This is a genomic window from Rhodopirellula sp. MGV, assembly GCF_002251265.1.
GTDB classification, from domain to species: Bacteria; Planctomycetota; Planctomycetia; order Pirellulales; family Pirellulaceae; genus Stieleria; species Stieleria baltica_A.
The window spans coordinates 1-57,671 of sequence record NZ_NPDI01000067.1 but is presented as its reverse complement, the minus strand read 5'-3'; the positions used below and the strand labels follow the sequence as shown (position 1 = coordinate 57,671).

General features: G+C 55.2%; 37 protein-coding genes (1 of these 37 running past the window's edge). 14 read left to right on the top strand and 23 right to left on the bottom strand.

Annotated features, from left to right (window positions below):
* The 8 genes from CGZ80_RS22900 to CGZ80_RS22865 form a co-directional block, all read left to right on the top strand.
* Positions 1-3,356: the 3' portion of a GEVED domain-containing protein gene (locus tag CGZ80_RS22900; RefSeq protein ID WP_094418007.1), read on the top strand. The gene continues 9,850 nt to the left of window position 1, outside the view; only the last 3,356 of its 13,206 coding nucleotides appear in the window; its start codon lies beyond the left edge, outside the window; it ends in the stop codon at positions 3,354-3,356.
* A gap of 253 nt (positions 3,357-3,609) precedes the next feature.
* Positions 3,610-6,294 (top strand): dockerin type I domain-containing protein, encoded by a 2,685-nt coding sequence (locus tag CGZ80_RS22895; protein WP_094418006.1) that lies wholly within the window; start codon positions 3,610-3,612, stop codon positions 6,292-6,294.
* A gap of 261 nt (positions 6,295-6,555) precedes the next feature.
* Positions 6,556-10,857 carry a cadherin-like domain-containing protein gene (locus tag CGZ80_RS22890; protein ID WP_158222822.1) on the top strand — a complete coding sequence of 1,434 codons (4,302 nt, stop codon included), beginning with the start codon at positions 6,556-6,558 and terminating at the stop codon, positions 10,855-10,857.
* Positions 10,858-10,985: 128 nt separating this feature from the next.
* Positions 10,986-11,390, top strand: a complete 405-nt coding sequence (locus CGZ80_RS22885; RefSeq protein ID WP_094418004.1) for a hypothetical protein — start codon at positions 10,986-10,988, stop codon at positions 11,388-11,390.
* A gap of 237 nt (positions 11,391-11,627) precedes the next feature.
* Complete coding sequence (locus CGZ80_RS22880; RefSeq protein WP_158222821.1) at positions 11,628-12,980, top strand: VWA domain-containing protein; 1,353 nt, start codon at positions 11,628-11,630, stop codon at positions 12,978-12,980.
* A gap of 169 nt (positions 12,981-13,149) precedes the next feature.
* Complete coding sequence (locus CGZ80_RS22875) at positions 13,150-14,409, top strand: putative DNA modification/repair radical SAM protein (RefSeq protein WP_094418059.1); 1,260 nt, start codon at positions 13,150-13,152, stop codon at positions 14,407-14,409.
* 9 nt (positions 14,410-14,418) lie between these two features.
* Positions 14,419-15,858 carry a UdgX family uracil-DNA binding protein gene (locus CGZ80_RS22870; protein WP_094418002.1) on the top strand — a complete coding sequence of 480 codons (1,440 nt, stop codon included), beginning with the start codon at positions 14,419-14,421 and terminating at the stop codon, positions 15,856-15,858.
* A 263-nt stretch (positions 15,859-16,121) separates the two neighbouring features.
* Positions 16,122-16,736 carry a PEP-CTERM sorting domain-containing protein gene (locus CGZ80_RS22865; RefSeq protein WP_143544108.1) on the top strand — a complete coding sequence of 205 codons (615 nt, stop codon included), beginning with the start codon at positions 16,122-16,124 and terminating at the stop codon, positions 16,734-16,736.
* 34 nt (positions 16,737-16,770) lie between these two features.
* Here CGZ80_RS22865 and CGZ80_RS22860 read toward each other — a convergent pair whose 3' ends face one another.
* The gene (locus CGZ80_RS22860; RefSeq protein WP_233148606.1) at positions 16,771-17,829 is read right to left on the bottom strand and encodes a response regulator; all 1,059 of its coding nucleotides are present in this window, start codon (positions 17,827-17,829) and stop codon (positions 16,771-16,773) included.
* The gene (gene amt, locus CGZ80_RS22855) at positions 17,826-21,491 is read right to left on the bottom strand and encodes an ammonium transporter (protein ID WP_094418000.1); all 3,666 of its coding nucleotides are present in this window, start codon (positions 21,489-21,491) and stop codon (positions 17,826-17,828) included. The genes CGZ80_RS22860 and amt overlap by 4 nt, the downstream gene beginning before the upstream one ends.
* 331 nt (positions 21,492-21,822) lie before the next feature.
* On the opposite strand from amt, the gene CGZ80_RS22850 reads away from it, so the two are divergent.
* Positions 21,823-22,572, top strand: a complete 750-nt coding sequence (locus tag CGZ80_RS22850) for a hypothetical protein (RefSeq protein WP_094417999.1) — start codon at positions 21,823-21,825, stop codon at positions 22,570-22,572.
* Between the two features lie 57 nt (positions 22,573-22,629).
* On the opposite strand, the gene metH is transcribed toward CGZ80_RS22850, so the two are convergent.
* Positions 22,630-26,337 (bottom strand): methionine synthase, encoded by a 3,708-nt coding sequence (gene metH / locus CGZ80_RS22845; protein WP_094417998.1) that lies wholly within the window; start codon positions 26,335-26,337, stop codon positions 22,630-22,632.
* Between the two features lie 366 nt (positions 26,338-26,703).
* Here metH and CGZ80_RS22840 point away from each other — a divergent pair, with 366 nt between their 5' ends.
* Entirely contained in the window at positions 26,704-27,813 is a 1,110-nt protein-coding gene (locus tag CGZ80_RS22840; protein ID WP_094417997.1) for a hypothetical protein, read from the top strand.
* 30 nt (positions 27,814-27,843) lie between these two features.
* Positions 27,844-28,983 carry a division plane positioning ATPase MipZ gene (locus CGZ80_RS22835; RefSeq protein WP_094417996.1) on the top strand — a complete coding sequence of 380 codons (1,140 nt, stop codon included), beginning with the start codon at positions 27,844-27,846 and terminating at the stop codon, positions 28,981-28,983.
* Between the two features lie 15 nt (positions 28,984-28,998).
* On the opposite strand, the gene CGZ80_RS22830 is transcribed toward CGZ80_RS22835, so the two are convergent.
* Complete coding sequence (locus tag CGZ80_RS22830) at positions 28,999-29,958, bottom strand: bile acid:sodium symporter family protein (RefSeq protein ID WP_158222820.1); 960 nt, start codon at positions 29,956-29,958, stop codon at positions 28,999-29,001.
* A gap of 207 nt (positions 29,959-30,165) precedes the next feature.
* On the opposite strand from CGZ80_RS22830, the gene CGZ80_RS28375 reads away from it, so the two are divergent.
* Both CGZ80_RS28375 and CGZ80_RS22810 read left to right on the top strand, forming a co-directional pair.
* Positions 30,166-34,281, top strand: coding sequence for a sulfatase-like hydrolase/transferase (locus CGZ80_RS28375; RefSeq protein WP_198953771.1), 4,116 nt, complete (start codon positions 30,166-30,168; stop codon positions 34,279-34,281).
* A gap of 210 nt (positions 34,282-34,491) precedes the next feature.
* Positions 34,492-35,157, top strand: coding sequence for a hypothetical protein (locus CGZ80_RS22810; RefSeq protein ID WP_094417994.1), 666 nt, complete (start codon positions 34,492-34,494; stop codon positions 35,155-35,157).
* 6 nt (positions 35,158-35,163) lie between these two features.
* Here the strand turns inward: CGZ80_RS22810 and CGZ80_RS22805 are convergent, their stop codons facing one another.
* From CGZ80_RS22805 to CGZ80_RS28825, 18 genes are all read right to left on the bottom strand, one after another.
* A complete protein-coding gene (locus CGZ80_RS22805; protein WP_094417993.1) occupies positions 35,164-35,511 on the bottom strand; it encodes a hypothetical protein in 348 nt (115 codons plus the stop codon).
* Positions 35,508-36,125, bottom strand: coding sequence for an RNA polymerase sigma factor (locus tag CGZ80_RS22800; RefSeq protein WP_094417992.1), 618 nt, complete (start codon positions 36,123-36,125; stop codon positions 35,508-35,510). The genes CGZ80_RS22805 and CGZ80_RS22800 overlap by 4 nt, the downstream gene beginning before the upstream one ends.
* 98 nt (positions 36,126-36,223) lie before the next feature.
* The gene (locus tag CGZ80_RS22795) at positions 36,224-37,906 is read right to left on the bottom strand and encodes a hypothetical protein (protein ID WP_094417991.1); all 1,683 of its coding nucleotides are present in this window, start codon (positions 37,904-37,906) and stop codon (positions 36,224-36,226) included.
* Between the two features lie 142 nt (positions 37,907-38,048).
* Positions 38,049-39,305 (bottom strand): glycoside hydrolase family 71/99-like protein, encoded by a 1,257-nt coding sequence (locus CGZ80_RS22790; RefSeq protein ID WP_094417990.1) that lies wholly within the window; start codon positions 39,303-39,305, stop codon positions 38,049-38,051.
* A 74-nt stretch (positions 39,306-39,379) separates the two neighbouring features.
* Positions 39,380-41,077 (bottom strand): VWA domain-containing protein, encoded by a 1,698-nt coding sequence (locus CGZ80_RS22785; RefSeq protein ID WP_094418056.1) that lies wholly within the window; start codon positions 41,075-41,077, stop codon positions 39,380-39,382.
* A 68-nt stretch (positions 41,078-41,145) separates the two neighbouring features.
* On the bottom strand, positions 41,146-42,570 hold the full coding sequence (locus tag CGZ80_RS22780; protein ID WP_094417989.1) for a magnesium chelatase: 1,425 nt from the start codon (positions 42,568-42,570) through the stop codon (positions 41,146-41,148).
* A gap of 261 nt (positions 42,571-42,831) precedes the next feature.
* Entirely contained in the window at positions 42,832-43,443 is a 612-nt protein-coding gene (locus CGZ80_RS22775; protein WP_143544107.1) for a hypothetical protein, read from the bottom strand.
* Positions 43,444-43,962: 519 nt separating this feature from the next.
* Complete coding sequence (locus CGZ80_RS22770) at positions 43,963-46,269, bottom strand: hypothetical protein (protein WP_094417987.1); 2,307 nt, start codon at positions 46,267-46,269, stop codon at positions 43,963-43,965.
* A 180-nt stretch (positions 46,270-46,449) separates the two neighbouring features.
* Positions 46,450-47,133 carry an anti-sigma factor family protein gene (locus tag CGZ80_RS22760; protein ID WP_094417985.1) on the bottom strand — a complete coding sequence of 228 codons (684 nt, stop codon included), beginning with the start codon at positions 47,131-47,133 and terminating at the stop codon, positions 46,450-46,452.
* On the bottom strand, positions 47,133-47,720 hold the full coding sequence (locus CGZ80_RS22755; protein ID WP_094417984.1) for an RNA polymerase sigma factor: 588 nt from the start codon (positions 47,718-47,720) through the stop codon (positions 47,133-47,135). Before CGZ80_RS22755 ends, CGZ80_RS22760 begins: the two co-directional genes overlap by 1 nt.
* A 160-nt stretch (positions 47,721-47,880) precedes the next feature.
* Positions 47,881-48,579 (bottom strand): FHA domain-containing protein, encoded by a 699-nt coding sequence (locus tag CGZ80_RS22750; RefSeq protein WP_094417983.1) that lies wholly within the window; start codon positions 48,577-48,579, stop codon positions 47,881-47,883.
* Positions 48,580-48,926: 347 nt separating this feature from the next.
* Positions 48,927-49,697 carry a biotin/lipoate A/B protein ligase family protein gene (locus CGZ80_RS22745; RefSeq protein WP_094417982.1) on the bottom strand — a complete coding sequence of 257 codons (771 nt, stop codon included), beginning with the start codon at positions 49,695-49,697 and terminating at the stop codon, positions 48,927-48,929.
* A complete protein-coding gene (gcvPB, locus tag CGZ80_RS22740; protein WP_094417981.1) occupies positions 49,687-51,144 on the bottom strand; it encodes an aminomethyl-transferring glycine dehydrogenase subunit GcvPB in 1,458 nt (485 codons plus the stop codon). The genes CGZ80_RS22745 and gcvPB overlap by 11 nt, the downstream gene beginning before the upstream one ends.
* Before the next feature lie 16 nt (positions 51,145-51,160).
* Positions 51,161-52,558 (bottom strand): aminomethyl-transferring glycine dehydrogenase subunit GcvPA, encoded by a 1,398-nt coding sequence (gene gcvPA, locus CGZ80_RS22735; RefSeq protein ID WP_094417980.1) that lies wholly within the window; start codon positions 52,556-52,558, stop codon positions 51,161-51,163.
* Positions 52,559-52,730: 172 nt separating this feature from the next.
* Complete coding sequence (gene gcvH / locus CGZ80_RS22730) at positions 52,731-53,132, bottom strand: glycine cleavage system protein GcvH (protein WP_094417979.1); 402 nt, start codon at positions 53,130-53,132, stop codon at positions 52,731-52,733.
* A gap of 34 nt (positions 53,133-53,166) precedes the next feature.
* The gene (gcvT, locus tag CGZ80_RS22725; RefSeq protein WP_094417978.1) at positions 53,167-54,303 is read right to left on the bottom strand and encodes a glycine cleavage system aminomethyltransferase GcvT; all 1,137 of its coding nucleotides are present in this window, start codon (positions 54,301-54,303) and stop codon (positions 53,167-53,169) included.
* Positions 54,304-54,680: 377 nt separating this feature from the next.
* Positions 54,681-55,268, bottom strand: coding sequence for a Gfo/Idh/MocA family protein (locus CGZ80_RS28830; protein WP_233148604.1), 588 nt, complete (start codon positions 55,266-55,268; stop codon positions 54,681-54,683).
* Positions 55,247-55,657 carry a Gfo/Idh/MocA family protein gene (locus CGZ80_RS28825; protein ID WP_233148603.1) on the bottom strand — a complete coding sequence of 137 codons (411 nt, stop codon included), beginning with the start codon at positions 55,655-55,657 and terminating at the stop codon, positions 55,247-55,249. Before CGZ80_RS28825 ends, CGZ80_RS28830 begins: the two co-directional genes overlap by 22 nt.
* A 199-nt stretch (positions 55,658-55,856) precedes the next feature.
* On the opposite strand from CGZ80_RS28825, the gene CGZ80_RS22715 reads away from it, so the two are divergent.
* Positions 55,857-56,546 carry a DUF5690 family protein gene (locus tag CGZ80_RS22715; RefSeq protein ID WP_315851429.1) on the top strand — a complete coding sequence of 230 codons (690 nt, stop codon included), beginning with the start codon at positions 55,857-55,859 and terminating at the stop codon, positions 56,544-56,546.
* Between the two features lie 86 nt (positions 56,547-56,632).
* Here the strand turns inward: CGZ80_RS22715 and CGZ80_RS22710 are convergent.
* Positions 56,633-57,671, bottom strand: a 1,039-nt coding sequence (locus CGZ80_RS22710; RefSeq protein ID WP_158222818.1) for a hypothetical protein, incomplete at its 5' end; no start/stop codon positions are given.

The following is a 57,671-nucleotide window of genomic DNA, read 5'->3' as shown; positions in this document are numbered from 1 at the left end:
CGGACTATGACCCGAATGCGGGCGGCACGCCTCCGACGTTGACCCACCAAACGCCTCAAGCCGCTCTCGGTCGTCCCGATTCGACGGGCCGAGGTCCTGAACCAGTTGACGGACTGTCGACGGTTTCGCTGGGCTTGGGCGGAACATTGACCGTCCAGTTCACCGACAATTACTTGACCGGTGGCGGAACCGCGGCTGGTGACTTGGTCGTCTTCGAAACCGGTGCGATCGAATCGGTGATGGTCGAAATCAGCCGGGATGGCGAATCGTTCGTCAACGTCGGCACGATCGGCGGTTTGACAAACCAAATCGATATTGACCAGTTCGGTTTCGGCCCCAACGACCGCTTCGCGTTTGTTCGCTTAACCGACTTGCGTCAAGGCGACACCGACGGCAGTGCTCTCGGTGCAGACATCGACGCGATCGGTGCGATCAGCAGCGTTCCGGTCGACACGTACACGGCGGGCGGCTTGGGCATCAGCATCAGCGGCGGTTCTTCACCGACGTTGCTGAACAACGTGATCGCCAACGCGGAAACCGGCATCTCGCTGACTGGCGATAACGGCGGGTTTATCTCAGGTGGTAACTCGTACTACAAGAACACCAACAACACCGACACCGGTGTCAGCTTGGGTCAATCGGCTCAGGTTTTGACGACCTCCGAATCGGTGTTCGTCGACCCGGCGAACTTCGTCTTCGCCCCTGCGTCCGGTTCTCGAATCATCGACAGTTCGATCGACTCATTGCCCGATCGCGCAAGCCTGACGACAGTTCGAAACGCACTTGGCATTTCGCCATCGCCGGTACTCGCTCCGATTTATGACGTCAACGGACAACTCCGTGTTGACGATCCAGATGTCGAACCGCCAAGCGGCTTGGGCGAACGGATCTTCAAGGACCGTGGCGGATTCGATCGCGGCGACATGGAAGGCCCTCGCGTTACGTTGCTGCAACCGTACGCCCCCGGTATCGGACTCGACGCCGGACGTGCGACCGTCCTGGGCACTCGACCAGACGCTTTCGAAATCCAACTGGTTGACGGTTTGGCCCCCTCGGACACCGTTCCCGGAACCGGTATCAAAGACTCCAGCGTTTCCACCAGTTCGCTGATTTTGTTCCGCAACGGACAGCCACTTGTTGAAGGCACGCACTATCGCTTCGCTTACAACCCGTCGACAAACGTTATTCGCCTGACCCCGATCGCGGGATCATGGGAAGACAACTCGACCTACCTGATCCGCATGGTTGATGGCAGCGATGCGATCGTCCAGGCCGGTGCAGGAACCGTCTACCCAGACGGTGCGAAGTTGACCGTCGTCGACAGTTTGAATCAGCCGACCGTGTTCGAATACGAAACCGGCCTGATTGTCGACTTCCTTGCCGGGTTAAACGCCACCACCGCTGACGGAATCTCGCTGAATCTGTATGACGGCAACGTCACGCGGACCTTCGAATTCGATTCCAACAATGCCGTCGGCGGCGGGGCAATCCCAGTCGTGATTCCAGCCGCAGGTGACGCGGCAGACTTTGTCGCTTTGCTCGCCGACGCGATCAATGCGAACGCGACGCTGTCCTTCACCGCTCGCTCTTCTGGTGAAACGTTGCAACTGGTCGGCGGCACTCCGCTGTCAACCGTCAGCAGCACCAGCGGGGCATTGCAAGTCAGTGGCAAAATTGGGACAGAAACCGGGTTTGGAATCCAAATCCCAGCCATCCCAGGTACCAGCACCGCCGATGTTTTCGACGGCCAGTCGATCCAAGTCAGCTTGGGTTCGATCAACATCGTTGACTTCGAGTTCGATGTCGACGGATTGCTAGTCAACCAGAACGCGGTTCGTGTCTCGATCAACCAAGGCGACAGCCTCGATGAGGTAGTCGACGCATTGGTCCGAGCGATCGGCGGAACGAACTTGGGCTTGGCCCCATCGAACGCCGGTTTCGGTCGCTTGTTCTTGGGCGGTGACTCGACGTATTCGGTCGACGTGACCAATTCCAACGCAACACAGATCGGATTGCCTGGTAATGGACCAACCGTGCCGATCGATATCGCGATCGACTTGTCGGAAGAAGAAATTGCCGAATCAATCCAACAAGCGATCGATAGCCAAAACCTAGTCGGCGTCAGCACTTCGATCGTCGACGTGCGAGTCTTCCTGGAAGGTACGGGCGGTGTCAGTGGCTTCGGCGCAGTCGATCGCTTGGTTGTCCAAGACCAAGTCGGCAACGAATTGCAGCCGAACCAAGCGGATGGTCGTACGGAACTGACGATCTTTATCGGTTCAGGATACGACTATGGCGATGCCCCTGCTCCATACGCCAGCACGATGGCCCAAGGCGGCCCGATTCACAGCGTCGACCCTGGCTTCAGCTTGGGTGGCAATGTCACCGCCGATGCGGACGCCGAACTGCCAAACGCGGACACCGGTGATGATGGCATCACACTGCCATCGTCTTTCCAAGCGGGATTCACGTTCCCTGTCGGCATCAATGTCAACAACCAAGACGCCAGCCGAACTCAGGTTTACGTCGATGCTTGGTTCGACTGGAACCAGAATGGCCAATTCGAAACAAGCGAACGTTACCGTTTCGGAACGGCCGCGACTGGACTTGGTGGGACTCCGCTAGAGAGCAACCAGACCGTCAACGTGGACATCACTGTCCCGGCTTCGGCACTGGCCGGTTCGACCTATGCTCGATTCCGACTGAGCGAAACCAACGGCGTTTTGCCGACGGGCGAAGGCGGCTACGGTGAAGTCGAAGACTACGAAATCTTCGTCTCGACAAACCCGTTTACCAACCCGTCGAACCGATACGACGTCAACAACAGCGGTGGCGTCACCCCCATCGATGCCTTGCAAGTGATCAATGCGATCGCTCGTAACGGTGGCAGCAGTGGCTCGGTCGATTTGCAAACCAACCCCGTCACGTCACCGCTTTATCCTGACGTCAACGGAAACGGCTTGATGTCGGTCACCGACGCCTTGGCCATCATCAACTACTTGGCTCGTACTAATTCGGCTGCCGGTGGTGAAGGCGAAGGGCTCGCGGGATCGTACTTCGCGTCCTCCCCTGGAGTATTGGCGAGTTCGACCACCGCTGCCGGTGACGTACTACTGCATCAGTCAGCCTTCCTGCCATTGGATACTGACAACGATTCGGATAGCGATTCGGAAGACGAACTGCTTGTCGGAACGACCTTGTTGACCGAGGAGTCAGACGATTCATCGAGCATCTTTGACCTGCCTGAAGTGATCGAGCTTGATTCGATTGTTGATGATCTGGCCAAGGACAAAGCCGGTGCATCCTCGTCCGACACCGAGGAAAACGGACTCGACCAGTTCTTCGCATCGCTATAAGTTTCCACACAGAAGGGAAAGTCGATACAAGCAGAAAACCAGTGCGGCTTCGTCCGTCGGTGTACAGTTGATTGACCAGTCAGCTCCGCGGTTTCCGCGGACATCTGATTAGCATCCCAGGTGAACGTTTATTTGCTCTACAGCGAGCTACCGAATACTTCCCGCCGTCACTTTGCCTCCAGCAAAAGACGCAACGGGGGGCATCAGAGCTCGCCATTCAGGGCAACACACCCGACCGTGAACGACACCAGCGATGAAGCAACAGCTGACCAATCCGACGACAACCAATGCGTTTTCTGACTGTCGATCGAAAGCACGGCGGGACATCGAGTCCGCCGTTCGCGGTCTGATTCAAGGACGGATGATGAAACGCGCTGGTCGGAACTTACAGAAGCGAACCCGTCGGCTTTATTTTCAATCCTGCGAGGCACGCCAGTTGATGGCCGCAGACGTCCCTTTTGGGGCGACTCCGATCGATACCGGTGAGTTCCTGCTCGGCTCCATCACGGTCACTCCCGTCTTTTTCGAAAGTGACGGATCAATCGATCCAGATACCGAGAACTGGGATGCCCAGGAAATCGATGCCACGCTTTCAAAAATCGACCAAAGCCTTCAGTGGTGGTCGGATCTGCTTGCGACACAGACATCGGTTCATACGCTGGACTGGGTGATCGACGATACTTACGCGAAAAACCCGGTCGAAACCGGTTACGAGCCGATTTCGCGAACTAGCAATGTCTTTCAGCGCTACGTAGGCAATTGGCTGACCGATTTGGGCTATGGCGATGCCCCTTCGATCGAGCGTGCGGTTCATCTGTTCAATGACTCGCAACGCCAGACGCACCAGACCGACTGGGCGTTTACCGTCTTTGTCGTCGACGCATCCAATGATGCGGACGGGTACTTCGCACAGGGCGGTTTTATCGGCGCGTTTGCTTACGCGGGCGGGCTGTTCGTGGTGATTCCCAACGGTCGCCCGGTTTCAACGTTCACGCACGAAATGGGACATATTTTCTGGGCCCGTGATGAATACCCGGGAGCTGGCAGTTGGACGGACAAACGCGGTTACTACAACGCGCAAAATATCAACGCGGCTGACAATCCAACCCCGGGTTGGGTCCAACAAACCAGCATCATGCGAGGCGGGGCATCATCCGTCGAAGCGTTCAATCAAGGCGTTACCGACGCCGACACCCTGGCGATGATCGGATGGCTGGACAGCGACAATGACGGGATATTCGATGTCGCCGACGTTCCATTGCAACTCGACGCCATCGCAACATTTGACCAAGAGTCCCAAGCGTTTTCGATCCAAGGAACCGCGGCAGTCGACACACTTGCCAATAAGAACAGCGAAGGTCCGCAAAGCGATATCACTCTCGCCCGAATTCGCGAATTGCAATACCGACTCGACAATGGTGATTGGCAAACCGCACTCACCAGTGACGACACCTCTGTCAATTTTGACTTGGATGTGCCCGTCACATCCCAATCAACTCTCGAGTTTCGTGCGATTGATACCGCGACAGGAATTACCAGCGAGGTTCTATCCGCTTCGACGCTTGTCCCGGCATTTTCTGGACTCGGAGGCGTTTATGCGTTTCTAGATAGCGACGCCAATGGTGTCCGCAACGGAAACGAAGTGCTGCTTTCAGGTGTTGCACTCGAGCTCAAAAAATCTGATGGCAGCGATCTGGACTACACCGAGTACCTGGCCGCGACGATCGACAGTGGAATTGTCGAAGCGTCAGGTGATTGGGTGCTTTCAGCAATCGGTGAAGATGTCGACGGACGCATCGGAAACTTCGACTCCACCTCTGAAACCGGTTTCGGAAAAGTCCTACAAGCGTTCGATACCCATAGCGGATCTTGGAAAGACAGTTTCGGCAGCGATCGCCAATTGCAAGCGACCAGTTCTGTGCCGACCGGCGAAATGACAATCGACTTTGTTGCGACCGATCTCGGCGGCTACGGTTTCGAAGGCGGCAGCTATGCCCGCGTCACGGCGTATGACAGCAGTGGCGAATTGATCGATCGTGTCACCAGCAATTGGATCGAAGCCGGCCAATCCGGACAGCTCGTCGTCAGTGATCCCAAAGGGCGAATCGCAAAAGTCGTCGTCGCAGGCCATGCCGAAACCGAAATTCTGATCAGCGCGATCCGATTCGGCCAACAGTCCATCGGGGGGGATACCAACCAGGGAATTCTCCCCATCAACAACCTCCCGATTGGCCAATACGAACTCCAAACTCACTCGTCGAATGTGATTTATCAGTTCGATTCGGCAGCGATTCCGCTGCAAATTGATGCTTCGATGGGGTCGATCGGCTTGGCGGTAAAACGTGTCGACAGCCCAAGATATAACGCTGAGACTCCGACAGATGTGAACGGAGACGGCATTGTCAGCGTCCGAGATGCTCTTGCTGTCATCAACGACTTGGGACGGCTAGGGTCCCGTACGCTGACGAGCCTGGATCCTTCAGGATTTCACGTCGACGTCAATAATGATGGCATCGTCTCTCCGATCGACGCACTTGCGGTGATCAACTACTTGGGTCGCCAAAGTGCCCAGGGGGAAGGCGAACTGGTCGCCGACGCCTCAGGCGAAGGTGAATCCACGCAGGAAATCGACCCTAGCACGGCGGATTTCCTGTATTCATTGCACTCCAAGCAAGAAAATGCTTGGAATTCTTTAGACGGTCAACGTGAGTTTTTCGGCCAAAATATCACCGAAAAATCAACAATGTTGAACTCTGCGGGCAAACAGACATCGGACGCAAGTGCCGGTGATCCCTCGTCCGATAGTCTGCTGCAGGCAGATGTCGCGGAAGGTGCCTCAACCAGTCTTTTTACGGACTTTGAGGGCATTTTTTGCGGGAATTTGCAGGGGTTCCCGACGGGATCTCTCTCTGACCTGTCGCTTAGCAGACGGTTTTAAGCGGAAAAACTGGAACTCTTAGGGTTGGCCCCCATCTAAGCCCAAGCCCTACGGTCCGATTTCCGACACAACCAGAACGTTGATAAAGCAGGAGAGGGAGATAATATAGGGCCAATATTCAGCTTGGCTAATTTTTGCGGCCCCTCTTTCCAGCGAATGCGGGGTCTTCGCCAACAGAATACGACCTCCTCCGACCTGCCAAGCGACCGAATTTCCGAGTCCCCGGCTAATACGTTCTACTTCATCTCTCCGGATTTCCAGATGAAAAGCCTGCGTCAGTTGCTCCGCCGTCAGAAAGCCCAGAGTGCGGAACGATCCATCAAGCGTCGCACCAGTCGCGTGAGCAATCAGCGACGTTTGACTTCTCAAGCTCTTGAGCAGCGGCAGTTGCTGGCCGCTGACTTCAACGAAGCCCACAACCATTGGAGCGCAGTAGACGTCAACCAAGACCGCAACATTTCACCCAGCGATGCGTTGATGGTCATCAACTACATCGCAGCCAACCGCAGCGGGGCGCTCGGTGAGTCGGTCGATTCAGGGGTCAGCCCTTTTGACGGTCGCAAAGTAGACGTCAATAACGACGGTGCCGTCACGCCAAGCGACGCGTTGATGGTCATCAACGCGGTTGCCCGCGGCGAACAGATGACGTCACTGGTCGAACTGTTCCTTAACGCGCGTGATCGCGACGACAACTTGCTTCCGCAAAACAACGGCGTGGTCACCGTTGGAACCGGGATCGAAAACTCGTTCTTTCTAGAAGTGTCTTATGCCGACCTTCGTGGTTTTGGCGACGACACCGGAGTCTTTTCGCTCTATCCTGACATCGGGGTCAGTCAGGGTGGTATCTTGCAACCGGTCTTGCGTGAAGGTCAGCGGATCGTCATTGACAAAGCGATTCGAGACAGCTCGTCGGGCTTCCTGACAATCGAGATGGAAGGCACTTCGGCGTCCGTCGATGTCTCCCTGGCTCAAATCCAAGGCGGATTCCGCACCGCCCTTCAAGCGGCATTGATCGATACCTTTGGTTATGAAGCCGGTGACTTCGAAATCGAAGAGCCCTCGTTCCTTAGAGGTGAAGACGGCTTAGATCTCGGATTCCAAGTCGTGTTCAAGGCGGAAGAATTGGGCAACGTCAATGTTCCCAACCTGATCTTCACGTCTAACTTCGACAACACAGTCCCGCTCAACTTCACTGAATTCGCGCCCTTCCTGGCAGACGGAGTCACCCCGAACAGTGACGCGATCGAATTCAACCTGGACACGAGCAGCCGCACGCTAAACGGCGGCGATGACTTCTACGATTTCCTTAACGACGGTGTCTTTGACGCCGCCACCGGTTTCTCGGCAATCGGCGGTGTCGGCGATATTCTCGAACGCGGTGTACGCGACGCAGATGACAACGGCCAGTTGATCGAACCGTTCGACGCGTTCCGTATCGAAGTGTTTCTTAGCCAGCCGGTTTCGGATTCCAACCCGCTGATCATCGATATCAATCCTGGTGAGAACACTGACTCGCTGACGCTTTACGGCGAAGACGCGGCGGTGACGGCAGACATGATCAGCCTTGGCGAAGGCTCGCGAGTCACCATCAGCACTGGAGCCACGATCAACAACCCGCCGACGTTGACGACAACGCCTTTGGTCGAAACGGCGACCGAAGACGACGCGGCCCGTAGCATCGACCTGCTCGCCGGGGCAAGCGACCCCGATGGCGACACATTGTCGGTGACGAACTTCAGCTTCTCCGGTGGTGACACCTCCGGCGCGACGCTGAACGGCAACTCGGTTGACCTGACTCCTTCTGCGTACAACTCGCTAAAGGTCGGCGAGAACGTTGTCTTGGTTGGTACTTATACGATCAGTGACGGAAATGGCGGAACGGTTGCACAAACACTGACGCTGACAATCAATGGCGTTAACGATGCTCCCGTCGTTTCTGGTCCAATTTCAGAATCACGTAGCGAGAACGCTTCATCGTTCACAATCGACCTGCTGCAAAACGCGTCGGATGTCGATGGCGACACATTGGACGCGATCAGCATTGTTCAATCAGGCTCCGATGACGACTCGGGAATCACGGTCGATGACACGAACAACCAAATCGTTGTCGACCCTTCGGCCTATGCCGCTCTGAATGACGGCGAAAGCGTTACGGTGACCTACAACTACCAAGTCACCGACGGAAACGGCGGAACGGTCAACACCAGCGTCGCGATCACGATCAACGGCGACACGCCGAACCAAAATCCTGTCGTCTCAGGCCCGGTCACCCGGACATTCAGCGAAGACGACGCCGATGCCACGGTCGACCTTCTCACCGGTGCTTCGGATCCCGATACCGGTGACGTGCTCTCGGTAAGCGGCCTGTCGGTCGTCAGCGGTGACGCCAGCGGAATCACGGTGAACGGCAACAGCCTGTCCGTTTCACCAGCAGCCTATAACTCGCTGCCCGCAGGCCAGACCGAAACGATCATCTATAACTACAACATCGTCGATGGCGAAGGCGGTACCGTTGCACAATCGGCGACGATCACGATCAACGGTGCCAACGACGCCCCGACGGTCAACGGTCCTCTGACCCTGACTGCCACCGAAGACGATAACAGCACCAGCCTTGACCTTCTGTCAGGTGCGTCTGACGCCGACCAAGGTGACACCGTATCGATCGATAGCTTGAACCTCGCTTCGGGCGACGATAGTGGCATCACCGTCAACGGTTCAACCCTGTCGATCGACCCGTCGGTGTACAACGCGTTGGCAGCCGGCGAATCCGAAGTCATCGTCTACACTTACAACCTTGTTGACGGGAACGGCGGAACCACTGCCCAGTCCGCGACCGTCACCATCACCGGCGTCAACGACGCTCCCTCGGTCGGCGCGGCAATCACGTCGACCGTCACCGAAGACGATGCGGCGACCTCGATCGATTTGCTGGCTGGTGCGACCGACCCCGACACCACCGACACGCTATCGGTTGCTAACTTCACAACCGTCAGTGGTGACTCGACTCCGTTTAATGTCGTCAACAGCAACACACTGACGTTCGACCCGTCTTACTACAACGGACTTGCCGCGGGCGAGTCAGAAATTGTTGTCGTGAGCTACAACGTCGTTGACGGAAACTCGGGTTCGGCTGCCCAAACCGCAACGATCACGATCACCGGCGTCAACGACGCTCCGGTTGTCGGAAATGCGTTGTCGTTTACTTACAACGAAGACCAGGGAACGCAGACGGCGTCGCTGCTTGACGGTGCATCCGATCCGGATACCAACGACACGCTCTCGATTACAAACGTTACGGTCTCTGGCGACGATAGCGGAATCACTCGCTCGGGTGCAAACCTGACGATCGATCCGACCGTTTACGGTAGTTTGAACGCGGGCGAATCCGCAGTGATCACCTTCACTTACCAAGTCACCGACGGAACCGCACCGGTTAGCCAAACGGCGACCGTTACGATCGAAGGCCGCGATGAAGGCATCCCAACGGTCACCGGCCCGATCACTATCTCGTTCAACGAAGACGACAACAACGGTACCGTCGACCTGCTGGCTGGTGCATCGGATCCGGACAGCGATCCGCTGAGCGTGATCAACGCGTCAATCACCAGTGGCGATGCCAAGGGTGTCACCATCGATGCGGCCAACAACCGTTTGGTGGTTACACCATCGGAATACAACGATCTGGACACCGGTGAAACGGAAGTCATCGTTGTCAGCTACACGATTACCGACGACCAAGGCAACACGGTCGACCAAACCGCAACCGTGACCATCATCGGTGAAGATGAACCACAATTCATTCCATCGACGATCTCGGGCCAACTGTTTATTGACCACCTGGAAAACCCCGAAGCGGTTGCCAACAACAACGCGACACCGATCCGTAATGGCGTCCGAGACGAAGACGAGCGTGCCCTAGGCGGTGTAAAAATTCACCTGTACCAAGTCACCGACAGCGGTGAAACTCAAATCGCAGCCGTGTACACCAACAACGACGGCGAATACTCCTTCACCGGACTTGAGCCAGGAACCTACGTGGTCGAATACGATGTTCCGTCATCGGTTCTTTACACAGGCAGCCGCCGCGCCCAAATCGTCATCAGCCCAGCGGGTGGTGAAGACGAGTCAGGTCCAGTCCTGAATGCGATCGGCTTGCAAGGTGCACAGCAACGTGTGGACCTGCTGGCCAAAACCTATCTGGATGCGAACATCATCAACACCGGTAGCGACATCACCGGCGTTTCAGGTGGCTCAGTTCAGATGGCCGACGATGGATCACAAGCGATGTTCATCGCCAGCGGTGAATTCGATGCCGAGTATGCACAAGTCGCATTGAACCAAGCCCGTGACGCAGCATTGCTTACCATCATCGACAGCGCCGGAGCAGTGAAGACGGCTCGCCTCGAGGCAGACCAGTTCGTCGTTACCAGCGATGGCAAGGGCGTTCGCTTCTTTGGAATGATGCAGGACTTCAACTTCGTCCAAACCAGCGATGACTTGCTGCACGCAGAGTTCGATGAATACCGCGACGCGATCGATGCGATCCTGGAAACCTTCTAAGGTGCCGCCCTGGAAAGTTATCGACGCCTGACGATTCGAAACCGATTGCGTTACAACTAAATCAATCTCATAGCCGCCGGTGGTTTAATCACCGGCGGTTTTCATTTTGCTCCCATCGAATCGTTCTGATGCACATCATTCGTTTGCGCCGCCCCTGGGTTCGCTGGACCAACGATATCGCCCAAGCAATTCGAACGGATGCCCCTGACACGTTGACCGAGCCAATTGAAACCGGCGGCGACGTTCACTACCAACGTCGATTTAACTGTCCAACCGGTTTGACACCGAATTCGACCGTCGTCTTGTCCATCTGCCCGACTCCCCCTTCTACCGCTCGTGTTCTGCTAAACGATCAAGCGGTTTGGGATTCGGAATCAGAGGATAGCGAATCGCTTTGCCTCGAAATCCAGCATCTCCTGCAACCATCCAACACGCTGCTGCTGGTTTTCAGCGTTCCCGATTCGAGCCAACCCGATGAAATCGTTAGACACCTTGCCAGCGAAATCGAACTGCAGATTCATGAAGCAAGCTGATCTCTTTGCCTGCCTGTCGACAGCCCGCTAACATGGACATGTGAAGTTCGGGTCGTCAACTCGATCAAACATGAAGTCATCAGACGAGGGAGAATAATGGGAGATCTCGATCGATCTGCAGTCCATCGTGGCCAATCTTTGTGCCTCGCTCGTTGGACATGCCGCTCTCTCGCCGTATTACTTCTGCTCGGTTGCTCGTCAGTCATTTGTGCGGCTGATCGTGTGAATGCCCGATTGATGCAACAACTGACCGGTCGGCATGACAATGCTCGTGTGATGGCAATCCATTCGATTGGGCAGGACTACCAACATCGAATCGAAGCGTTGCCGACCGTCATCGCTGCTTTAAACAAGCTGAAAGAAGACCCCCGATTCAAACGCTCGCTTGATCCCGACTCGCCCGAGATCCTTGACGGCATCGTCCAAATGATTCAATTCGTCGGTCGTGTCGACGTGCCAGAATCCACCGACGTCCTTTGTAGCGTTTTGGAAATGCCCAACTTCACTTGGGTACTCGCTGCCGCACAAACACTGGGACATCATCAACACCATCGCGCGATCGATCGGTTAGCAAAGCTGATTGACTCCGAACATTTCAAAGCGAGCTACGGATTTCGATTCACGCTTGCCCGGTCATTGATCGAAATGAACCATCCGGACGGATGGGAAACACTTGCAACTCTCGCACTAAGCGTCGACGGTCAACTCGCGTACTTGCTGGAACAGGAATGCGATCGCGTCACGATCGATGATTTCCTCGGGGACCAAGAACGCTATTCCGCTTGGCGCAAGTCACTGGGCTTAGATCGAGAACCCGGCCAAGTCTCGCCTGCGCCCCGCGATCTTCAATCAGGCACAAATGCACTCGCGAAAGTGCTTCAAAATCTCCAATCGAACCGACAGGTTGCGGAATCAGAAGTCGAACCAACAACCGATGCGGGGCGCCCTAAGCTAGCCAATACGGCACCATCGGCCGATTCACTCCCGAAGCCAACAAAGATGTCGCTGGCGGCCGATACGACGGCCGCGACCTACCTTCGCGAAAAGCGTTTGCATCCGTCGCACTACTACGGGATGGAGATATACGCCAAACGCCTTCTGTTCGTGCTTGATCGAAGCGGCAGCATGAATGCGTTGGTCTATGGGCAAACCCGAATGCAACGTGCGCAACGCGAGTTGATTTCTGCGATCGAAGGTCTCGATGAAGAATGCGAATTCGGCATCTTGGTTTTCGACACCAGTGTCCATCAATGGCGTTCCGAACTCGTGAAAGCGGATAAAAAACAGAAGATGGAAGCGATCCGTTATGTTAGCAATCTCGTTTCCGGCAACCGTACCAATACCTATGCCGCCCTCCGCGAATCACTAGAGTTCGACGCGCAAGTCGAAGCCGTTTTCATTTTGACCGATGGACAGCCGACGATCGGACAACTAGTGAACCCTTCAGCAATCTTGCTAGACATCCTCCGACGCAACGAATTCCACAACATTTCGATCAATACGATCGCGATCGCCGTGGAACCGGTGATGGAAACGTTCCTGCGTCGGCTTGCCGAACCCAGCCAGGGGGAGTGTCGTGTTGTCGATTGATTGGCTCCTTCATCCGGCAACAAATCCTGGTTAACCGCAGCGATTTTTGACGGTTACCGACACCATGGTCCATTCCCAACCGTTGGTTTCCCATTGGGTTTGGAAGCACTGCGAATTGCAGTGTCGAGATTAGTTGCAGCACTGGATTCAGGGATCGGTCAAGCGCGTTTTGTCTTCTTCATCAATCGAATCAAAACTTGCCATTCTGGCGGATGCGGCAAAATATGACGCGTCCTGTGCGAGCAGCGGATCTAAGCGGAAGAGCAGCGGCGGTCTCGGCAGCACTGAGGGGATGGGAATTTGCCACAGCTACACCCCGGATGGCCGTTGCGTTTCGCTGTTAAAAATCCTGTTGACCAACGTTTGCATTTTCGACTGCCAGTACTGCGTCAATCGCGTCAGCAGCAATACACCGAGGGCTCGTTTATCGGTCGAAGAAGTCGTGCGGTTGACCATGGACTTTTACCGTCGCAACTACATCGAAGGGCTCTTTCTAAGCAGCGGCATCATTCGCTCGTCTGACTACACGATGTCGCAACTCGTCGAAGTCGCCGAAACGCTACGTACACGGGAGTCGTTCCGCGGCTACATCCATCTAAAAACAATTCCCGGTGCGAACGAAGAGTTGATCGAGCGTGCAGGACTTTTCGCCGACCGCCTGAGCGTGAACGTCGAACTCCCGACGATCACAGACTTAAAAACGCTCGCACCCGAAAAGAAACGTGACGAAATCGAAGACACGATGGGTCGGATTCATGTCCGTCGCGAAGAAACAGCCGGCGATCAAAAAAAGGGAATGAAGGCACCGAAGTTTGCTCCCGCAGGCCAAAGCACACAGATGATTGTCGGTGCGACGCAGACAAGTGATCGTGACATCCTTGATACCAGCAGCCATCTTTATCGAACCCACCGACTGCGGCGTGTTTACTACAGCGCGTTCAGTCCCATTCCACACGCCGACAGTCGGTTACCTGGAACGGCACCGCCACTGTTGCGTGAACACCGACTTTATCAAGCTGACTGGCTAATTCGTTTTTATGGGTTTGACGCGAACGAACTGACAACTCCCGACCAAGCAAACCTGTCGCTGGATCTCGATCCGAAACATGCTTGGGCGCTTGCTAATCGTGAAGTCTTTCCGATCGACGTGAATCGCGCGTCTCGCGAATTGCTGTTGCGTGTCCCCGGTGTCGGTGAACGCGGGGTGAAGCGAATTCTTAGCACACGCCGTTATCACGCGATCCGAGATGAAGACCTGGCGAAACTCGGGATTGTCTACCGGCGTGCCCGCCCGTTCCTCATTACTTCCGATCGCCACCCCGGTCCGTTGTCGATCGACAGCCTCGACCTGAAACAAAAAACCGAAACCAAACAACGCCAGTTGATGCTTTTCGATGCGATGGGCAGTGCGCAGAACGGACAAGTCTGAACAGTCGCAATGTTGCAATTCCAAGTCACCTGTTTCGATGATTGGCGTCAGTCGGCAAGAGACCTACTGAAAAGTGAAATCGCGCCAACGGAGATTCATTGGATCGATCAACGGAGTTGCACAGACACACCCCCGCTGGGACTCTTCGAATCCACTCCCCCGCCCTCCCCTGCCCCGATACCGTCGAACGAAACAGTCAACGTTCCGGTCGCGTTTATCCAACTCGCCCAACAAGTCTCTTACCATTGCTACCCCGGGCGATGGGAATTGCTTTATCGCGTTTTATGGCGACTCACTCATGGCGAAAAGCACCTGTTGAAGATCGCCAGTGACTCCGATGTCATTGAGCTATCGAAGCTTGAAAAAGCGGTCCGCCGAGACTCGCACAAGATGAAAGCCTTCGTGCGATTCAGGCGTGTCGTCGATGAACTTGGCGACCACTACATCGCATGGCACCGCCCTGACCACTACGTACTGAAACCAACGGCAGAGTTCTTTCGCAGACGGTTTGACGTAATGCGATGGACGATCATGACGCCCACGGAATCCTGCCACTGGGACGGCAAAGCCCTTCACTTTTCCGAAGGCATGCCTCGAAGCGCTGCACCAAACGACGACGAACTGGAAACACTTTGGAAAACCTATTACGCGAACATCTTTAACCCTGCTCGAATCAAAACGAAGGCGATGAAGGCAGAAATGCCAATGAAGCATTGGCCTACGTTGCCTGAGACAGAATTGATTGACCAAATGCTTCGCGAGGCTCCGCGTCGTGTCGAACAAATGATTCGCATGACCGACCAGATCGCCAGCGCTCAAGCCTACATCCCGGACGCGATTGATCGCCAACCGCTGGACCTCGATACGCTCCGACAAGCATCTCTTCATTGCGAAGGTTGCCAACTTTGCCAAGACGCAACGCAAACTGTATTTGGACACGGCCCACACGATGCCAGCGTTGTCTTTGTCGGTGAGCAACCCGGTGACCAAGAGGATCGCGAAGGCATTCCTTTTGTTGGCCCTGCCGGTCAGTTGTTGCGACAAGCGATACATGACGTTGGATTCGACCTCGATCAGTTTTATGTGACCAACGCCGTCAAGCATTTTAAGTTTGCCCGATCCGGCAAACGTCGATTGCATAAGACGCCTTCCGCAAGAGAAATAGCCGCCTGCCGTCCTTGGCTAGATGCTGAGCTAAAACTGTTGCGACCGAAGTTCCTTGTCTGCCTTGGAGCAACCGCATCACGCGCGGTCTTCGGGCCAAACTTTCGACTGACAGAACAACGTGGCCTCATTCAAAAAACCGACCAGTCCGCATGGACCATGTCGACTTACCACCCCTCCGCGATTCTGCGTGCAACTGACGACAAAGCAGACCAAATGCGCCAACATTTCGAACACGACCTTGCCTTATTTGCGGAACACTATCGCGACACTATCCGTCAGTGAATTGATTGAAACAACGTTCGCCTTGTCACATTGGAACCAATCGCGACCTTCTCGAGTCAAACCCGAAATCGCCACTTCGCGAGTGTGGACCTGTGACTATAGTTTGCTCACGCTTCACAGGTTCCTAACATGTTGCGTCCCCCCTTACCGCGACAACAAGCGGTCTTAGCGGGATCGGCATAACAGTTGCTATCAGTGCAACAGTTGCGATCAGTGCAACCGAACCTTTTTGCCGGAATCACTTCAAACCAAGTCAAGCTTCAATGAGATTTCTATCCTCGGCTTCCGCTTTAGCGATTGTCTTATTCCTTTGTGGAATCAACACGGCAAGTGCGGGCGTGATGAACTTGAATCTCTCCATAGAGGGGATGACTGGCAACCAAATTGAGATTGGTGATACGGTAACCGTCAACGTAACGCTGGACGATATCGATCCAGGTTGGCGGGTTTTCTGGAGCACTGGTGTCGAATTGTCCGACAACCTCACGTCGCCTAGCAACGTTACCTTCGATACCGGAAGTCAGCTATCGCAGGCGTTCACTGTCGGCGGCGGACCGTTTGGCGGCGAGTTGTCGACCATGATGATGTCGACGCCTTTTCAAACGTCGTCGTCGTTTTCGTTCACAACCACGGCAGCTGCGGTTGGCCAAACCACGATTCAAGCCAACGGGTTCGCACTCGGACTTGGGCTCGGTCGAAACGGAAGCGGTGGCATTCAGCTTCTGCCCATCTCGGCAGAGTTGTTGATCGATGTGGTTGCCTCATCCGCTGCCGACGCACCTGCTATCGCATCTGCCCCGGAGCCAGCGACCTTTGCGATCTTTGGTGCTTTGGTCATGGGATCAGGACTACGCCGCCGTTCACGATCAAGCCGATAGCCGCGAGATCGGATGATAAGCTTGACGATGGTACTCAGTGCACCATCTCAAGCTCCTTCGGTTCTGCCGACCCCGGAAGTTCGCTAGGCTCCGAAAAACGCTCAGCAATTGTGGCAAACTGTTCATGCACACGTTCGAACGCGGCTACCAAGCGGGGATCGAAATGTGATCCAGCATCGCCACAAATAATCTCACACGAACGTTCATGCGAGAACGCCGGCTTATAGATCCGTCTTGAACGCAGCGCGTCATAGACGTCAGCGATGGCAACAATTCTTGCCGCCAGTGGAATTTTTTCGCCGACCAAGCCATCGGGATAGCCGCTTCCATCAAATTTCTCATGATGGAAGCGAGCAATATCGTGGGCCATGTGCAGGAACTTTGCTTTCGGCGATTTGGCAATCGCCCCCTTCAAGCAATCGGCGCCGATCACGGTATGGGACTGCATCAGTTTGAATTGGTCTTTCGATAGCTTGCCAGGATGCAACAACACTGAATCGGGAATCCCCACCTTTCCAATGTCATGCAATGGGCTGGTCTGATAGACAAGCTGAATGAACTCTTCGTCGATTTCATCTGCAAACGCCGGATCGCCAACCAACTCCTGAGTCAGGAATCTCGCATAGCGTTGAACCCGTTCGAGATGCAGCCCGGTGTCGGTATCACGGCTTTCGGCAAGTTTTGCGAGAGCGAAAATCAAAGCCTCCCGTGTTTCTAAATTCAGCACGCGCTCGCCGGCGGCCATACGTTCGAGCAGTTCGTCTTTGTTGAACGGTTTACCAATGAAATCGTCTGCGCCTGCGCGAAGCCCTTTGACTCGATCTTCCATCGCGTTGTTCGATGTCAATAAGATCGTGTAGATGTAGCCTTCGCTATCGTGCTTCCGGATCTGTTCACAGAGTTCGAGGCCGTTCATGTTGGGCATGTTCCAATCGCTGATCACAATTGGAAATGTTTCCGCAGCCATTTTTGCAAGCGCGTCAGCACCGTCGCTTGCTTCTGCGGTTAAGTAGCCGTGGGCATTCAACGTATGCTTCAGCATCGACCGTGTCACTGGATCGTCGTCAACGATCAGAATTTTCAACTCGCTCATTGTCTTTCCTCCAACAGGGAATTGATCCAGTCGACGCAGGTCTCGACGCGTTCCAACAACTGACGCGAATTTTCGTCAGCGGGTGATCCGAACGACTCCTCCTTGGCGGACAACTCAATTACGCCAGCGACTTCTTCGACCTGGCAAGCAGAAACGTTCGCAGCCATTCCCTTCAAACAATGCGCGTCGTCTCGAAGCGATTTCATGTCGAGGTCAGGTTGCTGTGCGGCATGATGAATCCGCTGACTAAGTGTCACAGCTTGATCAGAAAATAGTTTCAAAACTTCGAACGCCGCTCCGTTGCTTCCCCCGCAACGATCGACCACCGCTTCAAGATCGATCGGAGGCGGACCAACAACCTCTGGAGCGTCACCAACATGACTCCACAGCACGCTAGCAAATTGTTCACGGACAATAGGCTTTGTAAGGTAGTCGTCCATTCCGACGTCCAGACAACGCTCGCGGTCTTCCGAAATCGCTTGGGCGGTAAGGGCGATGATGGCCATCTTTTCATCTCGTCCGACCGCCAGCTTTCCATCTCGGTGTAGCCCCAACAACCGCTGTGTTGTTTCGAACCCATCCATTTCGGGCATCTCACAGTCCATCAGTACCGCGACAAAGCTCTTCTTGCTAAGCGTCTCAATCGCCTTTTTCCCGCTATCAACAGACGTTGCCTCGAACCCGAGTACTCGCAGTAATTCTGACGCCACAATCCGATTCACTTCGTTGTCATCGACAACCAGTACCGATCGACCGCCACCAAATTCGGGTGGGTAGGAATTCAAATCGGTCTTTTGGACTGGCGAACCGTCGGGCGATTCAAGCACCAAAGATGAATGGATTGTGTCGAGCAACTGCGACGAACGAATCGGACGTGGCAAGATAGCGGAAAACGAGTTTTCGGCATCCACATTTCCGATCAACAATCGATGCGGAATCGATTGACAGGAATCAGGTATTGCTCCCGATTGCATGACCGAATCATCGACCACTAGCAACTTGAAGGAGCTTCGTGAGTCAGGCAAGGCCGTGAGAGCGTCCGTGTCCCGGTGCCATTGCACGCTTGCACCCCATCGGTCCAGGTCGTCATAAATCATCTTGTTTTCCAAGCTCTCTTCAGCCAGCAACAAGACTTTCAAGAATTCCAATGAAGAGCGTTTTTCATCGCCCGGCGTGGTCGCGATGCGACCGCCCCTTTTCACCCTCTTGGGCGTTTTCAATGGAACGTCAAACCAGAACGTTGAGCCCTCGCCCTCTACACTTTCGACACCGATTCGACCTCCCATCGATTCAACGAGCTGCCGGCAGATCGATAAGCCTAACCCGGTACCGCCATAACACCTGGTCGTACTGGAGTCCGCCTGTGCAAACGATTCAAAAATGATCGCAAGTCGATCCGCAGGTATTCCAATTCCCGAATCAGTAACTTTGAAGCGAAGCGAGTTTGCACCTTCGCTTGGAGGCGTACGGTCGACACCAATTTTGATGTGCCCTGCCTCGGTAAACTTGACCGCGTTAGCAATCAGATTCACTAAGACCTGTCGCAAACGGTTTGAATCTCCAACGATACATTCGGGAACCTTAGAAGAAACTTCCCGAACCATCTGGACACCTTTCTCGTGTCCGCGATGATAAAGCATCTCGACCGCTTCATCGACGATCTCGATGACATCGAGTTCCTGACTTTCAAGCTCCAGCTTTCCGGCTTCAATCTTTGACAAATCCAACACGTCATTGATCAGCTGCAAAAGCGACTTCGACGACTGCTTCGCGATCCGAAGGTAGCGTCGACGTTGGTCCGCTGAATTTGCTTCATCAATCAAATCGAGCATCGAGATAATCCCATTGAGTGGCGTTCTCATCTCGTGACTCATCCCGGCAAGAAACTGGCTTTTAGCTTTATTCGCCGCTTCGGCCTGCTCTTTTTCTTGCTGCAATCGCTCGGTGGTCATCCGCTCGGTGATGTCCGAAACAGTCCCTTCGAAATACAGCGGCACTCCTGCGTCGGTGCACACCAATCGAACGTTCTCGGTCACCCAGACGACATTGCCGTCGCGTTTTCGTAGCTGAGAGCGAAAATCGTTGACCACTCCTTTGTCCGCGATTAACTCCCGAAACTCGCTCCGGCGATCGGGATCCACGTAGCACTGCGTGGCAATATCTTTTACTGAGGCGATCAATTCGTCGGAACTATCGTACCCCAACAGCGTCACCAGCGCCGGGTTCGCTTTGATAAAACGACCTTCTAGCGTGGTTTGATAAATTCCTTCTAAGGCTCGCTGATAGATTTCTCGATACTGTCGCTCGGCAGATTCGCGAGCACTAATTTCCGTATGAACCCGATCGATCACTCGGTTGTAAACCGATGCGATCTGCCCGACTTCGGTGAAAGGTTCACGATGAACTCGGCGGCGAAAATTCCCTGATTGATAGTGCTGCTTCATGCTGCCCATCAATTCGACCAACTCGGTGCTCGCGTCGTGCTCCGCAGTGTTCAGTCCGCAATACTCGGTCTTGCGATCAACTCGCATCGGCCAAAAGTGATTGACGACCGCGAACACGGCCAAGCTCACACCAAAGGTCCACACGAAGACGCTACTAGCACCGACAACCTGGATTTCCAACTGCTGCCAACGATTAAGCCCTTCCGCAAAGTATGCCGGGTCGGCGAAGATCGCGAACGCAACGGTCCCCCAAACGCCGGCGGCTCCGTGGGCGGGGATGGCGTTGATCGAGTCATCAATTTTTAACTGCGTCAACAGTTGTGTCGCCGCGATGCAAACCAATCCGCCCGCTGCACCGATACCGATCGCCGCAAGAGGACTGACCGCATGACATCCGGCCGTGATCGAAACCAACCCGGCAATCACGCCGTTGATTGAATCCGACAGCTCGAAGGTCTTGCCAAAGAAGATTGACAATAACAGTGGCAGACAACCACCGCTGGCTGCCGCCAAACAGGTATTGAGCAAGATCGCTGGAACGCCTTCGCTGAGCCCCAAGACGCTACCGCCGTTAAAGCCCAACCATCCAAACCACAACAAGACAGCACCCAAAACGGCACTCGGCAAACTGCTGCCACGAATCGGACCGCGTTTCTTGCTAAACCGGCCGAGACGCGGCCCAATGACCAGGACGGCTGCCAATGAGGTCCAAGCTCCAACCGAGTGAACCATCGTGCTGCCAGCAAAATCCACAAAGCCTCGTTCGGCAAGCCAGCCAATCGCCTGGCCGCTGAAGATACCTCCCCAAGCCCAATGCCCACAAACGGGATAAACAATCGCGCTAACAAAGACTGAAATAAACAGATACGCGCGGAATCTCATTCGCTCCGCGACCGCACCTGAAATGATTGTCGTCGCGGTGCCGCAGAATGCTGCTTGAAACAGAAAGAAACATGTCAACTTCGAGTTTGTCGCTTCGAAACAGAACTCACTCGTACCGAATAGGCCGGCGTGACTGGATCCGAACATCAACCCGAATCCGACGAGCCAGAAGCACAGCATCGCAACGCAAACGTCGGCCAAGTTCTTTGCCGCAACGTTGATGCTATTCTTCGCTCTCGAAAAGCCGCTCTCTAGCAGGCAGAAACCGGCCTGCATCATCAAGACCTGGCCGGTGCAAATCAGCACCCATACCAAGTCCAACTGTTCGTTCCCCATTGCCACGAAGCTCCGACAAACCTGTGCACCCCATTTGTCATGCAACGTTTTCTGTTCCGCACGCTGTGTACGTCACCGCTGCATTCGTTACGTTGGACACTAGGTCACGCAAAACTTTGAAATGACGCATAAATGCCATCGACATTCACGCGAATTTCAAGTTGCCGTGCGAAAGAGCACATCAGCGCCGCTAGTATCAGACAGCACCGTTAAAACTGGGAAATCGCTGTCCCCCAACCCGGTGAGGACCACCCGACAAACCGTTGCCGGTCTACCCTCAGTCTCGCGCTGAAACATTCTCGCGCTGAACCGCTGTTGGCAAGCGTCCGCCATGTTGTCCCAGGGCGAGACGACGAGTGAAAAGAAGTTGAAAGAGAAGCTCGCGATGCTATTTCAGATCACCGAACTGCAAGCACTGATCGATCTTCAGCAACGAAGTTATCGCCTACTGCGTTGGGTCGCCGACGGAGTCGATCGGGGCTTCCTGTCATTCTCGACCGCCCACCGGCATTCGTCATTGCCAGGATCGGCACAAGAATGGCTGCGGGAGCACTATCAGAACATCCCAGAAAACGCGCGTCCCGATCCTCATGAAGTCGAACGCTTCTGTGCGTTCTTCACCACCTACCTGACCAACTCGTTTGATTTGCATCAAGCCCCTGGTCAGCGGAGATACTCACCTGACGCTCATTGCTTTTGCCCGATGTGCAGTTGGCTGGTCGATGCCCCCCATTTGCAAACGAAGAAGCTATCCAACCGTGACAAAAGACGAGCGCACAACCTACGCATCACAGCGATCAAGCATGTCGCTGTGGATCTCGGTGAACCGCTGGAGGACCAGGGGATTCAATCAATACTGGACACACGCGACGGCACCGTCGACGCCAGTTTGATCGCCTACGGTTTTGACCTGCGAAAACGAATCAAGGGCATCGCGACAGGACCAGCGATCCTGTCGCTGTGGCGAAGCTTCGCTTGGCACGAATCGGGATCTCCTAACCCAGAGTTCGAACTGCAAGCAGAAATGTTCGTGCAAGCGGAGCTGCAAGTTCGCCACCGTTTAACCAACGACAGGCACTAACTGCTCCGCTTCTTCGACGACTCCCGCCGCATCGGGCAACCAGCAATTCGAATTTGGCTATTCCGGTTCGTATGCCAAATTGGGTGACAACCAACGCTCGACATCGACCAACGCCATGCCCTTGCGTTTGGCATAGTCTTCGATTTGGTCTTTGGTCATACGGTCAACGGCAAAGTAACGTGCATCAGGGTGAGCAAAATACAAACCACTGACCGATGCCCCCGGCGTCATTGCAAACGAACTGGTCAATTCCACGGTGGTATTCTTTTCTGCGTCCAATAAATCGAACAGCGTTCGTTTCTCGGTGTGATCGGGGCAAGCCGGATAGCCAGCCGCCGGTCGAATTCCACGGTATTGCTCGTCAATCATTTGTTCGTTGGACAACGATTCTTCGTTTCCGTAGGCCCAATCCTCGCGTGCCTTCTGGTGCAACCGTTCGGCAAAGGCTTCGGCCAATCGGTCAGCAACCGCTTGAACCATAATCGCGTTGTAGTCGTCGCCAGCCTGTTTGTACTTCAACGACAACGCTTCAGCGCCGATTCCAGCGGTAACGACAAAGCCACCGATGTAATCCGCCCGACCGCTCTCGACTGGAGCGATGTAATCGGCGAGTGACCGGTAATCTTTTTGTCCCTTACGTTCCCATTGCTGGCGCAGGAAGTGGAATCGCGTCAGTTCCTTGGAACGAGAATCGTCAGCGTACAAGATGACATCGTCACCGTCGCTTGCGGCAGGCCAGAAACCGTATGCGGCTCGTGCTTTCAACGATTGATTGGCAATGATCTCGTCAAGCAATTGATTCGCATCGTCGAACACTTTTCGTGCTTCTTCGCCGACCTTCGGATCATTGAAAATCTTCGGGTACTTGCCCTTCAATTCCCATGTCATAAAGAACGGGGACCAGTCAATGTATTCGCGAATCTCTGTCAGCGGATAATCCTCCAGCACCTTCACCCCGGTGAAGGAAGGAGTGTCAATTCGCACCGAACTCCAATCCGTGGCAAAGCGTTTTTCTTTGGCCTCTTGATAGGAAACCAACTTTTGGTTGCGTTCACGGAAGCTTGCGACAAGCTGACCCTGCAGCTCAACGTTCTTTTCGATAAAGCCATCTCGCAGGTCCGAGCTCAGCAAGCTTTCCACCACACCGACACTGCGACTCGCGTCGGCGACATGAATGACAGGACCTTCGTAAGCCGGCGCGATTTTGACCGCCGTGTGTTTGGCGCTGGTCGTCGCGCCACCGATCAACAATGGCATTCTCATCCCGCGCCGCTTCATCTCGCGAGCCACGGTAACCATCTCGTCCAGACTTGGTGTAATCAGTCCAGACAAGCCAATCATGTCCACGCCGTACTTGTCGGCTTCTTCGAGGATCGTTTCGAAGCTCACCATCACTCCCAAGTCAATCACTTCGAAGTTATTGCATTGCAGCACGACGCCAACGATATTTTTGCCGATATCGTGTACGTCACCTTTGACCGTCGCGATCAAGAACTTGCCGCGGGAAGACGCTTGGTCCAGACCGGCGGCCAGCTTTTCCTCTTCCATAAACGGTTCCAGGTAAGCCACTGCCTTTTTCATGACACGGGCGGATTTAACGACCTGGGGAAGAAACATCTTCCCTTCGCCGAACAAGTCACCGACGACTTGCATGCCGGACATCAAAGGGCCTTCGATCACTTGCAAGCAGCGGTCGAAATTCTGCCGCGCCTCCTCGGCGTCCTCTTCGATGAATTTATCAATCCCTTTGATCAGAGCATGCTTCATCCGCTCTGCGACCGGCGCTTCACGCCAAGCAAGATCTTCGTTGGACCTCTTCTTGCCGCTGCCTTTGACGGTTTCGGCGAATTCCAACATCCGGTCGGTCGCATCGTCACGACGATTCAGCAGCACATCTTCAACATGCTCGAGCAAGTCCTTGGGGATTTCTTCATAGACATCAAGCTGCCCGGCATTGACGATGCCCATGTCCAAGCCGGCTTCGATGGCATGGTAAAGAAACGCGCTGTGCATCGCTTCACGCACGCGGTCATTGCCGCGGAACGAGAAACTGATGTTACTCACACCACCGCTGGTTTTGGCGCCGGGGCATTCCTGCTTGATCCGGCGGACGGCATTGATAAAGTCAACGGCATAGTTGTTGTGCTCTTCGATCCCCGTTGCGACCGTCAAAATATTGGGGTCAAAGATGATATCTTCTGGCGGGAATTGAACTTCGTTGACCAACAAGTCATACGCCCGTTTGCAAATCCGGACCTTGTCGTCCTCAGTCGCCGCTTGTCCTTTCTCATCGAACGCCATCACGACGGCTGCGGCACCGTATTGGCGAACCAACCGAGCACGTTGCAAGAACGTTTCTTCGCCATCCTTCAACGAGATCGAGTTCACGATCGCTTTGCCTTGCACATTCTGCAAGCCAGCTTCGATGACCTCCCATTTACTACTGTCGATCATCACAGGGACGGATGCGGCGACAGAATCACCTGCGATCAACCGCAAAAAGCGGGTCATCGCCTCGATGCCGTCGATCAACGCCTCATCGAAGTTGATGTCGATGATGGTCGCACCATTTTCGACTTGCTCGCGAGCGACTTCGACGGCGGTATCGTAATCTTCGTCGCGGATCAATCGCGCAAACTTGCGACTACCGGTCACGTTGGTCCGCTCGCCGACCATGGTGAAGGTCACCTCCGGACGCATCACCATCGGCAGCTGCCCGGACAAGCGGGTGTAGATGGGGCCGACTTCTTCCTGCTTTGGCTTGAGCCCTTCGACGCGTTCCGCCATTGCTCGGATGTGATCCGGCGTCGTCCCACAACAACCGCCGAGGATATTGATCCAACCATTATCGGCGAACTCGCCAACGATCTCGGCCATCGCCTTGGGGCCCAAGTCAAACTCTCCCATATCGTTGGGCAAGCCCGCATTGGGGTGACAACTGATCGGAAGGTTCGTGACGTTGGAAAGTTCTTCGAGGTGAGGACGCATCACGTCGGGGCCGAGGGCGCAGTTCATCCCGATCGACAACATCGGGAAATGCTCAAGTGCCGTAAAGAACGCTTCGACCGACTGACCGCTGACAAACGTCCGGCCGCCTTTGTCAAACGTACCGCTGACCATGACGGGCACGCGACGGCCACCGGCGTTGAAGAAATCTTGGATCGCGAACAGACAGGCCTTTAGGTTCAGCGTGTCGATTGCCGTTTCAGGCAGCAACATATCGACCCCTGCGTTGACCAACGATTCGACCTGGAATCGGTAGCTGTCACGCATCTTGTCGAATGTCGTCTTGCGATGGGCCGCGTCATCAACGTCGGTACTGATCGCCAACTGCATCGCAGTCGGGCCGATCGATCCGGCTACGAACCGAGGTTTGTGCGGTGTTTTTTCGGTGAACTCCTCTGCCGCTTTCTTGGCACAAGCAACCGCCGCCTGGTTGATTTCCGCAATCACATCATTGCTGATGTTGAACTCCATCGCACCAACTGGCGACGCACCGAACGAGTTCGTCTCAACGATGTCTGATCCGGCAGCGTAATACGCCCGGTGGATTTCAGTGATTTTTTCGGGATGCGTCAGACAAAGAATGTCGCTGAAATTCTTCAAATCGATGCTAGCATCGTGGTCGGCAAAGCGATCACCACGCACGCCGGCTTCATCCAGCTTGAGGCGTTGGATCATGGTTCCCATCGCGCCATCGAGCAACAGAATTCGCTCTCGGATCAATTGATGTAGCACGCTGGACGCAGAATCGAGTTGAAGCATCGCTATTTAAGTATTTTTCGAGTTTAATTGGCGGGCGTATTGTCTTGTCTGGGGGCGAAATTCACAAGCCGCTGAGGGATCCGGCGATCGACAACACCCCGAATGGGGCGATTTTTCCTCGCAAACATCAGCCTTGCCCTAAACCGTCAAGTTCCGCTATTCCGCAATAGCCTGAAGATCGAGATGGTCTTCCTCCGATGATTTTCCAGGGAATCTGGTGATCCCTCGCGAAAATGATCACACCAATACTAGACCGCCCAATCCGGCAAACGATTTAGATGCCAGATCCGACATGGATGTTCGGATCCTAGCGCCGGATTGCCCCCAGGCGGAGAAAAAGCGGGACACTCGCTGCGGAACCCACGGATGGACTACGAAAGAGACACAACCGAAAGCGGAAAGAATACACGCCCCAGTCGTGGCGGCGCGGATTCGAATCCGCCACGCCCTGCCCCGCTAAACCAAAACCACCAGCTGCACGAACCGGCGTCTCAGGAACCAACGCTACCGCTCGGCAACGCCTCAGGGGATATCCCCACCTTGTTCGAGCTTCCTGACTGCACCAGCGAGGGCACGAAACGACGTCAAAGCTCGCGGACTGTCTTGTACGACATCCACACCCCGCATTCCGGACCACCCGCCGGTCACATTGACCCACCGTCTGGGAATTTCAGCAAACTTTCAGCGCCACCACCTCATTCGCCCGACGGTCATGCACCGTCAATCGACTTTGTCGATCTCGATCAAGCCGAGGAAGCATTCGGTGATGTGACACAACATGAATCCAATAACGAACGGATTGCCGCACACTCTGGTAGTGCTAAGTCTCGGTGGGCGAACATTCCGCAACCTAAATGGAAAACACGCGCCGGGATCGTCGTCATCGCATGCGTTTTGACTTCGCTTTCGTATTTTGTTGGCAAGCTGTCCCGATCGCCTGAACCGATTGATGATTCAATCCCAGGATTGATGATCAGTGAAGATCAATCGACAGAGGTTGATACGAACACACTGCAGGTCAGTCCGGCAGATCCCATGACTGAACCGCCACGTGAGTCGCCAACCGTGGGTGGCATCGTCAATGCATCCGCCGCACCAGCGCCCCATCCGTCGTATGACCAAACGACGGAAGTTCAACCTTCGCTCCCAACACCAGCGACTGCGTCTGCCGCCGCCGTCGGCGGCGAAAATTTCTTTCCGGCGAACAGTGCTGGCCCAATCGCCAGCACCACGCCAAACGCGATCGACTCCGCGTTCAATGAAAGCTCAAACGCCCGTGGATTTGGCAACTCGACCGATCGGGTCGTGTCCTATCGCGAAACAACGCCAACCAACAACCCATACGGCAACGACTTGCCAAGCGGCATGGCTGATCGTCTGGAACTTGACGACAGCTTGCACTACACCGAAACACCCCATCCCATCGGAAACTTTCTGGACATCCTTAAAGTTTGGGAAGAGTCTGAACTGCGCTAGTCATTGCAGCGACGGAGCCACTGAATCCTCATGAGCATCAAACAATCTTTCATCGGTGCCTACGCGCGTCAGCGTCCTAGCCAAGAAACGACTGGCACACCACAACGCAATGTCGCGCCGACCGAAGACCCCACGACCAGCCAATGGGTCGAAGGTCCCGACGACCAAGTCTTGCGAATCGACCGACCGGTCCAGCCGCAAACGCCTGAACAACAAGCGACACCCGATCAAGCAATCGAGCAATCGCCTGTGTCACCGCTGTTGGAAACGACGGCTCACGTCGTCACGGCGCACACACTCGAAGCAAGCTTCCAAGCCAGCACGCTCGACGTTAACTCGCTGTTGATTGACACGTTGCAATTTGGTGCGGAGGTACACGCCGAAGCCATCGCATCTCCCGAATCACTGCAGGAACCGGCCTCGACGGTTGAAGCGGCTCACCAGCCAAACGACATCACGGCAGAGCCGCATACGTCAGAACCACAATCTCAACCAACAAGTCCCCCACCGACTAGCCCGCGTGCGAGCCGTTGGCGTGGGGCGGCCTGGGAAGTCGACTCGTTCTCCATTCCCCGACACGTCGCCGACGCATTCTTCGAAGAAGGCTTTTTTCGTTCGATTGCCGATCACCTCGGACGCTCGGTGCGATCCGGATTGCGGAGCGTCTTGGTGACCAGTCTCAATGACGGCGAAGGCCGTTCGACCACGACACTTGGAACCGCAATCGCTGCCGCGGCAACCGGACTTTCGGTCGCGATCGTCGACGTCGATGTGGACGTACCCGGTCAAGCCGAGCAACTATGCCTGGAAATCGAATCGGACTGGGTCACCGCAATTCGCCAAGGACAAACACTCGAGTCAGTCGCTATCGCGTCCATCGAGGACGGTGTAACTCTATTGCCACTTCTTGGTTCTGACGAAGCGTCTTTGCCAGCGACCTCGATGGACCTTGATCGGTTGATCGACCAAATCCATGGTTGTTTTGACTTGGTCATTTTTGACGGACCAATTGCCAGCAGCTGGGCAACACCGCGAATCGCGTCATCAGTCGATTCATGCCTGATCGTCCGTGATGCTCGCATCACCCATCATGACGCGATCACAAGGGCGGCCGAAATCCTGAAACGCCAAGGTGTCCAAGGCATCGGGATCGTCGATAACTTTGCTTGAGCAGCGCGTGAAATGCTACGCTTGATCGGTATGCGTTGCACCGAGACGAGCCCAAAACGCGGCCAACAGCGTTCCGGTCAACATGCACCCGAACGTGTAAGCCGCCGTTGGAATCTGTGCCGGAGTGGCGTCGCCAAACAAACTGGCGGCAAGCCCGGTGCCCAGACCGGCATTCTGCATGCCGACTTCTAGTGTCAGCGCTCGTCGCATCGCGACGGGCATCTTTGACAACTTGCCCATGATCAAACCGCTGCAATAACCAAGCAGGTTCATCAGCAACAAACTGCCCAGCAGTCCCGGTGTTGCCAACGACAATCGGTCGCGATTGCCGGCAACCACCGAAGCGATGATCCACAACAGCGCCACTGTCGCGATCGAAGAAGCGATGATCAGCATCCGCCGCTGCGCGACCGGAGTCTTGGGCACCAACCTTCGACATCCGTAACCGGCAAGCGTCGGGATTACAACCGTGATTACCAAAATCGTCGCGGTCTGAATTGGCTGAAACGTGTCCGTACCGGTTTCCAATCCGGCAACCATCAGCAGGGTAAACGGCACGGTGAGCGGCGACAACAACGTCGCAATACAAGTCAAACTGACTGAATAGCTGACGTTTCCTTTCGCCGTCATCGTCAACACGTTGGATGCCATCGCGCCGGGAACACACCCGCACAACATCACCCCGTACGCTAGCGGACCACTGATCGACAAGACGTTCACCACCAACCATGCAAGTGTTGGCATCGCGGTACACTGAACGACGACGCCTAGGAAAACGGCGAAGGGCCGATTCCGCAGTTCAACCAATTCCGCATCCTTCACCGTCACTCCTAAGCTGAACATCGTCAGCGCGACCAAACTCAATAATCCCGTCTTGGAAAGGTAAAACGGGTCAATCGACAACCCCGTCCAAGGCCACAGATAAGCCGCGATTGAACTGGCCACCAAACCCAGCAATACGCCCAGGCTTTGCATCGATCGTCGATTGGAAGGTGTCGTCACGTGCCGCCCAGTTAGAATTGGTTCGTCTGTCCGTTTCGCCGCGCCGATGCAGCTCAAACCATGACAAAATATCAAAGCGACCTGACGCATGATTGCATGGCAAGTCGCTTTCGAATGGAATGTAATTGAAAAGATTCACTCGCCCCACCTCCCCCCCAAATGACTTTAAATCCCCTCGTCATGCTACGACAACTCTTCTACGCCACGCTTGTTTTGGCGATGATCGTCGCCGGCGGCGGTCTAGGCCATGCCGCTGAGCGGCCCAACGTGTTGATGATCTTGGTCGACGACCTCAAGCCCACCATTGGCTGCTTTGGCGACGAAGTCGCCAAGACGCCGAACCTCGATGCGTTAACCGCGAAAGGAATGCGATTCGATTCTGCGTACTGCAATCAAGCGGTCTGCGCACCATCACGATTCACGCTGATGCTCGGATCACATTCGACATCGACAGGCCTGTACGGACTGGGCAGCCAGCTTCGTCAGATCGTTCCCGATGCGGTTACCATCCCGCAACACTTCGCCAACCACGGCTATCGCACCGAATCGCTTGGCAAAGTCTTTCACATCGGCCACGGTAATTACGGCGATCCCGATTCGTTTTCGATCCCACACTTCAAAGAAAAGGTCATCGAGTACGTCGATCCTGAAAGCACCGATGGTGGCAAGCTGACCCGCGAAGAAGCGTATTTCACCAACCAAGAACTCAACCGCATCGGTAGCCTGCCGCGTGGTGCCGCTTACGAACATCCCGATGTCGAAGACACCGCTTATGCCGACGGACGTGTCGCCGAAGAAACGATCAAACGTTTGCAAGCCGCCAAAGAACGCCGCGAAAAAGACGGCACTCCGTTCTTCATTGCAGCCGGTTTTGCTCGTCCTCACCTGCCGTTTAGCGCACCGAAGAAATACTGGGACTTGTTCGATCCAGCAAAGCTGCCAATGCCGACGCAGGAATCGCTGCCCACCGGCGCTCCCGGAGTCGCCGGAAAACGTGGTGGCGAAATTGGCAACTACAAACCAGTTCCTCAAGATCCCAATGCTAACTTTGGCGACGAACTGAAACGCAACCTTATTCATGGCTACTATGCCAGCACCGCGTTCGTCGACGCACAAATCGGAAAAGTCGTTGATGCGTTAAACGAATCGGGGATGGCCGATAACACGATCATCGTTCTGTGGGGTGACCACGGTTTCCACCTCGGTGATCTCGGTATCTGGACCAAACACACCAACTACGAACAAGCGACGCGGATTCCGATCGTCATCGTTGCCCCTGGCGTCGCAAAACCAGGATCGTCGACGAAGCAATTGGCTGAAAGCGTTGACCTTTATCCCACCCTAGCCGAACTCGCCGGGTTGCCCGAACCAACAGGTCCGCAGTCGATCGACGGTGTCTCGCTTGTCCCGGTCCTGAAAGACCCCAACGCCCGTGTTCGCGATCATGCGTTTCATGCGTATCCCAAGCGAACGATGGGACGTGCAATCCGCACCGATCGCTATCGCATGGTTGAATGGAAATCACCAGGTGCTGATGCATCGACTGCCGAATACGAACTTTACGACTACGCCAACGGTGCTGTCGAGACGATCAATGTGGCAAAATCCAAACCTGACGTTTTGGAACAACTAAAAGCCATCCTGGATCAATATCCCGAAGCGGTAACGCGTGGCCCTCGCCGCGCCAACAACAGCGAACAGCCGACCGAATCACCCGACATCGCAAAGCGTTCGATCGAAATCGATGCGACAATCAAAGGTGCGAAGTTGTCCGGCGTTGTCCTGGCCCAAGGCGGTATCCAGCAGGGATATTCGTTGCACTTGATCGACGGTCACCCGGTATTTGATGTTCGCATCGACGGTGAAGTCACTCGTTTGAAATCACCCATCCAAGTCAGCGGACGCAACCATTTGCACGCCACCTTGGACAGCCATCGGATGACTCTTTCGATCGGCAATGGGACGCCAATCGAAACCAAGTCGCCAGGTCTTGTTCCGGTTCAACCGATTGATGGCTTGTCCGTCGGCTTCGACGACCGTTCTTCCGCCGGCGACTATGAATCGCCCAACACGTTCACCGGAACCGTTGTCAAACAAAAGGTTACCACCGGAGAACCGACCGAAGATGACAACGCGATGTTCAAAAGTCGTCCCGGTCGTTGGGCCGCCGATCGCGCCAATCGCTGGTACGATCAAATCGAATGGCCCATCGGCGCCAACTATGTGCCCTCATCGGCAATCAACCAACTGGAAATGTGGCAAGCCGAAACGTTTGATCCCGAAGCGATCGATCGTGAACTCGGCTGGGCAGAAGACATCGGCATGAACACGATGCGAGTGTTTCTGCACGACATCCCGTTCAAAACCGATGCCGACGGATTTCTGAAACGCGTCGACCAGTATCTCGAAATCGCAGACAAACATGGTATCCGCACCATGTTCGTTTTTTTTGATGGCGTGTGGCACCCCTACCCCAAAGCCGGAAAGCAGCCGGAACCAACCCCCGGTGTCCATAACTCAGGTTGGGTCCAATCGCCCGGTCGTGACATCCTGGTCGACAGCAGCAAACAAGACGAACTGAAACCGTACGTCCAAGCCGTCCTCAAACGCTACAAAGATGATGATCGCGTCCTGATCTGGGACTTGTTCAACGAACCAGACAACCCGAACTTCAACGCCTATGGCGGCGGGGGCGCAAAGCTGGAACTGGATCAACCAGAAAAGACAAAGCATGCTTTGGAGTTGGTCGAAAAGACGTTCGCCTGGGCTCGTGAAATCAACCCGTCACAGCCGTTGACCGTTGGCGTATGGCGCGGCAGCTACTTGACTGACCCAACAGATTATCAAAAGGCCTGTATCGAAAACTCGGACGTGATCTCTTTCCACAGCTACGATCCGCCGGCCCGAACGACCGAAATCGTCGAAGGCCTTGCAAAACTCGGCCGCCCTTTGGTTTGCACCGAGTACATGGCTCGCGGTAATGATTCAACTTTCGAGGGCATCCTGCCGATCCTGCATCGCCACCGCGTGGCGGCATACAACTGGGGCTTCGTCAACGGGCGATCGCAAACGATCTATCCCTGGGATTCTTGGAAAAAGGCTTACACCGAGGAACCCGATCCATGGTTCCACGATATTTTCCAAACCGATGGTACGCCCTATCGACCAAAAGAAACGCGTCTGATCCGTCAGCATTCGTCGCAGCCGCCGACAAAGCCGACACTGGACATGCCGGTCAGCCAATCCGACTCGCCAGAAACCATCAAGGCGGGACTAGCATCTCACGATAAGGCCTTGTTTATCAAAGAGGGCTGGATTCGCGATCCTTTCATCACGCGCGGTCCGAACGGTTGGTATTACTTGACCGGAACGACTCCCAACAAAGGGGACGAACGAGAAACCACCGACCCGTACAACACCGGCCTTGGACCACTTAGCCTCGTTGGCCGCTCGGCACGTGCGTGGCGTTCAAAGGATCTGATTCGGTGGGAAGACCTCGGTTCAATCTATGATTTGGAAGATGGCGTTTGGGACGACGTCAACCCGGACGCTTTCGCCGAGATCGCCAAGGATGAATGGCGTCTCTGGGCGCCGGAACTGCACTGGACCGGCAGCCAATGGGCACTGGTTCACACCAGCCCTGCGCCTGTCAAAGGCGCCAACCTGTCACTGACCAAAGGCAGCGAATTGGGATCGCCTTGGTCGAACCCAATGGGAAAACAAATCGGACGTCGCCACGACCCATCGTTGTTTCAAGACGACGACGGGACCTGGTGGATCGTTTATGGCGCGACCGAAATCGCACCGCTCAAGAAAGACTTCTCCGGACTCGCTGCCAAGCCAACCACCATCGGCCCTTCCGGTGAAACTGCCAAAATGGGACATGAAGGCTGCTTAATCAAAAAGATACACGGCAAGTACGTGCTTTTCGGCACCGGCTGGTCAACTTCGAAAGGTCGCCGCGGTAGCTACAACCTGTACTACGCCACCGCCGACAAAATCTCGGGCCCCTACAGCGAACGCAAATTCGCCGGCCGTTTTCTCGGTCACGGCACGCCCTTTCAAGACGACCAAGGGCGTTGGTGGTGCACCGGATTTTATAACGGAAATGTTCCCCCGCTAAACGCTGACGGAATCGAGACCGTTGACCTCAGTCACACCGCCCAAACGATCAACAAACGTGGTACCACAATCGTCCCCATGGACATCCACGTTGATGAACAAGGCGATCTGGTGATTCGAGCGAAGGTCGCCGAATACGCCACCCCTGGGCCAGACGAACTTCAACAGTTCTAGTCCTCAAGGCAAACGTCTGGCGAGAATTTCGTATTTTCGCCACCTGCTGCCCTCTTCCGACGGCAAGGCATAAATGGCGAGCTACGGTTTCCGAGTAGAGCCCTCCTCCAGGGCTAGCACCACGTTTGCCGATTTTGTGCATCGCAACAATTAGCGACGCACCGGCGAACGTGTCACCATTCCCTTCGCCAAGCAGCTTGCGCTAACACCATGGACCAATTCGATCAAATCCCGGCGGATCAGATTCTCGCTTTTAGTGCCGTTGCGATTGCGGTCGGAGTGGCAGTCGCCTTCGCGGTGATTTCGATGTTGGCAATCACACTGAAGTTTTGCTTTTCGAACTTTGCCCCACGCACTCCCAGCTTCATGGGCTGTCTGGGACTTGTGATTGGCATGTGCCTCGTCAATCTCACCTTTCCATCATTGCTGGGATCGATCATTGGTTCTCCCGGTTATTTGATCGGGCTTCCACTGGTGTGGATCTCTAATGCATACCTGATTTCCTCGTCAGGCGAATGCAGCATGTGGCGTGGGGTTGGAATTATGATCGCGCACAACATCGTCAACGGTCTCGCGATGTTACTTCTCTTGATGGTGATCTTGCTTCCGATATTTGTGTTAGGAAGCGAAAGCTTTCAAGACCTGTTCCCAACGAACACGAACCAGGCGTCGACTGAAACCGAACTACCTATCGCACAAAACGTGTTCGATATCGAAGACGCAACAACAGTCGGATTTTCAAACGACATGCCTGAAGCAATCTCACAAACGCAGCCGACTTCGGTGCCGGCAAAGCCAATTGCCGTTCCAGTTCAACCAACACAACCGCGTAAACATGCGGCTGACGGAACGACGATAAACCCGTTCTTTCAATAACGGGAACTAAGGCCGCAGCCGTTCACGGTACTGCAAAAACACATCCACCAACGCCCAGTCGAACGACATTTGGTGGGTCTCGGATAACCGAATGGCATCTGCCTGGGCTTGTCGAGCGGTCGCAGCCTGATGCGGACGAACACGCCGCGTGACGCTCGCGATTAACGGAGACAGCAACAACAAGGCTAGGCCCAAGGCCACGGCGATGTGCGTGGTCCGTCGTTGGGTATTGGATCGCTGAAGGTTGCGTGAAACCTGTTCCAGTACCCGATCGCGATGCGACTCGGAGGGACCAATACATCGTCCCAGCGATGCCAAGTGAGATTCAATTCGGCGCTGATTGATGTCTTTCATGACACCGCCTCACTTCGTCCAGACTCAACAACGCTGCTGGCGTAGTGAACACCGAGGGAACGTTCCAGCTTTTGCGTTAGCTTTTCTAATCCGTAGCGATAGCGACTCGCAGCAGTCGATGGGGAGAGTTCCAGCACTTCACCAATTTCGGCAAACGTGAGCTGCTCCCAGACCTTCAAAACGATGACTTCGCGTTGATCGTCGGGCAACGATTCAAGTGCTTGCCATATCACTTGACGCTCGTCGTCTTTTTCGACCACGTCAACGCTTCGCCCCATCAGACGCTCAGCCATCGCGCCAATTGAAGAGATTCGTGACCTCCCACGGACAACCACCAACGACTCGTTACGGACCATCCGCAACAAATAGTGCCAGGGCTGATCAGCACGCATCAGCAGTTCGGGCCGTGAAGCGACTTTCAACATGACAGTCGCCACTGCGTCTTCCGCATCATGCTGACGGCGGGTAATCGTTGCCGCGAAACGCACGAGACGCTCCGCTGTCAGATCATAAAAACGCGACAAAGCGTACGTCCGCGTGGACGCCACTTTCGCTTGGGCGACTTCGCGAGCCGCTTGATGAATCTGACAATTGAAGTGAATTGAATGGGCCATAACGCGTCTATGATGCGCCGTCCGGACCCATTTGTCTAACTTTTTCGAAAATAGTCGCCCGTCGCCCAAAAATGGACTCGGCTGACCGAGCAGTCTGACTACCGGATTTCGAAGGGAATATTCGCCTGGCCGTACTTTTGGCCAATCGCGTCCTCCAACGTCAGCTCTAACCGATAGGTTCCCTGACGCAGTTGATCCGGCAAATTCATTTGATAGGCGACAAAGTAATCACGCAAGCGATTGCTAGAACGTTGCTGGTCGGCCGGCAAAATCTGGCTGACCACCTTGTTGCCGGACGCGTCGTAGATTTCGTAGCTGCCTTCCAGTTGGGTTCGGAACAACCCATCCTTTTCTGTCGCGACGAAATTCTCGACTTCGCAGTACAAGATGACTTGCTGGCCAGGCGCGAAACGTTTGTTTTCGAACGGCTTCACCTGACCGTAGGATTCGATCTCGGTGCAGAACTCCAACTGACGAAGCTCCAACGAATCCGTTGCTTCCGACAGATAGGACGTCGCTTTTCGGAAGTGCGGTAGCGCTTCGGTGACGCGGCGACCGGCGGACGGATGCCCGTCGGGGTCGATGATCGTCCACAGGCCGATCAATTGGTTCTTCAAAAATTCCCGCTCGCTCTCCGAAAAACCGTCCATCGACTCGACAGCCGTTTCTGGATCACCGGCAAGCACCATCAAATACCGTGCGATAATCTGACGACGAGCCAAGTCACGCGGCGTTTCATTTTCTTTCGGTTCGACGATTCGCTGCAAAAGCATCGAATACAACTCTTCTTCGCCAAGCGGACCGTCCGTGCGGTTTTCGACCGCGACTTTTTCATCTGCCTGAGACATCAACGTAACCGGTGCCATTCCATTGGAACTGTGCGAGACAGTTTGGACTGGCTGTGTCGCTGCATCGGTACCCGATGCGTCATCGGTCACATACGCATATGCTGTTTCTGAATCGTCCGAATTCGAATCGTCGATCGGTGGTTTTCCCGTTCCAATTCGCTGCGGCCCTGGGCCTTGATAGTCCGCCGGCGTCGTTGGCAATTCTGGCAACGAGTTCAATGAATTCTCGAGGGCCGCGGCAAGCGCCAACGGCTGACTTGTCTGGCTGATCGGTCGCCGTGATACCTTGGGGGCCTCTGGCGAAGGCGAACTTTCTGATGCGACTTGCTGGGTCACAACCGGTGGCTGCGCCGCTTCAACCGTCCCTTTCGAATCCCCGTCTGTGATCGTCAAATCCGACAGAGAGGCCGAAACCAACCCGCCATCGCTAACCTTGATGTCTTCGTCGCTCGCCGAAACGGGACGAACATCGCCGGGGGCCGGTTGCTGGGCGACAGGATCGCTCGCGGTCTCGATTTTTGGTTTGTTCTGAACCTGCGTTGCCGTCGCAGTCGACGATGGTTTTGCGCCGGCTTGCTGAGCCAATTTCCCAGCCGCTGAACTTGCCAGTTGTGCCGACGTGGCTGCGGAATTGCTAGAAACCTGCGCGGATGCAGGCTCATTCGAGCCGCCCATCACCATCGCCCGCGCACGGGCAAGCATCGAGTTGTTTTCACTCGACTGCGGTGGCATCCGTTTGGTCGTCGCCAAACGCTGCTGGGGCGCCTCGATCGATGCCACCGGCGCTGACGAATCTTCAGTCACCTGAACCAGCGAACTGCTGGGGCGAGTCGATCGACAGCCGGGTGCCGCGATAGCTAGCAAAGCAAGCAACTTGGCCGCGTTGCCTTTGGTCAAGACTGATCGTTGGCGGCTGGTCAGTGACGAGCGCATCCTTGCCTCGTTATTTTCAAAATGGAGCTAAAGTTTTGGGAATCATTCTGATACAGCAATGGCCAGACCATAGCAAGCGCAGTTGAGTCCACGATTTCGTTCGCTTCGCCAGTAGTGCTGGCGAGTTGGTCAACCGGAACGATCACTCTCGGTCGACCGTTGCCCCAAGCACCGACAATGCCGCCCCGAGTTCACCTTGGGAAAAAAGCTTGAAAGCGCGCTCTGCAGTTTCGTGACGTCCTTCGCTGCGTCTGGCTTGATAAAGAAGAAACGGAAACGACAAATCTTGGGGTTGGTGTGTTGTGAACTGACGTTGCCGAAGCAATCGCTGGACAATTTCCAGATCGCGGTATCCAAGTTCGACGCTCGGTTCTATCTGCGTGCCTTCGCCCCAGTCATTCCAAGTTGCGATTTGAACGACCACTGCGTTGGAATCGATCGCTTTGTTCAACGTCGATTGAAGCGTCTGACCGCTAGCATCGGGCAATCGAGGATAGCCTTCCTGAACACCGGCGACCCGATAGACGTCATGGAACCTTGGAAACGCCACCGGAATCGCTCGCGTCCAATGTTTTGCGTCCGCCAAAAATTGGTCGACTTGTTGCATGCCAATTTTGGGTGCGGGCCAACCAAAGCCACCAATCGCTCCGGACCGACGAAAGTCTTGACTGAAATAGGAAACGGGCGAATCGAGGGCCGCTAGGCATTTTCCCCATTCCTCATTGGTAAGGCCGGCATGTCCGAACGACAGCAAAACCGGTTTGCCATCCAGCTTGAGATAACTCCCCGATTTGAACCAATACTTACCAAGCCAATTGAGTTCGTTGACAGCGTGCGAGATGCGATCGGTAGCTGCGAGACGATCCGCAGCGACCAAAGCAGGGATCGTTTGATCTTCATAACAAATGACGAACTTCATTCGGAGTCGTTCGCATTGCTGAAGTAAACGTGTCGTATTGCGATGCAAAATCGCGTAGTCACGGTAGTCCGTTAACCCATACCAATCGACGATCACACCATCGATCCCGGCAAGTTTCATCAACAATAGATGAAACTCGAGAACATCGGGGTCACTCGAATCATACGGTCCGACGATTGGATAATACGCAGACGCGATCTGTCGCTTTCCATCGGATTCCTGATCAGGATCGAAGTGATTCATCGTCCAGTGCCATCCCCAGTGATCGCTGCTGGGTTTGGCAACGAACCAGGGCATGTAGTGCGCCAAGATCATCGGCGATTCGGGATCCTGCTCCTTCTGGTCTGCATTGATTACCGAGTCATTGGCAAAAACAGCCGACAGGGAATCGGGCACGACCATCAAGTGGGCTGTCACAAAGAGCGCCGTCATCAACAACCGAGTGATCAGGCGTGGCAGGCACATCATCTTGGACCACATCGTTAGGAATGAAGCTACCCCTTCGGCAAAGTCTAGCACGCAATGATGCTGTCGCAGCGAGTCGCAGGAGTTCCCTAGGAAATGATCTCGCGGCGGTTCTGGACGTAGTCCCAAAGGACAAAGCGATCCAAGTTATTTCCGCTGGTGAAAAAGACTCGCCCTTGAGTTGTCTTGGCCAGACGGTTGGCAAAGCGAATGTCTTCCTCGCTTTGCGACCAACTCGGCACAAGAAAGATGTTGATCGTGATCCCTTCTTTTTGGCAAAGCATCGCTTCCCGCATGGTCGCCTGTTCGGTTTGTGGATCAGGCGGATAGAGCATGTACAGCCACTCGCCCTCGTTGTGCGCCGTAGGCAACCCATCGGTGATCAAAACGATCTGACGATTGGGCGTGTCCGTCGCGGCCAAGTTCTGGCGTGCCAACTGAAGCGAACGCTGGATGTTGGTGAAGTGCTGGTGGATCTGTGTTTCGCTGATGTGCTCGTCGCTCATGTCGACTTTTAGACGCACCCAAGGATCATGAATCGTTACAGGCTTGGGCATCAGCTTGATGACTTCACCGGGAGATCGCATTTTGGCAAATGTGTACATCTCGATGAATCGCAAAAAGTCGCCGGGATACTCGGTTTGAATCAAGCCTTGCAGAGCAAGCGCCATGCGTTTGACGTTCATGTACTGTCCGTCGTAGCGCATCGAACCGCTCATATCCATGACGACACAAGTCGCACACTTCGGATGATTCCGCGTCTTGTGGATTTCGATATCGTCGCCGTGCAATCGCAGCGGTCGCTTGTCACCTTGCCGCAGCAGACTGTTGATCACAGTCTGAGGAATGTCCATGTTGGCGATTGAGTCACCAAACTCGTACGGCTTCGTCTGCTGCAATTCGACCGCTCCCTCACCAACCACATCACCTTGGTGACGTCCCGATCGAGACGGCGCAAGTTCGCTAAAAATCCGCTCTAGCAATCGGCCTTGAAAGACCTTGTATGCTTTCGGGGTAAGGCGAAACTGTCCCGACGAATCGCGTTCCAGGCCTTGGCGTTCTGCTTGCTCACGAATGATGTTTTCGACCTGTCGCCGCATCTCCTCCAACTGTTGCATGTCTTCGGTGGGCACGAATTGGTTGAGCATTTCCATGTCAATCAATCCGATTTGGGCGGTCTTGGACGCTTCCTCAAGCTGCTTGAGCAACTCATCGATCTGCTCAAGTTCCTGCTTGATTTCGAGAGCTTTCGGAACACTCATCGATTCATGACCGATGAATTCATATTCGCTGTGGAGCTCTTCGATGTTGTGCTTGTCTGCCATCGCAGAAGCGACTTTTAACAGGTCCGTGGAAAGACTGTCGCCACGGTTTTCGGCGCGGTACCAAAGTGCTTCCAACAAATACGGTTGTTCGCGTATCACCGCTTCACGAAACGTCTTTGCCAAGTCTTTCGGTGGATTAACTTGCTTTGCCGCGCGGTGAAACGCCTTCCGTGCTTTTTTCTGCACGGTCAACGATTCGTAAGTTTCCAGAATCTTTCGCTTACGATCTTCCAGCATCTGCCGCAGCATTTCGATGCTCGGCCCAAGCCCTTTAATTTGACTCGGATCCAAACGAACCGCACGAGCGAGTTCTTCTTCGCTCAACTCGCGAAAATCGCCATACATCAACGCCTGCTCAAATGCCGGCGTTATCAGATCAGGTGATTCCTGCGTTGGGGGCGGAAACGTCGCCGGGTCGTATTTCTGATAGGCGTGGATGATTCCGCCGACTTGTTTACGCATCGACTTGCGATCCAATACAAGGTGTAACTAACAGGCAAAAGACAGACGGCAACCAATACGAAGTGATATCAAGTCTCGTATTCAATCTTGCCCTGACGTTGTGCGCGACTGATTCGATCCATGCTGTAGAGCCCGGCGAGCACAAATTCGACACAGCTCGCCCGCACCGCGTCGCTATTGGCGGCATTGACCTCAAACGCCATTTTCCATGCCGGCGGAACACTCTTCAAACGCTCCGCGTACTCGGAACTTGGCAACAGATCACTGACTTCGATTCGCACGCCACTGCGGAAGATTTCTGCGATTTCGGCCAGCCCATGCTCTTGGACATACTCACCAAAAACCGTCTCAATCGCTTTCGCAACCACCGCATCGAGCACTTGTTTTTCGCTCATCTGATGTGTTCCCATCAGATCGAGTTCCAGCTTGCCCAACGAACTGGCATAAAGATGCCCAAGATCAGAGATCCGTGGTACCGCCGGCCTTTCATTATGCAAGATGCCACGTTGGCGAGCCGAAGCGACCATCGTACGGAAGTTGGCAAGGGAGAATCGCGCAGAAACGCCCGACGCATGATCGATAAACTTGCTGCGTCGAGCTTGGTTGGTGATCTCCTCAATCAGCTGATACATAAAGTACGGCACTTCGACCGGATACTCACCTTCCAAATCTGCGCCCACTTCTTGACGCAAGATCTCGATCCCTTGATCACGCTCGGTCGGATAGTGGGTTTGTACGATCGTTCCAATTCGATCTTTCAACTGCGGGATCACTTTCCCACTGCGGTTGTACGTCGATGGGTTCGCCGAAAACAGGATCACGATGTCCAAGTCGAACCGGATCGGATAGCCGCGAATCTGGACATCGCGTTCTTCCAAAATATTGAACAAGCCGACCTGCACGAGATCATCCAACTCGGGTAGCTCGTTCATCGCAAAAATCCCTCGGTGCAAACGAGGAATCAATCCAAACGACAGCGCTTCTTCAGCACTCATACTGACCCCGCCGGTCAACTTTGCCGGATCAATTTCGCCGATGATGTCAGCGAATTTAGTTCCAGGTGAGAGCCGCTCGGCATAGCGATCACTCCGATGCCACCAGGCGATCTTGATGTCTTCGGGATCATGCTCAGCAACCAACCGTCGCCCTAACGACGTTACCGGCGCAGTCGGATCTTCGTGAACCGCAAGATCCGGGTGATCGATGTAGGGAACCCACTCGTCCAAAAACCGTGTCAACATTCGCATGATACGACTTTTCGCTTGGCCTTTCTCACCAAGGAACAACATGTCGTGCCCAGCAAGAATTGCCAAGTTGATGTCCGGAATCACGGTGTCCTCATAGCCAACGATCCCCGGAAACAATTCCTCTCCGGCGGCGAGCTGACGCATGAAATTATCGCGCATCTCGCGTTTGACCGATTTGGACTCCCAACCGCTATCGAGCAGTTCACGTAGAGTCGTCGAGCTGGGAGCCGCTGTCGCCGTATTCATGCAAGTATCCTTCGATTCAAATGAACATTCCTAGAGGACGCAGGAGCGATCTTGGCGTCAGGCTGTCACGACCGGCGTTCCTGGTTCAATTGTAGCCGTCAGCAAACCAGCACCGCCGCGGAATACATGCCCTACCGATCCGGAGGCTGAAAATCCCCAAGATCACCACGGACGCAAGACGCAGCCATCGGAAAAGAGGCAGCAGTCAACGCAACGACGAAGTCACGGCCAGACCGGTGCTAACGTGCGACCGATCGCAACCTAAGGCTGCTCACCGACAAGGCTGTCTGAGTCCGCAGAGACCGACGAATCGCCGGCAGACTCTGACTGCGACATCTCCGCGGAAACGTCGGCAGGTGGATGCAAACGCGACGACCGAATCGATCGCCCCCACATCAACAAACCGCCAGACGCCGAAAGCAATAACAGCATCATGGTGATCATCACCGCAGGATGCTGAACGCCTTTGCGAAGACGCCACTGACGCCGCCCGCGGGCATCACCCTGCTGGTGAATCTGATCCGCACTCAACGACGGCGGCTTCGCAGTATCAATACGTATCGATTGCTGTGACTCGACAGATTTCTCCGACTCGACAGGCGGTACCACGGTCGGTTCAGCTAAACGTGCCTTCCACTGCTTCACCATTGCACGGTGATCAGCGAACTGCGTCGCCCCCGCCTGATACATCGCGCCCGGACGAATTCGACCGATGTGAATGCGCGATTGCCGATCCGGTCTCTGGCGTGGATCGAGCAAGCGATACGTCGACACGGCAACTTGTGAAAGCTGGTGTGCGGTCAATTCACTCGGATCCGACAACTGCTTTAACGCAAGCGACTTTGCCGCCCGGGTGGCAGCATTTCGAATCACCGCGAGCCTCGTTTCCGAGCGGCGCACCCCTAGCCTCAGAAAATCGTCTGGTCCCAACGTGACATGAAACTGATCATCGGGTTCAACAGACGACTCCGGCGAAGCATTCGGTGGAGTCTCAGAAATAACAGACACGTGGCGAAACAGATCCTTACTCGTACCAGTGTGGAGCGGTGGGGAAAGAATTGGCTCGGAGACCTCCGCCCCGAGCATCTTTATTCAAGAGACCGCTGACCGATAAGCGGTTCGGCGATCCGGTTGAACTTCTTTGCGGTGACGCTTTACGGGCCATTAAGGTCCCGTTTGCATCAGCAACGCCGTATTATTGTCGGCCGACCGCGTTCTGGCTGCACGAAAACCACTGCAGCCACACCCGACATAGTGGCCCTCCGCCACTAAAACCCCGCACCGCAAAAATAGCGGCCACTGCGACGAATAAGGGGGTGAATTCTTTGTTTGAATCCGGCGACCAGCCGCCAAAATTCGAACGAGTCACTTCCGCTAGGGGGCCCGCCAAACTCAAGGGACGCTAATTCGCATCCAATACGGTCGCTTGCGATCCGCCCTCCGGCGGGTGTCCTCCAAGATCGTTTCTAACCCACGGTCAAAATCAATGTGTTGTGGTGAACTGCCCGAGCGGAGAACGATCTGCTTACTCAAATCGACACCCATGTCGGGGCGCAGCCAAACCACATAAGAATCACTCGGCCCATTCACACGGATCTGATTTCCGCCCCCGATGAGGCCATCGATTTTTCCACTTCGTTTCCGCGGTTCTTGATCCCACAGGATTGGATTGATGTCGACGGCAGGTTTCAGCGGCCCAAGTTCCAGCCACCAAAAGAACTGATCTCCCTTCCGCATCGTCACAGCATCCAGCTCGGTGGGAATTTCCTTGCGAACATGAGTCGGGACGTTCAACCAATCGAACAGCTCGGGGATCTCTTCATAAAAATCCTCTCGCCCCCGACCGCGATACATCACGACCGTCACATCGTTTCGAACCTCCATGTGATTATCAAGCACTGCGCCCATGCGAACCAGCGGCGGCTTTGGGCCAGAGGCCTCTCCCATGACGAGGTACATCGGGACATGGCGTGCGTTGGGATAGTAATGTGCAATCGTCTTTGACGGTTCGGCATTCACACACACCAAGCCGGCCCAAAGATCAGGATGCGAAAGCGCAATGTCCCAAGCCGCTGTCGCGCCCTCACCATGTCCGGCAATAAAAACGCGATCAGCGTCTATCGAAGCGTGCCGCATTGCGTGTCGTAGCGCACGCAACACGTTGTCGTGTTCCCGCGGCGTGAACTCGTACGCATGCTGCGTCGGGCGGCCCCACTTCGGCGACACAACGATGTATCCGTTCCGCATTGCATGACCGGTGCGATAGCCCATTGCCGCGTCAACCTCGCCAGCCCACCAAGTCATTTCCAACTCGGGATGCGCGTTGGGCGGCGGCAACACCACCAAACACGGATACTCGCGGCGTGGGTCATACTCCGGCGGCAATTGAATAACGTAGTCCGGTTGTTCGGTCAGCATCGGCTCTGGGGCATCCCCATCGGCGTTTGCTTCCGCCAGTTTGCCGATGCGATAGTAGCCCGCGATCTTTCCGTCTGCCGCACCTTCCGGCCAGTCCTTCACCGGCTCGAGAAACTCGATCAGCTTTGCCACATATTCGATCTGGGAACCTTCGATTCCCTTCAGTTCCTCAAGAATCTCTTGCCGCCGGACCAAATTCGCCGATCCCAAATACTCGGCTACTAAGTCTCGAACCTGAACCAACGAACCAGCCACCACCAAGTTTTGTTCTCCGGAACCTGGCCCCATCAGCCAACCGGCGATAGCGAGCGCCACTCGGTTCTCAACCGGTGTGTTGACGGCTCCTTTAAAACGCGCGTAGTCGTTCAATCGAGCAACGGTCGACGCCGACAGGCCAGTTTCGATTTCTTTGATCACTCGTTCGACATTGGGGCCTGGGTCCGCGATCTGCGACAGGTCTTGCCGCAGTGACTGCAGCAGATCGGCAACTCCTTGATCACTCGCATCAAGCTCTTCGATCGCGATTTTGACGCGTTCTCGCATCTGTCGCCCGACGGCATCCATCGGAAAATTTGAATACACCTGCCGTGCAAACGCCGGCTGCCCTGCCCTGCCGCGACGTTCGGCTTCGTCCAATAAACGCTCGCCTTGAAACGCCACCAAAGTGCTCAGTTGAGACTTCATGTCTTCGAGCTCTGGGAACGTACGAATGGCACGAGTCAATTCGTCCTCGGCAGCTCGGTAACGTTCGGACTCCATAAAGAACCGAACCACCATCAGTCGCGCATCCAAATCGTTTTGATCAATCCGCTGGCGGAAAATCCTTTGGAACGTCTCAGGACGAATCGAGCGTGTCGAGACGCGCATGTCCCATTTATAAGACGGCTTGCTCTTCAGCGCCTCAAGCTTTGCATAACGCGCGTTTAGTTCCGTAATCCCCTGAACGATCTCGATCGGCCCATCGTGACTACGGATGGTGATGTAGCGGCGCGCATATTCGTTGAAGTCTGAAACCGAGAGGATGTCGCCGACGACTTGTATTTCATCGCCGCTGACGGGTGATCGTTGTTTGAACTCGATCGTCCGCTCAACGCTTCGCACGTCTTGCGGCTCTCCCGCCACCATGCCACGCCGATGAACATAGACCCGACGCAGTCCGTCATCGACCAACAAGATTGGGCGTGATAACGATTGGGCACCACCTGCTTGGAAACCACTTTGGTTCATCGCCGGGACGTCAACCAAAAATCCCTGCAGTGCCAAACCGCTTTTCAGAATCACACGTTGATCGGCGAAGCTTGTGTTCGAGCAAACAAACCCGGCCACAGCGAAACAGAATCCCGCGACAGCCCACGAACAAATGCGTCGGCGAGTTGTATTCGGTAGTACCTGCATTGCGATTCAAACACGAGAAGCGAAACAAAGACGACGCAGGAAAACGACGCCTTGCGTGCACGCTTGCTACGCGAGCACGCCACTGGTGGGACCGAAGCTGGCTGGAATCGGGTTCAACGAAGTTTGCTCACGGAACGAAACGGGAGTCTGCTCCGGCGTCGTCACTTCCACTTGGTGTGTCGGCTGGAAAATCAGGATCGCAAAAGCTCGCTTCATCGATCGACCGATTGGCTCAACACCTAGCCGCACGGATTCGAACGCCGGTTTGGTGGTCGCCACGAAGGCTTCCTCGTCGACGAAGTTCCACCAATCGGCACTGTCTTGCCAGTGCAACAGAACAGGATCGAGCACGTCTTCGTTCTCGACCGTCTCTTCGACCGGTTGCGACTGCGCGATCACCAACGCACCGTTGTCCACACTCGTATTTTGGATCGCAACCGGGGCGTCGTCCAGCATTCCCATCGGAATCAGTCGAACACCGACGGCGACGAGCAATGCCGCCGCCAACACCAATCCCCTTCTTGCCGCGGGCGATACTCGCAGCCAACCGGCACGATCGCTACGTTCGGAGACGAACTCCGGTTGGCGAATCCCTTCCACCGGCTGGATTTCAATTGCCGCCCACAACCGATAAGTCTCATTACAACGGTCGCAATGACGGACGTGCCGCGCCAGTTGTGCGTCTCCTTCGATTGGCAGTCGCTGATCGAGAAGTTCGTTGAGTCGTTCTTCGAATTGATCACAATTCATTAGGAAGCCCTCCGCCGTTTGGGGTTCGTCCCCTGGTTTTGCAAAACCTCGCGCTCTCGCAGCGATTCGATCATCCCTTTTCGCGCCCGATGGACCAACGTTTTGACAGTGCCGATTGGACAATCCATCCGCTTGGAAATCTCTTCGTACGACAATTCGGATTGATGAAACAATTCGAACGCGGTGCGCTGGCGATCAGTAAGTCCCTGCATCGCCAAACGGATCTCCTCTTCGAAAGCGGACGCAGCCAAACTCTGCGTCATTGCACTTGATTGAGGTTCTGCCGATTCGGTCAGCGGCGAGTGCATTCGTCGCTTGGCAAGATGACTTCGCGATCGATTCCCGGCGACGGTCGCCAACCAAGGTTCAAACGGGCGTCGTGGGTCCCAACGATCAAGGTACCTCAGCACTCGGCTAAAGGTTTCTTGCGTGGCGTCTTCGGCGTCTTGTCGATGCTTCAGAATCGCGAAGCAAATCCCATAAACAAATGCGTGGTACCGCTTCATCAGCACCGCAAATGCGCCAGCGTCATCCTCGATGATCTGCTTGGCCAGCACGGCTGTCGAAAGATTCGCTGGATCGTCCACGTGGGGCGCCTCTTGGAGGTTGGTCGGATGAAACCAAGATACGCACAACCATTCGCCAAAGAAATATGAATCTTGGCAGTCACCGCAGTGACGCCCGGCCCAAAATGGCCTCGGCAAACGCCGCAGGCAGTCGAGATAGACGCTGAACCAAGCCTGACGATTAGCGTCCGCTAAAGAATCGCTTCAAGGCATCGTCGGCGGCAGCCTTTGAACTTTCGGTCATCGACTTCTTTAGACCGTCCGGCAACTTGCCTTTCTTCTGCTTTTTCTGCTGCCGCAAACGTTCCAACAGCGAACTGTCGTTGACGGAAAGATCCGTGCTGTCACTCGATGGGTCCTTGTCGACGGACGACTCAGCTTCTTCGGGCTTCTTGAGATCATCCAACCGAAACTGACGTGTGTCAGGGTCTGACAATTTACGAACCCGGTCAACTTGGTCTGCTTCGTCCAACCAACCGTTGACATCGACCTCTTCAAAGCGGCTGTCGGATTCTTTCACGGTTCGCGCCGCAGCGTCGCTGACATCAACGACTTCGGGCTTCTTGGCGCCTTTCAGTCCGTGCTCAACAACGATCTCAAATTCCAGTTTGCCGAGCTTGATGTGGTCGCCGGGTGACAAGATCTTGGCTCGGTCGCTGGGCAACCGCTTTTCGTTGACATAGGTCCCGTTGCGACTCTTCAGGTCCTGGATCAAAACACGCCCGTCGCGGATCACGATGATGCAATGCTTACGGCTGATCGAGTCGCTCTTAGGCCTCAACTGGCAAGACTCACTACGGCCAATCAAAAACTTCTCGCCGGTTACAGGAATCTCGACTCCTTCGTGACTTCCCGTCATGACCCTAAGCTTGACTTGCATACGGCACCTTTTTCCTATGACTAAATCGGCCGGTCATGGCCATTGACCCTCGCTAGTCGACAGCGCCGATTGTGCGGAAGCGAATCTATTTTGCACCGAGCTTTCTCGTCTGGGCTGCCGTATATCGACTTTATTGTAAACAGTTACACTGGCTGAGAAAATGCCGTAATCATCCGAATTAGGCGATTGCCAACACCCAACAGAACCCCCGCCGCAGCGGTGCACCGTCAATTCAACCCGCAACGCTGAAGTACGTTATCCCGCCTACGGGTGCCGAACCTGCACTCTTTTCAACGATTCGAGGGATTTGGGGCACAATCCTGCGCGGTAAACAACGTTGGCGAAAACTACCTGCGTTGCAACCAATCCTGATTCCCATATTTCTCATGTTGAACCCGGTCACAGGCACCGAGTTCCGCCGGCGTCAATTCCGATTCTCGAAAATCGACCCGCAGCAACCTTCCCACCCGCGCGGCCAGACCTTCAGCAAACGCCAACCGGTCGATTGAACGAGACGTCAGATCAAATGCGCCAGGCAATTCAGGTGCAGCAGAACTCGCTCTCAGCAGTACGCTGCCATGTTGCAGCACAGCTCGTTTGGCTCGCCGCTGCGCGCTACCGACAATCTTATAGCCGCTGACTACTAAGTCTTCTTCTGTTCGCCGCTGAAAACATAAAAACGCATCTTCGTCAGACATTCGCTGCCGATCGAGTCGATATGGCAAAGCGGTGACGCCAAGTTCACGAAATTGTTCGACAATCGCGGCATGGACACCTTGGTACAAATCGTGACGCGCACCACGTTGCCCGGGTGGGGTCGCCACCGTCAGACTGTACGTTAACTCGCGATCATGAACGATCGCCCCACCACCGGTGCTCCGCCGAACCTGTGCAAGTGACTCGAATCGCGGCATCGCTTCGCGGCTGGACTGAAAGTACCCTAGCGAAAGGGTCGGTCGTTCCCAGCTATAAAACCGCATCACAGCACTAGCCATGCCCTCAGCCTCGGCAGTTGCCGAAACCGACTGCATGACTGCTTCATCGACGGCCATGTTCCATGACGCATCGCGTGACCAATGCATCATCAACCGCCCGGCCGATCGCGTCTCACTCACCATCAGTCCATTTCAGCACTGGTTTACGTGCCGCAGCGACATCATCGGGTCGACTGATCTTGGTCGAGTGCGGCGCGTCTTCGATTAAGTCACCGCTCTCTTCGGTAATTCGGAACAACGCTTGCGCAAACGCATCAAGCGTTTCCTTGCTTTCCGTCTCGGTCGGTTCAACCATCACCGCTTCTTCAACCACCAATGGGAAGTAAACGGTCGGTGCGTGGAAACCGTAGTCCAGCAAACGCTTGGCAAGGTCCATCGCTGAAAGGTGCTTTTCCTTTTTCAGACGCTTTGCCGACGCAACGAACTCGTGCATGCAACGATCGCCGTGCGGCACGTCCATGATGTGACGCACTTTGCTGAGCAAGTAATTCGCGCCCAAGACCGCGTCTTCGCTGACTTTGCGAAGGCCTTCTTTGCCATACGTGCGAATGTAAATGTACGCCCGAATCAGAACGCCAACGTTGCCAAAAAAGCTGCGTACACGTCCGATCGACTTGCTCGGGGTGTGGCTGCGGTACTCGTCGCCTTCGCGAACGATCACCGGACCTGGCAAGTAATCTGCCAAGAAATCGCGAACGCAGATCGGCCCTGCACCCGGTCCGCCACCGCCGTGTGGCCCAGAGAACGTTTTGTGCGGGTTGAAGTGCATCAAATCCGCGCCGAAATCACCCGGTCGAGTGATCCCCAAAATCGCGTTCATGTTCGCACCATCGAGATAAATCAGTCCGCCCGCTTCGTGAACCAAGTCTGCGATTTCGGCAACTTGCGAATCGAACAGCCCCAAGGTGTTGGGGTTGGTCAGCATGAACACGGCGGTCTTGTCGTTCAACTTGCTTTTCAAGTCTTCGACATCGACCAAACCGTCAGCGCTACTCTTCACCGCCTTCGTGGAAAACCCAGCCATTTGTGCGCTAGCGGGGTTTGTCCCGTGTGCAGAGTCGGCGGTCAAGACAACCGTTCGCTGAGTCTCACCACGCTCGGCAAAGTACGCGGCCGCGACTAGCAACGCGGTCAATTCGCCGTGTGCACCCGCTGCCGGTTGCAGCGAAACGCCTGGCAAACCGCTGATCTCGCCCAGCATGTATTGCAGCTCGTGCATCATTTGCAACACACCACCAACGGTGTGATCACGCTGCAACGGATGAACGTCAGCAATTCCTGGCAAGGACGCCAAACGCTCGTTCCGTTTTGGGTTGTACTTCATCGTACATGACCCAAGCGGATAGAAGTGCGTGTCGACACTCATGTTCAGCGTCGACAAGTTCACGAAGTGACGCACCACGTCGCCTTCGGCAACTTCTGGAAGTGGCGGCGGCTGGTCGGCGAGAGCTTCCGCCGGCAACAGCGCGGTGACCGCTTCGCCAGATTCAGGCAACGGCGGCAATTGATGAGCACGACGTCCGGCGCGGCTCATTTCGAAAATCAGATTGGTCGCTTGTTGATTACGCATCGGTCAGTCCCCTCTATCAAACCGTTTGAGCCAATTGTGCCGAACCGACCGTCGAGGCCGACCCTAAAACTTCCATCAGCCGATTCATTTCGGCCTCGGTGCGTTTCTCCGTCACCGCCACCAAGAAGCAGTCGTCATAGCGACCGCCACATGCGGTTTCCGAAACGTCCGACACGGGGACACCGGCCAAGAAGCCGTGTTCTGCCGCTTGCTTCATCAATCCAATCACGTCGCCTTCGCGGTCACGGACCAAGAACTCTTTGAACACAGGCCCGCTATGAACGACTTCGAACCGCTCACTGGCGGCAAAGCGGTCGCGTGCCATATTCGCCTTCACCACACAGTGTTCGGCGGTCTCCTTCAGCCCCTGTGGACCCAGCAGGCTCAAATAAACCGTCGCTCGCAAAGCCAACAAGGTTTGGTTGCTACAGATATTGCTGGTCGCCTTTTCCCGGCGAATGTGCTGCTCGCGTGTTTGCAGCGTCAACACCCAACAACGGTTTCCACGACGGTCCGTGGTCTGACCGGCGATCCGACCTGGCATCCGCCGCATTAACTCCGCGCGACATGCGATGATGCCCAAGTAGGGCCCACCGTATGCAAGCGGGTTGCCCAGGCATTGGCCTTCGGCGACGGCAATGTCGACACCCAAGTCACCCGGTCGTTTCAGCAACCCGACGCTGATCGGATCGAAGGACTGGATCACCAGTGCACCACGTTCGTGGGCAACGTCGGCGATCCGTTTGACGTCTTCCAAACGGCCAAAGAAATTCGGGTGCTGGATCAACACGCAAGCGGTCGATTCGTCGATCGCGTCCATGATCGCTTCGCTGGTTCCGGTATCGCCCGATTCGACGACCACCAGTTCCGCATCGATGCCGACCAAGTACGAACGCAAGATGTCCAGGTACTGGGGATGAACCGCGTCGGAAGTGATGACTTTGTTGCGTTTACGCACTGACGCGAGCGCCATCAAAACCGCTTCGGTTGCGGCCGATCCGCCGTCATACAAGCTGGCGTTACTGACGTCCAAACCGCTGATCTGGGCGACCATGGTCTCGTACTCGAACATCACCTGCAGGTTGCCCTGGCTGACTTCGGCTTGGTAGGGCGTGTACGAGGTGTAGTACTCGCCGCGTGATGCGATCTCGTCAACGACGGCGGGGACGAAGTGATCGTAGGCGCCACCACCCATGAAACAGACGTGGCTTGAGACCGAACAATTCTTCGCGGCTAGCGAACGCAATTCGCCTTCCAACGACATCTCATCGGCGGCCGTAGGCAGGTCCAAAGGCCGCTGCATTTGCAACGCTTTGGGGACTTGGTCATCAATGATTTCGTCGATCGATTCAGCGCCGATCGATCGCAACATCTCGCGGCGATCATCATCGGTGTGAAACAGGTAGCCTTTCATCAATCAGAATTCCGTGGTCGTCAAACGGGAGAGAAGACACAGTCGATTGCTGCCGCGCGATCGCGCGTGCAGCAATGCCAATGGATCGCGATGATCCGTGATACGTTGCCGTCCATGCAAAACTGAAAGCTCCATCTACGCCGGACCGGTCAAACCGATCCGCACGCCGCAGTTACGCCGATTCGGAGCACTGCTTTTGATAGGCCGGGTAATCCATCAAGGATCCCAATCCGGCATCGTCGGTGACTTTCAATTTGATCACCCAACCGAAGTCATAAGGATCGTCGTTCAATCCGTCCAAGTTGTCTGGCAAGCCTTCGTGGACTTCGATGACTTCGCCGGCAACGGGGCAATACAACGGGCTAACCGCTTTGACCGACTCGACTTCACCGAATTCTTCGCCGGCGTCAAACGTTTTGCCAACTTCGGGTAGGTCCATGTAGACCAAGTCGTTGAGCTGTTCGATCGCGAAGTCAGAGATTCCAATCGTCGCAATTTTTTGTCCGCCTTCTTCGGACATATCTACCCATTCGTGGGTTTCGGCGTACAGCAATTTGCTTTTATCGCGTGACACGGATCAAGATTCCTTGTGAGACAGGCGTTGAAGATTAGGAAGCAGTTTTCGGGCGACGATAAAACGGCAGCTTGGTCGCAACCGCTGCGGAACGTTTCCCGCGAATATCAATTTCGAATTCGGTTTCGCCGACGACATCGACGTCCACCATCGCCATCGCAATCGGCTTGCCCAACGTCGGTGACGGTCCGCCGCTGGTGATCGTGCCAACTTCGCGACCATCTTTGCTGATCACGGCACAACCTTCGCGAGCCGGGCGACGGCCTTCGGGCAACAACCCAATGCGGCGACGCTTCGGCCCTTCGGCTTTGATCTTGGCAAGCACGTCGCGACCAATAAAGTCTCGATCGTCCAGATTGCAAGCGAATGACAAACCCGCGCTGATGGGATCCGTAGATTCGTCCAACTCGTGGCCGTAAAGCGGCATCGCCGCCTCCATCCGCAAGGTATCCCGGGCCCCAAGTCCGGCGGGGGCAAACCCGGCATCGCGACCGGCCAACATGACGTTTTCCCAGACCCGCTTGGCCTCTTCGGCCCGCACGATCAACTCGAATCCGTCTTCGCCAGTGTAACCGGTTCGGCTGACGATCACCGGCTTGGAAAACTGATCGGTGATCGTGGCCTGGTAATATTTCAGACGTGCGGGATCAAACGAGAACAGCTTGCGACAGGTCTCCATCGCCAGTGGGCCCTGGACCGCAATCATCGCGGTCAATTCGGTACGATCGGAAAAGGTGACCGTCGGGAACTCGTCCAGATGCTGCTTCACCCACTCGACAATCTTCGCCCGATTCGAAGCGTTCACCACCAGCAAGTGGTAAAACTGATCGCTGGGCGTTTTCAGATGCGAGACCAGCACGTCGTCCAGAATTCCGCCCTGCTCGTTGCAAACCGTGCCATAACGGACGCCGCCAACCGGCAGATCGACCACCCGGCGGGTCAGCAACTTGTCCAGCAACTCTGCCGAACCGTCGCCGTCAAAACGAAGCCGCCCCATGTGGGACACGTCAAACAATGCCGCTTTCGTCCGGCAAGCTTCGTGCTCGTTGACAATTGAATCGTACTGAATGGGCATTTCGTAGCCCGCGAACGGCACCATTTTGGCCCCCGCGTCTCGATGCCATTGATCCAGTGGGGTTTGCGCCAGGGAAGATACTTCGGCTTGACTCATCCAGTCTCTCGCGGACCTTTCGGGGGTGTGAACGTGCTGCGACGAGCCGGTGCGATTTCGGACCGGCAGCCTCTCCGATCCTCGCAGCGTACCCACCACACATTACACCCGGGCCCGGAGGTCACAAAGCGTGTGACTCACCAAGTAAAGGAGATGCGTTTCCGCGGGCCAACATGTCAACGATCGGTGCACAGGCAATCTGCGAATGCCTGATAAGTTCAAAGTGTACCGGATATCAATCACGGTTCCAGTGTCACTGAACTCAATGGGACGGAAACTCCCCTCGAGTTGCAACTGCGATCGGATTCACTCGCGAAGTCGAACAAACACGCCTGTTTTTTGCGAAATTGCGCAGCAGCCGTCTGTTCGGCGAGCCCTCAAGGCTCACCCGATCCGGCGATCGGGAACCCTGCGTATGCCGCCTCGATAATGTCGCTTGCCAGCTTTCCATCTCGGCCACTGACACGTGGCGTCCGCCCGCCCAGCACCGACGCGGCGAAGTCACTGACCAACGGCGCATGAAAGTTTTCGTGCGGCGGATGGTGCTCGTGAGACTCCCCACTAGCGTCCACCAAAACCATTCCGCCCTCGTTCAAATCATCGATCGTCACGCGCCCGTCGGTTCCGATTACCTCCAACCGATCAGGCGTGTTAACAGTGCCAAAATAACACTGCAGCACACCATGCTGGCCCGTTTTGAACTCCAATAACAACGTCGCCATGTCTTCGGATTCGAAGTCAGGCGAACGCGAACACTTGGCTTTCACATCCACCACTTCGCCAAATAGGTCGACAAACAAATCCAATCGGTGACTGCCGATATCCATCAACGGTCCGCCACCACCACGCGATCGGATCACGCGCCAATCATCCGCAGGAAAACGGTTTGCGTTGCCAGTCGTCGCCAGGATCGACAGCGGACGGCCAAGCTTCCCTGACGTGATCAATTCGCGGACACGCCGCACCACCGGATAGAATCGCCGGTAATAGGCGACGCCCAGCGATACCCCGGCTCGCTCGCAAGCTGGATCATCAGCTCGCACTGGATCGCGTCGAGCGCCATTGGCTTTTCGACTAGCACATGTTTTCCAGATGCCGCTGCGCTCAGTGTTTGCGGTGCGTGTAGGTCGACCGGCGTTGCGATGTAAACCGCGTCCACGTCATCCCGGGCAAACACGGCATCGGCTTCCACCATGCTGTGCGGAACCGAGTAACTCCGCGCAAACGCCGCAAGTTTGGCCTCGTCACGCCGACAAGCCACCTGCAACACCGAGTTCTCGTCGCGAACAATCGCATCCGCCACACGTTTTTCGGCAATGTCACCACAACCGATCAGTCCCCAACGTATCGCCATCACTCTCAAGTGGGTTGAAATGAAAAACACAAAGTGGCATCCGCCAAGAATCAACGCATCGTCCCCATCAGCCGAAACGCGGTCGCGTGCGGTTAAGTGGTCCGTCCAGCTCGAAAACAAACAACCGCTGGCTAGCGCCGATGCGGCTGATTGAAACTCAAAACAGGGTAGCAAAACCCATCAGCCGAAACGCGATAGCGTGCGATTATGTGATGCATCCAGCTCGAAATCACCTAACCGCTGGCTAGATTTGTTCAATAAGTTCGGCTTGGGATTGTCGATGGTGGTTGCCATCTTTCTGCTGATTACCATCATTCGTAGCGTCCGAGCCGACTTCGCCGTCGAGTTGTGGAAAGGCCTGGGAACCGAGCCTGATGCGACCCTGTTCACGCGTTCGGAAATGATCGTGGCCTTGGGAATCACGCTGGTCAATGGACTGGCCGTGCTGGTGAAGAACAACCGTCTGGCCTTCTTTATGTCGCTAGGGATTTGTGGACTTGGCTTACTGGTGATTGCCATGTCTCTGTTCGCCCAGCAGCAGGGGAATATGGACTCGTTTACCTTCATGGTGCTGATTGGTTTCGGACTTTACTTACCTTATGTCGCGGTTCACACCACGGTCTTTGAACGCCTGCTGGCGATGACCCGTGAGCGCGGGAACTTAGGTTTCCTGATGTACGTGGCCGACGCAATTGGGTATCTGGGCTACGTGGGAGTGATGTTCGCGAAGGATCTGGTTTCGACCTCGGATAGCTTCCTGCACTTCTTCATGACCTTTTGCTGGTTCACTGTGGGGATTTCGGTGGTCTGCCTGGTGGTTGCCTGGCGGTACTTCCATTTGCAAGGGGCAGGCGTTCCCGCGACACCTGCGGTTGAGACGGTTTCTTAACCTCTTCAAACCAAACGGACAAAAACAGCCGACCAGGCAGATCGCCTGGTCGGCTGTTTTCTTAAGGGGCTTGGTCGGGAAGAACCTTATCGCCAGGTCAGCACACGAAAGAGCCCTTTGCCGGTTCGCACCCGTTCCGGCAGAGCCAATAAGTAGTCGCGGTAGATGCTCAGCAGTAAGGCCACCACGAAGAAGATGCCACCTCCAATCATCATGTAGACCGCCATGTGTTGCAGTTGGTCTGGCAATCGGACGAAGACCAGCAGCGTCGCCACGTAAGTCAGCGTCGCGATGCCACCCACCAGTGTTGTCGCCCGCAAGCGGCACAAGATGCCTGAGCCCAACAGTAGCAAGGCAACCGTCAGACCGCCGATCTCGTGAACAAACCGCCAACCGGTCGCTTCGTGATAGAAGCCAAATCGCTGGCCCAGCATCCCGAGCATCAGCGGAGCGACGGTTAGCAAGCTGCCAAACGCCAGACCAGTGGTGACCCAATCACTACGACGATCTTGTTCGTGGGCCCAGCCGACATGGGCTGCCAGGAGAAGCCCCAAGCCAAGCGCGGTTACAAATATCTCGGTCTTCTGCCACGCTTCCAAGTCGAGCCCAAATGTCACCAGCAGGAACATCGCGAACGCTTCCCCAATGGCCAGTACCCGGTACCAGCGACGCAAGTCGGCGTTGGGCTGCATCAAGGCCGTTAGCAAGGCGGCTACGATGAAACCGATTTGCAGCAGGATCGTTCCCCCCTGAAAACCACCCATCCACAAACGGTTGAGTGTCATCAGAATGCAACCGATGCCAGAGATGCTGAGCATCAAGTGCCCCACGCCACCTATCGCCGTGCTGATATCGGTCGTCTCGTCCTCTGCCGAGGTGAAAACGCGATGCCCGATCAGGATTGCCAGTCCCAGTCCGCCAAAGCAAAGCAGGTAACTATTCGCTGAAAAATCGCCGAAGTGCATCGCTTGCCACAGCGACCCGCTCGCCGCCAAGGCGGTCAGATAGGTCGTCACGACCGACTTGGTTCGCACCGTGAGCAAGGCGTAGAAGAGGGCTGCTTCCAGCAAGATGGCCGACAACATCAGCGGACTGGTCGCACCGGTCAAAGGGGTCAAACAAAAA

Excerpts from the sequence above, each read along its gene's own strand:
- amt (WP_094418000.1), bottom strand. The coding sequence starts at position 21,491 with ATGGGGAACGAACAGTTGGACTTGGTATGGGTGCTGATTTGCACCGGC.
- CGZ80_RS22805 (WP_094417993.1), bottom strand. The coding sequence starts at position 35,511 with ATGAAAGACATCAATCAGCGCCGAATTGAATCTCACTTGGCATCGCTG.
- CGZ80_RS22810 (WP_094417994.1), top strand. The coding sequence starts at position 34,492 with ATGGACCAATTCGATCAAATCCCGGCGGATCAGATTCTCGCTTTTAGT.
- CGZ80_RS22800 (WP_094417992.1), bottom strand. The coding sequence starts at position 36,125 with ATGGCCCATTCAATTCACTTCAATTGTCAGATTCATCAAGCGGCTCGC.
- CGZ80_RS22840 (WP_094417997.1), top strand. The coding sequence starts at position 26,704 with ATGGACTACGAAAGAGACACAACCGAAAGCGGAAAGAATACACGCCCC.
- CGZ80_RS22895 (WP_094418006.1), top strand. The coding sequence starts at position 3,610 with ATGAAGCAACAGCTGACCAATCCGACGACAACCAATGCGTTTTCTGAC.
- CGZ80_RS22760 (WP_094417985.1), bottom strand. The coding sequence starts at position 47,133 with ATGAATTGTGATCAATTCGAAGAACGACTCAACGAACTTCTCGATCAG.
- CGZ80_RS28375 (WP_198953771.1), top strand. The coding sequence starts at position 30,166 with ATGCTACGACAACTCTTCTACGCCACGCTTGTTTTGGCGATGATCGTC.
- gcvPA (WP_094417980.1), bottom strand. The coding sequence starts at position 52,558 with ATGAAAGGCTACCTGTTTCACACCGATGATGATCGCCGCGAGATGTTG.
- CGZ80_RS22870 (WP_094418002.1), top strand. The coding sequence starts at position 14,419 with ATGTTGCAATTCCAAGTCACCTGTTTCGATGATTGGCGTCAGTCGGCA.
- CGZ80_RS22785 (WP_094418056.1), bottom strand. The coding sequence starts at position 41,077 with ATGCGTAAACAAGTCGGCGGAATCATCCACGCCTATCAGAAATACGAC.
- CGZ80_RS22835 (WP_094417996.1), top strand. The coding sequence starts at position 27,844 with ATGAGCATCAAACAATCTTTCATCGGTGCCTACGCGCGTCAGCGTCCT.
- CGZ80_RS22850 (WP_094417999.1), top strand. The coding sequence starts at position 21,823 with ATGTTGTCCCAGGGCGAGACGACGAGTGAAAAGAAGTTGAAAGAGAAG.
- metH (WP_094417998.1), bottom strand. The coding sequence starts at position 26,337 with ATGCTTCAACTCGATTCTGCGTCCAGCGTGCTACATCAATTGATCCGA.
- CGZ80_RS22890 (WP_158222822.1), top strand. The coding sequence starts at position 6,556 with ATGAAAAGCCTGCGTCAGTTGCTCCGCCGTCAGAAAGCCCAGAGTGCG.
- CGZ80_RS28825 (WP_233148603.1), bottom strand. The coding sequence starts at position 55,657 with ATGGCGATACGTTGGGGACTGATCGGTTGTGGTGACATTGCCGAAAAA.
- CGZ80_RS22880 (WP_158222821.1), top strand. The coding sequence starts at position 11,628 with ATGCAACAACTGACCGGTCGGCATGACAATGCTCGTGTGATGGCAATC.
- CGZ80_RS22780 (WP_094417989.1), bottom strand. The coding sequence starts at position 42,570 with ATGAATACGGCGACAGCGGCTCCCAGCTCGACGACTCTACGTGAACTG.
- CGZ80_RS22860 (WP_233148606.1), bottom strand. The coding sequence starts at position 17,829 with ATGAGCGAGTTGAAAATTCTGATCGTTGACGACGATCCAGTGACACGG.
- CGZ80_RS22795 (WP_094417991.1), bottom strand. The coding sequence starts at position 37,906 with ATGCGCTCGTCACTGACCAGCCGCCAACGATCAGTCTTGACCAAAGGC.
- CGZ80_RS22865 (WP_143544108.1), top strand. The coding sequence starts at position 16,122 with ATGAGATTTCTATCCTCGGCTTCCGCTTTAGCGATTGTCTTATTCCTT.
- CGZ80_RS22745 (WP_094417982.1), bottom strand. The coding sequence starts at position 49,697 with ATGGTGAGTGAGACGCGATCGGCCGGGCGGTTGATGATGCATTGGTCA.
- gcvT (WP_094417978.1), bottom strand. The coding sequence starts at position 54,303 with ATGAGTCAAGCCGAAGTATCTTCCCTGGCGCAAACCCCACTGGATCAA.
- CGZ80_RS22830 (WP_158222820.1), bottom strand. The coding sequence starts at position 29,958 with ATGCAAAGCCTGGGCGTATTGCTGGGTTTGGTGGCCAGTTCAATCGCG.
- CGZ80_RS22750 (WP_094417983.1), bottom strand. The coding sequence starts at position 48,579 with ATGCAAGTCAAGCTTAGGGTCATGACGGGAAGTCACGAAGGAGTCGAG.
- CGZ80_RS22885 (WP_094418004.1), top strand. The coding sequence starts at position 10,986 with ATGCACATCATTCGTTTGCGCCGCCCCTGGGTTCGCTGGACCAACGAT.
- CGZ80_RS22790 (WP_094417990.1), bottom strand. The coding sequence starts at position 39,305 with ATGTGGTCCAAGATGATGTGCCTGCCACGCCTGATCACTCGGTTGTTG.
- gcvPB (WP_094417981.1), bottom strand. The coding sequence starts at position 51,144 with ATGCGTAATCAACAAGCGACCAATCTGATTTTCGAAATGAGCCGCGCC.